Genomic DNA, 55,644 nt, shown 5'->3' on the forward strand with positions numbered 1-55,644 from the left:
GCCTATGCCGTCATCCCCAAGGGCGTGATGCAGGACATCGTCACCAGCGCCTTGCCGTTCTGGGATGGGACACGCGTCTGGGTGCTGTCGCGGCCGCTGTCGGGTTTTGCCGAGACGTTTTCGCAATATATCGTCGAGCTCGCGCCCGGCGGCGGCAGCGACCGCCCTGAGCTTGACGCCGCCGCCGAAGGTGCCCTGTTCGTGGTCGAAGGCGAGCTAAGCGTTTCGCTTGCCGACAAGAAACATAGCTTAAGGCCGGGCGGCTTTGCCTACCTGCCGCCGGCGAGCGGGTGGACGGTGCGCAATGAAAGCGGTGCCGCCGTCCGCTTTCACTGGATCCGCAAGACTTATGACGCAGTCGACGGCATCGACCAGCCGCAAGCGTTCTTCGCCAACGAACAGGACATCGCGCCGTCGCCAATGCCGGGTACCGAAGGCCGATGGGCGACCACGCGCTTCGTCGATCCGGCCGACATGCGCCACGACATGCATGTCACCATCGTCACGCTCGAGCCTGGCGCGGTCATTCCCTTCGCCGAGACGCACGTCATGGAGCACGGGCTCTATGTGCTGGAGGGCAAGGCGGTCTACCGTCTCAACCAGGACTGGGTCGAAGTCGAAGCCGGCGACTATATGTGGCTGCGCGCCTTCTGCCCGCAGGCTTGTTATGCCGGCGGGCCGGGCAAATTCCGCTATCTCCTCTATAAGGACGTCAACCGCCACGCCAAGCTTGGCAGCGCCGGCGTCGTGAGACCCACACCATGACCCGCATCGTCGCGCGGCCGCTGACCCGCGAGAATTTCGCCGAATTCGGCGACGTCATCGATATGGGCGGCGACAACCATTATCCGATCAATGGCGGCAAGGCTGAGCGCTACCATGACCTCGCCACGGCGGAAGCACGAGGGCCGAATGCGCGCGTGCTGATCTCGATGGTGCGTGGCACGCCCTATGAGCTGCCGTTGAAGCTGACCATGGTGGAGCGCCATCCGTTTGGCAGCCAGGCCTTCATCCCGCTATCACCACGGCCGTTCCTGGTCGTCGTCTGCCATGATGGCGAGGAAGGACCTGGCGAGCCGCACGCCTTCATCACCGCGCCCGGGCAAGGCGTCAACTACCCGCGCAATCTGTGGCACGGCGTGCTGACGCCGATCGGCGATGTCCAGGATTTTGTGGTCGTCGACCGCGGCGGCGACGGCTCCAATCTCGAAGAGTGCCATTTCTCGCACGCCTACGAGATCGATCTTCCCGACGGGATTAGATGATGACCGACATTTCGCTGATCGATCGCCTGCTCGACGTCATCGAGCACGACATCGTGCCGAAGACCGTCGAAGGCGTTGCGCACGGCAATAAGCTGTTCGGCGCGGCCATTCTGCGCAAGGACGACCGCTCGCTGGTGCTTGCCGAAACCAACAACGAGACGGAAAACCCGCTCTGGCATGGCGAGGTGCACTGCCTGAAGCGCTTCTACGAAATGCCGAAGGCCGAGCGCGTCGATACCAAGGACGCGATCTTTCTTGCCACGCACGAACCTTGCTCGCTCTGCCTGTCGGCGATCACCTGGACCGGCTTCGACAATTTCTTCTATCTGTTCAGCCACGAGGACTCGCGCGACAGCTTCGACATCCCGCACGATTTGAAGATCCTGAAAGAGGTCTTCACCCTCGATCCCGGCGGCTACAATGCCGAGAATGCCTATTGGAAGAGCTTTTCGATCCGCAAATTGGTGCGCTCGCTGCCCGACCCCGAGCGCGGTCGGCTGGAAGCGCGCATCCACACAATATCGGCGCGCTATGACGAATTGTCCGGCGCCTATCAGGCCGGCAAGGACGAAAACGACATTCCGCTGAATTGAATGCCGCAAAGTTCAATGGCTTGAATTGCCACCTTTATGGTGGCATATTGCGTTATGGAGAAACGCAGACCCACTTACGATCTTGATGCAATCAAGGCCGAGTTGGGTTCTGTCGACACGCTGGCAATCACGACGTCCGCCCTGCGGGATGCCATTGGGCTGGGCTTTGATCGCGCCGGTATTGTCGAGGTGATCGGCAGCATCACGCGGAAGATGTTTGTAAAGTCGATGACGACGTTCGCCGACCATCGTGTCTGGCAAGATGTCTATTACGTGCCAGCACGCGACCTGGTTCTCTATGTGAAATTTCAGGCGGACGTCGTGACCGAATTCACAGTCATGTCGTTCAAGGAAAAGTGACTATGGCGATGAAAGAAAATAATGGAACGAATAGCATGACCTCCCCCGAAACAGGAGAAACGCTGACGCGTGGGGTGCGTCCGTTCACTGTGACTTACAAGGGCGAGAGCATGATCGTCGACCTGCCGGGTTATTATCCCTCTTCGGGAAGTGAGGGCGTGCATGTCGGAGACGACATGACCGTCGTCGATGCAGCGCTCCGCATCCTCAAAGAAAAGATCGACGGCGTTCCGGCACCGGCCACCATCCGTCGCGTGCGCACAAAGCTCAAACTGTCGCAGCGCGAGGCAGGATCCCTGTTCAAGGTCGGCGAGAACGCTTTCGACAAATACGAACGGGGTCTGATCGAGCCGAGTGGCCCAACCATTCAGCTGATGACGCTGTTGGAAAAACACCCGGAGTTGGTGGACGAGTTGCGGTAGCCGCGCGGCCTCTCTGACAGGTCGCATAATTTGCTGCTCCAGTCGCGAATAGCGATTGAAAGTCGCCTCGCTGCGGGGCGTTATGCCCCGCATGAAAATCGTCACTGAATTCCCACGAAAGATCGTCGAATTTCCGGATATGGGGATCATCATGCCGGACGGCTGCCGGCTGTCGGCGCGGGTGTGGATGCCGGCCGATGCTGCCGACGATCCAGTGCCGGCAATCCTCGAACACCTGCCCTATCGCAAGCGCGACGGCACGATCTATCGTGATCAGCTGACGCATCCCTATTTTGCCGGCCACGGCTACGCCTCGATCCGCGTCGACATGCGCGGCAATGGCGATTCCGAAGGGCTGATGGACGACGAATATTCCGAGCAGGAATTGCAGGACGCTTGCGACGTCATCGCCTGGGCGGCGGACCAGCCCTGGTGCAACGGCAATGTCGGCATGATGGGCATTTCGTGGGGCGGCTTCAACTGCCTGCAGGTAGCAGCCAAGCAGCCGCCGGCGCTGAAGGCGGTCATCAGTCTCTGTTCGACGGTCGACCGCTATGCCGACGACATCCACTACAAGGGCGGCTGCCTGCTGATCGAGAATTTCGGCTGGGCCTCGACCATGCTGTCCTATTCGTCAAGGCCGCCGGATCCGTTGCTGGCCGGCGACAACAGATGGCGCGACCTGTGGCTGACCAGGCTGGAGAACCAGCCCTTCCTGGCACCGCTGTGGCTGAAGCACCAGCATCGCGATGCCTATTGGAAGCGCGGCTCGATCTGCGAGGACTATTCCGCCATCCATGCCGCGGTGCTGTCGATCGGCGGCTGGCATGATGGCTATCGCAATACGATTTCCCATCTCGCCGTCAATATCGAGGCGCCGGTCAAGGGCATCGTCGGCCCGTGGATCCACAAATACCCGCATTACGCCGCGCCCGAACCGCGCATCGGCTTCCTGCAGGAGGCCTTGCGCTGGTGGGACCGCTGGCTGAAGGACATCGACACCGGCATCGAGGCCGACCCCGCCTACCGCGCCTATGTCATGGACAGCGTGCGTCCGGCGCGCTGGCATCCCGAGCGGCCGGGCCGCTGGGTCGCTGAATCGGAATGGCCGTCGCCCAACATCAAGACCCAAGAGGTTGAGCTTATCGCTGAAGGCAACCACGCCATCGTCGCTTCGCCGCAAAGCTGCGGCCTCGCCGGCGGCGAATATTTCCCCTTCACCTTCGGCCCGGAACTGCCGGGTGACCAGCGCCCCGACGATGCGCTGTCGGTGTGCTTCGACCAGCCGGTGCTGACCGAAACGATCGACATTGTCGGTGCTCCCGAAGTTGTGGTCAGGGTCTCGTCGGACCGGCGCCAGGCGAACATCGCGGTTCGGCTGTGCGACGTCCATCCGGACGGGGCATCGGAGCTGATCTCGTACGGCGTGCTCAACCTGACGCATCGCAACTCGCACGAATTTCCCGAAGCGCTGGTGCCCGGCGAAACCGTCAGCGCCCGGGTGGTGCTCGACCAATGCGCCTATCGCATGCCGGCCGGCCATCGCTTGCGCGTTGCCGTTTCGAACGCCTACTGGCCGATGATCTGGCCGTCGCCGGAGCCGGTCCGGCTGGAATTGTCGGCCGCGACATTGATGCTGCCGGTGCGCCCGCCCGCGACAGGCGACGAGGTCACCTTCCCCGCTCCCGAAGGTGCTGCGCCCTGGGCAACGGAGACGCTTCGGCCCGCCAATTCCGAGCGTCATGTCGATCGCGACGAAAAGACCGGAATGATTACGCTTTTCATCGTCGACGATTTCGGTGAGGTGCGCGACCTGGGGCATGGCCTCGCCAATGGCAGCATCGCCAGAGAGACATGGGCGATCCATCCCGACAATCCGCTGTCAGCCTCGGGCAAGACGCATTGGACCCAGACGCTGTCGCGAAATGGATGGTCGGTGCGCACAGAAACCTTCGCCGAAATGCGGTCCGACGCGCAAAGCTTCGTGGTTAGCGCCAGAATCGAAGCCTATGAAGGCGAGAAACTCGTCTTCGAGCGCAACTTCGAGGAGAAAATCCCGCGCGCACTGCTTTGAGCGCTTATAGCGATTGGTCCAATTGCGACGCACGATTTACGCCACGGCATGTCGCATTCGGTCTTGCTTACCGCTTTCCCTTACGGTCATTATTCTCCCGATAGAAATGAGAAAAACGACCATAAGGTCGGACCAACAGAGTGAGGAACTCAACATGTCGAACGAACTGGAATATCTGAGCCGGCGCGTTGCGTCCGGCAAGCTGAGCCGTCGCGATTTTCTCGGCCGGGCAGCAGCGCTCGGCGTCACCGCAACCTTCGCCAATTCGCTGCTATCCAGCGCTTCCCGCGCGGCGGGTCCGGTCAAGGGCGGCACGCTCAAGGCCGGCCTGGTCGGTGGCGAGTCCACCAACAGCCTCGATCCGGCGCTGTTTATGACGCAGGTGCCGTTCGCCTTCGGCAAGATGTGGGGCGAACTGATCGTCGAACTGTCTCCCGAAGGCAAGCTCGAGAACCGCATCGCCGAGGAGATCGGCTCGTCGGACGACGCCAAGACCTGGACGCTGAAGATCCGCGATGGCGTCGAGTTTCACAACGGCAAGAAGGTGACCGCAGAGGACGTGGCCGCCACCCTCGAACGCCATTCGGACGAGAAGTCGAAGTCCGGCGCGCTCGGTTACATGAAAGGCATCGAGAGCATAAAGGCCAGCGGCAAGGAAGTGGTGCTGACGCTGAAGGAGCCGAATGCCGACCTGCCCTACCTGCTTAGCGACTATCACCTGATCATCCAGCCGAACGGCGGCAAGGACAAGGCCGATGCCGGTATCTCGGCGGGTCCTTACAAGGTCACCACCAACGAGCCCGGCGTGCGCCATGGCGGCGAGCGCTTCGCCAATTACTGGCAGGGCGACAAGATGGGCCATGCCGACCAGATAGAGATCATCGTCATCAACGACGCCACGGCCCGCACGGCGGCGCTGCAGGGCGGCCAGGTCAACATGATCAATCGGGTCGAGCCGAAGATCGTCGATCTGATCAAGCGCGTGCCCGGCGTCACCATCCGCAACCATTCGGGACCCGGCCACTACGTCTTCATCATGCACTGCGACACCGCGCCGTTCGACAACAACGACTTGCGGATGGCGTTGAAGCTGGCGATCGACCGCGAGGAGATGCTGAACAAGGTGCTGCGTGGCTATGGCTCGCTCGGCAACGACTTCCCGATCAATGCATCGTACCCGCTATTCACCGAGATCGAGCAGCGCAAATACGATCCCGACAAGGCCAAGTTCCACTACAAGAAATCGGGCCATGACGGTGCCGTCCTGCTCCGGACGTCGGACGTCGCCTTCCCCGGTGCCGTCGATGCCGCACAGCTGTTCCAGCAAAGCGCGGCCAAGGCCGGCATCAAGCTGGAGATCAAACGCGAACCGGGCGACGGCTACTGGTCGGAAGTCTGGAACAAGCAGCCCTTCTGCGCCTCCTACTGGGGCGGCCGGTCGACGCAGGACCAGATGTACTCTACCGCCTATCTGTCGACGGCCGACTGGAACGACACACGTTTCAAGCGTCCGGATTTCGACAAGATGGTGCTGGCGGCTCGCGCCGAGCTCGACGAGGCCAAGCGCAAGGCAATGTACCACGACATGGCTGTGATGGTGCGCGACGAGGGCGGCTTGATCCTGCCGATGTTCAATCAGTTCATCGACGCGACGGGCGCCAAGGTCGCCGGCTGGGTGGATGATCCGCATCAGGAGTTGATGAACGGATATGCTCTGGCGAAGTGCTGGCTCGAAGCCTGAGCCCGGCCTTGCGGATATGTCCTCACCCATCGTGAAACTGGTGGCCCAGCGCATTGCGCTGGGCATTCTGCTGCTGTTGGCCGTTTCGGTCCTGATCTTCGCCGGCACCCAGGTCCTGCCCGGCGACGTCGCGCAAGCCATCCTCGGACAGTCGGCGACACCGGAGTCGCTCGCCAATCTGCGCGAGCAGCTCGGCCTCAATGATCCCGCTTACATCCGTTATTTTCGTTGGCTCGGCGGCATCCTGACCGGTGATCTCGGCACGGCTATGTCGAGCGGCCAGGATATCGCAACCTCGATCAAGGGAAGGCTGTGGAACACGCTGTTCCTCGCCTTCTGGGCGGCGATCGTCGCGGTGCCGCTGGCGATCATCCTCGGCCTGATCGCGGTGCGCTACCGCAATGGCTGGGTCGACAAGCTGATCTCCGGGTTAGCGCTCGCCTCGACCTCGTTTCCGGAATTCTTCATCGGCTATGTGCTCGTCTTTTTCTTCGCGGTGCAACATCAATGGTTTCCCGCCATTTCCACGGTCTATGACGGGATGCCTTTCGGCGAACGCATTCAGGCCATAGCACTGCCGGCGGCAGCGCTGACCCTGGTGGTGCTCGCGCATATGATGCGCATGACGCGCGCTGCGATCCTCAATGTGATGCAGTCCGCCTATGTCGAGACCGCCGAACTCAAGGGGCTTTCGGCCTTCGCGGTCATCCGCAGGCATGCCTTCCCCAATGCCATCGCGCCGATCATCAACGTCGTGATGCTCAATCTCGCTTACCTGATCGTCGGCGTCGTCGTGGTCGAAGTTATCTTTGTCTATCCAGGCATGGGCCAATACCTCGTCGACCACGTCACCAAGCGTGACGTGCCGGTGGTGCAGGCGGTCGGGCTGATCTTCGCCGCTGTCTACATCAGCCTGAACATCATCGCGGACATAGCGGCGATCGTCGCCAATCCGCGCCTCAGACATCCGAAATGAGGGGGGCGGGTATGCTCGTCATCAAACGCATCCCCATCCCGGCATTGGTCGGCATCGTGCTGACGGCGCTGTTCGTGCTGGCAGCGATCTTTGCGCCGTGGATCGCGCCGCATGGCAATGCCGAGATCGTCAGCGACGTCCCTTGGGAACCGATGTCGGCGGCGCATTGGCTGGGCACCGACAATCTCGGCCGCGATCTGTTGTCGCGCATGATCTATGGCGCCCGCATCACCCTGTTCATCGCGGTGCTGGCGACCGCGCTGTCGTTCTCGCTCGGCGCCATCCTCGGCTTCTCGGCGGCGGTTTTCGGCGGCTGGTTCGACACGCTTCTGTCGCGTCTCGTCGATCTCCTGATGTCGATCCCGACGCTGATCATGGCGCTTGTGGTGCTGTCGGTGCTGCCATCCAATCTGGTGACGCTGATCCTGGTCATGGGCGTTCTCGACTCGACCCGCGTCTACCGCCTGTCGAGGGCGGTCGCCGTCGATATCAACGTCATGGATTACGTCGAGGCGGCCAAATTGCGCGGCGAAGGCAGCGGCTGGATCATCTTCCGGGAAATCCTGCCCAATGCGCTGTCGCCGCTGGTTTCGGAACTCGGCCTGCGCTTCATCTATGCCGTACTGTTCCTGTCGACGCTGTCCTTCCTCGGGCTTGGCGTGCAGCCGCCGGACGCCGATTGGGGCGGCATGGTCAAGGAAAACAAGGATGGCATCGTCTTCGGCATAGGCGCCGCCCTCATTCCGGCGGCGGCGATCGCAGCGCTGGCGATTTCCGTCAATCTCGTCGCCGACTGGGTGCTCAACCGTACGACAAGCCTGAAGGGAGGACGCGGGTAATGGCTGACAAGCAACCGAAGCCCGGGCAACCGAAGCCCGGGCAACCAAAGTCCGGCGTGCTGCTCGACATCCGCAATCTGCGCATCGAGGCCACGGTATATCCGCCGGGTGAGGCGCCGAAGAACATCGTGCTGGTGCACGATGTCTCGCTGACGCTCGAAAAGGGCAAGGTGCTCGGATTGATCGGCGAGTCCGGCGCCGGCAAATCGACCATCGGCCTGTCGTCGATGGGCTACGGCCGCGGCGGCGTGCGCATCACCGGCGGCGAGGTCATCCTCAATGGCCGCGACATCCTGAAGGGCGGCAACGAAGGGTTTCGCAAATTGCGCGGCCGCGAGGTCTGCTATGTCGCGCAATCGGCGGCAGCCGCCTTCAATCCGGCGCACAGGCTGATGGACCAGGTGGTCGAGGCAGCACTCCTGCACGGCACGGCGACGCGGGCCGAAGCCGAAAAGCGCGCCATGGCGCTGTTCAAGAAGCTCAGCCTGCCGAACCCCGAAAGCATCGGCGAGCGCTTTCCCCACCAGGTGTCGGGCGGTCAGCTGCAGCGCGTCATGACGGCAATGGCGCTGTGCTCGGAGCCCGACCTGATCGTCTTCGACGAGCCGACCACGGCGCTGGACGTGACGACGCAGATCGACGTCTTGGCGGCGATCAAGGATGCCATCCGCGACACGCATGTCGCGGCACTCTACATCACTCACGACCTTGCCGTCGTCGCCCAGGTCTCGGACGAGATCATGGTGTTGCGCCACGGCCGGCTGGTCGAATGGGGCGGCACCCGCCAGATCATCAAGGAGCCGCGCCAGGAATACACCAACGCGCTGGTTTCGGTGCATGAGATCGAACACCAGGAGCAGAAGCCCGGCACGAGCCCGTTCCTGTCGGTCAAGAACATCACCGCCGCCTATGGCCGCAGTCACATCAAGGTGCTGAAGAACGTCTCGGTCGATATTTTCCCCGGCCAGACGCTGGCGGTGGTCGGCGAGTCCGGCTCCGGCAAATCGACACTGGCGCGCGCCATCACCGGCCTCTTGCCGCCCGAACAAGGCACCGTCACCTTCGACGGACGGCCGCTCGCCAACCGGCTTGCCGACCGGCCGAAAGAGGATCTTCGCCAACTGCAGATGATCTACCAGATGGCCGACGTGGCGATGAACCCGCGCCAGACGGTCGGCACCATCATCGGTCGGCCGCTGGAATTCTATTTCGGTCTGCGCGGAAGGCAACGTGACGCCCGTGTCGCGGAACTGCTCGACAAGATCGAAATGGGCAAAGGCTATGTCGACCGCTATCCGGCCGAGCTTTCGGGCGGCCAGAAGCAGCGCGTCTGCATCGCCCGCTCGCTCGCCGCAAAGCCGAAGCTAATCATCTGCGACGAGGTGACCTCGGCGCTCGATCCGCTGGTCGCCCACGGCATACTGGAGCTGCTCCTCGGGCTGCAGAAAGAGGAAAACGTCGCCTATCTGTTCATCACCCACGACCTGGCCACGGTCAAGTCGATCGCCGATTCAATCGCCGTGATGTATCGCGGCGAAGTGGTGCGCTACGGCGCCAAGAGCACCGTGCTGACGCCACCATTCGATGCCTACACCGATCTTTTGCTATCGTCGGTGCCAGAAATGGAGATCGGCTGGCTAGAGAAGGCGATCAAGGGACGGCGCATGGCCAGCGCGGGGAACTAGCGGGCCGCACTTTGCGCCCGACGATCCTGTCCGGGCGTGGATTGAACGGCAGGCCGGCCCTGACTTTTCCGATTAAGCCGCATGGAGGCGCCCTTGGCGCTCAACACAAAACTATTGCTCATCATCCTCGACGGCGTGCCTTACCGGAACTGGCGTCGGCTGATGGGCAATCTCGAAGGCTGGGTGCAATCAGGCGAAGCCCGCGTATGGAAAATGCGCTCCGTGCTGCCGTCGACCTCGGCATCCTGCTATGCCTCGATCCACACCGGCGTGCCGCCCCAAATGCACGGTATCCTGTCGAACGAGAACCGGTTTCGCGTCGAACAGCCGGACATCTTTTCCGAAGTCAGCAGGGCCGGCGGCAAGACCGGTGCGGTCACCCACTCCTACTGGTCCGAATTCTTCCGGGCCTATCCGTTCGATCTGGTCGAGGACATGGAGTTCGACCAGCCGGGCAGGCCGATCAGCCATGGCCGGTTTCACACCATGACCGGCTACAATGCCAGGAACCAGATGACACCGAGCGACGTCGACCTGTTCGCGACGTTGACCATGCTGACCAGGCGCTACGGCATCGACTACGGCATCCTGCACAGCTGTACTCTGGACTCGATGGGCCACCGCTTCGGCCATGACTGCCACGAGATGGATCATGCCGTCTATGCAATGGACGCCATGCTCGCCGGCTTCCTGCCGCGCTGGCGGGAAGCCGGCTACGAGGTGATCGTCACCGCCGATCATGGCCAGACCGATCGCGGCCATCATGGCGGCCACGACGAGGAGATGCAGAATTTCGCACTTTACTACTTCGGATCCGGCGAGGGTCCGGAAGCCAATACGCTGCTCGATCAGTTGCAGCTCGCGCCGACGGTGCTTGCGCGCCTCGGCGTGCCGGTGCCGGCGACGATGAAGGCAAAGCCGTTCCTGAGTTGAGCGCGCGCGCTCTTCTCCCTCTGGCAACGCTCCCGCTCTTCAGTTAGCCTCCGCAGATATACGGGCGGATGCGGTGAACCTTTTTGGGCCGATCAGCGACAGAGCAGGCAGGAGCCAGGCGGCTCGACCGGCGATGACGGCCGCGGAGACCGATCGCGCGCTTGTCGAGCGGGTCGCGAAAGGCGACCGTGCCGCCGTGCGGCTCCTGTTCATGCGCCACCACGCGCGGGTCTACCGCTTCGTGGCACGCCAGACGGGATCGGAACAGATGGCCGACGATATCGCGAACGAGGTGTTCCTCGAACTCTGGCGGCAGGCACCGGCCTTCGAGGGGCGCTCGGAGGTCTCGACATGGCTGCTCGGCATTGCCCGCTTCAAGGCGCTGTCCCTGCTGCGCAAGAGGAAGGAAGACTGGATCGACGACCATGACGCGGCCCAGGTCGCCGACGGCGCCGACACGCCGGAAGTCGTGACGATGAAGGAAGACAAGGCCGCCGCCTTGCGACGCTTTATCGATGCCATGCCGGAAGAGCACCGCACGGTGATCGACCTTGCCTATTATCACGGGCAATCGGTGAGCGAGATCGGCGAGGTACTCGGCATCCCGGTCGCAACGGTCAAGACCAGGATGTTCTACGCCCGCAAGAAACTCGGCGAAGCCCTCAAGGCCGCCGGTTACGACAGGGGGTGGCCATGAGCGCCGCTGAAAAGATGTCACGCCGCGACGAAATGGAAATGCTGCTGCCGTTTTATCTGAACGGCTCGCTGGAGGGCACCGAGCTCGAAGCCATCGAGGAATGGCTGACGAGCGATCCGGCGGCGATGGCCGCACTAGGCGAGGCCGAGGCCGAATTCTCCGGCACCGCTGCCGCAAACGAGGCAATCCGCCCGCCGGCCGATGCGCTCAGCCGCTTTGCCAAGGCGCTCGACGCCGAGGCCGGCCCGTCCCGCGCGCCGGCGGCATCGTCCTGGCTGGCGCAAGCCTGGAGCCGCTTCATGGCGGTGCCCGCCGGCGTCGCCTGGGCCGCGGCCGCGGTGCTGCTGGCCCTGGTCGTCGCGCAATCCTTTGTGCAGACCGGCAACAGAGGTGGCGATTTCGAGATTGCCGGATCGGAGGACGATCTGGCCAAAATGCCGTTTGCACTGGTGAAGTTCAAACCGGATGCGAAGCTGTCCGATATCGTCGCTTTTCTCGACCAGAACCAGTTGAAGATCGCTGGCGGGCCGACCGCCGACGGCGTCTTCCGCGTCGGCGTCCCGGCCGAGACCGCCGCCGACTATCAGAAGCTGCTTGGCCTTATCGCCGCCCAGCCTTTCACCGAAGCTGCCCTGGAGGGAAGGAAACCGGCTGATGGCGGCTGAGGCGGTCATTCGATTGACGGCGGCGATGACAATCTTCGCCGCGTCTGCCGTTGCACAAACCAACGATCCTAACCTCACCCAGGCTGAGATCGACTGCCTGAACCGGGGAAATGCTGCCAACGCCGACTGCGCCAAGGATGGCGGCGGCGTGAAGGATGGCGGCAAAGCGCCGGCTCATGGAACGACGGGCGCGGTGTTTCTTCCGGGCTTGATTGTCGACCTGTTCCCCAATCCTGCCGTAGTCACCGAGGCGCCGATACCTCCTGGCAATACTGCAACCCCACCCGCCGTCGCGCCGGCAATACAGGCTGCGGTGCCGGGCGGTGCGGTGGCTGCGCCGACCGATCTTGTGGCAACCGAGCCGCCGCGCGCCGTGACCGGCGATTTCGTGCCCGACGAGGTGCTGGTCACCGTCAATGGCGATGCCGGCGCGGTCCAGCAGATCGCGGCCTCGTTCGGCCTCGAGATACGCTCGCAGCGGCAGTCGCGGCTGCTCGGCAACACGCTGGTGCGCTTCGGCATTCCCGATGGCCGCCCGGTCGGCGTCGTGCTGGCACAGCTCGCCGCCGACGGCCGCACTTTGCGGCGTGAGGCCAACCATGTCTACTCGCTGCAGCAGGCGGCCAGCATCGTCAATTATGCGTTCGAGCGCATCGCGCTCGATGCCGACAAAGCCAGCGGCGAGAATGTGCGCGTCGGCGTCATCGACACCGGCATCGACGACGGCAATCCGGCGCTCTCCGGCGTCATCGCCGGGCAGTTCGATGCCATGCCCGGCGTGCCGATCAAGGCGCGCGACCACGGCACTTCGGTCGATGGACTGATCGCCGGCACCGGCGCGTTCAAAGGCATGGCGCCGGGCGCCAGGATCCATCATGCCCGCGCCTTCGAGGGCGGCAAGTCGACCATGGACGTCATCCTTTCGGCGCTCGACTGGGCGGCGGAGCAGGATGTCCGCATCATCAATATGAGCTTCGTCGGCCCGAAGAACGACCTGCTCGGCATCGCCTGCCGCAATGCGCGCGCGCTTGGCATCGTGCTGGTCGCGGCCGCCGGCAATAACGGACCGAAGGCGCCCTATGGTTATCCGGCCGCCTTCGACGGCGTGATCGCGGTGACGGCCACCGATGCCAAGGACGGGCTGATGCCGCAGGCCAATCGCGGCGCCTACGTCTTCATCTCCGCTCCCGGCGTCGAGATGGTGGCGCCGAGCGGCGCCGGCTCGGACGTGGTGACCGGGACGTCCTTCGCCGCGGCGATCGTGACCGGCGCCGTCGCCAATCTGTTGCATGCCGCGCCCGACCGCTCCGCCGACTGGGTGGAGAAAGCACTTGCCGCCACGGCAAAGGATCTCGGCCCCAAGGGGCGCGACAATGATTTCGGCTTTGGCCTGCTGAACACCAAGGCGGCCGAGGCGGCGAAGGAATAACCCGCTCAGGTCGCGTTTTGCTGAGGACGTAGGAGAAAATAGAATGCGGCGATATGCGTTATCGTCAGCAGCGGTACGTAGATGATCGGGATCGCGTAGGTGGCGCCCAGTTCGCCTGCGCGTGCAGGAAGGCCGATCTGAATGGCGTGGTAATAGTCGACGATGAGGTCGACCGTCCCTGCGACGTTGAAGGCGACGACCAACGGCCAGAAGAGCGGGCGTATCCTCACCGTGAGCAGCGCCAGCATGGCCAGCACGCCAGTCGCGAAATCGCCGTAGGCGGCGAACACGGCGAAATCAGCGGGCAGATTGGGGCTTACGACGCCCGGAACCAGGAAGACGAGCCCGAAGAAGCGGAAGCTGTGCAGCATAGCGATAGCGCGTTGCGCTGCGACCCGGTCCATCGACCTGAGCAACGGCAAACCGTACGCGCCGAAGCAAAGCAGCCACGCGACATAGCCGAGAACAAGATGGGTTTGGAACACCATTTCCGTGGACATTTGGCCTACTCTCAACAGTTGGTTCACGCGGCTTTAAGCCCGCTACCGCAATTCGACTATCCGGTGTAATCACAACAACCTATGAAGCAGAACTACACAGTCAGACATGGTGCGCTGGAGGGCGTCGAGGCGTTCCTGGCCGTCGCCAGGCGGCGTAACTTCCGCCGTGCCGCCGCCGATCTCGGCGTGACGCCATCGGCCGTGAGCCAAGCGGTGCGCGCGCTGGAAGCTCGCCTGGGCACGGCGCTGTTCGTCCGCACGACGCGGAGCGTTGGTTTAACCGAACCTGGCCAGCGGTTCCTCGACCGTGCCGGCCCGGCATTCGAGGAGCTCGTCGCGGCCGGCGAGGCTGCTCGCGATATCGGCCAGCGGCCGACCGGTCTGCTACGCCTGTCTGTGCCTCGCGCTATCGTGCCGCTGATGTTGGAGCCGGTGCTCGCGTCGTTCTGCCAAGCCTATCCTGAGATCGAACTGGAGATCGCCGTGAGCGACCAGATGGTCGATCTCGCGACCGGTGGGTTCGATGCCGGCATCCGCCTCGGGCAACTCATCGCCGCCGACATGGTGGCGGTGCGGTTGACCCCGCCGTTCTCGTTCGTAGTCGTCGGCAGCCCTGACTATCTCGAGCGCTACGGCCGTCCCGAGCGTGTCGACGACTTGCGCCACCACGCCTGCTTACGCTTGCGTCGCTCGAATGGCGCCATCGCGCCCTGGTCGTTCATCGACGGCAACGGTGCAATCGAAGCGATCGTCTCAGGCCCGCTGATCGCGCACGACTATTCGACATTGGTCGGGGCCGCGATGCGGGGCGTCGGGCTGGCGCAGACGCCGCGACCACTCGCCGAAGGTCCGATAGCCGAAGGAAAACTCCAGTCGGTGCTGGACAGCGTCGCCACGACGACGCCGGGTGTCTTCCTTTATCATCCCGGCAAGCGCCAAGTCCTGCCGAAGCTGCGCGCCTTCATCGATCACCTCAAATCCGCGACCTGAGGCCAGGACGCACCCGCTGGTGCTGGCCAACAGCCGCCAAGAGTCGACCTCGGCCGTTCAGAGTGATTGCCTCTAGGCCGGCGCGCCGGCGACCGATCCCCTGACCACCAGGTCGACCGGCCAGACTTCGCCGTGAGCGCCCTCCTCCAGGCCGGAAATTCGCGCCGCCAGCCGTTCGGCGATGCGCGCGCCGGCGAGGCGGATCGACGAACGCGTCGTCGACAATGGCACCGAAAAATTTTCCGGCTTCAGCCAGGGAAAGACGTCGTCATGGGCGATCAGCGACAGGTCGCCCGGAATGGTCAGGCCGAGATCGCGCACCGCGCGCACCACGCCGAGCGCCATGATCAGGCTGGAGCAGGCGATCGCCGTCGGCGCGTCGCTTTGTTCCAGCAGACGCCTGGCGGCGCGGTAGCCGTTCTCCTCGGTCATGGTGAGGGAACAGACATGCTGATCTCGAAGCACCAGGCCGTTCGCCGCAAGCGCGCGGCGCACGCCGCGCTCGCGATGGATGGCGAAGGTCTCGCGATCGTCGCCGTTGATCAGCGCCAGACGCCTATGACCGAGCTGAACGAGTAGCCGCGCCGCCTCGTGGAAGGCGCCCTCATTGTCGATGTCGGTGAACGGATAGTCGAAATCGAAGCCTTCGCTGCGGCCATGGACGATGAAGGGAATGCCGAGCGTATTGACCAGCGCCACCCGCCGGTCGGCCGGCCTCGGCGACGAGATATAGACCGCGTCGACCTGCCGGTTGGCGACAATGCGGCGGTAGGTCGTCTCCTGGTCGTCGGCATCGGCCGGTGACAGCACCAGGTCGAGCTCGTGCGAACGCGCATAGTCGCCGAGGCCGGACAGGAACTCGACGAAATGCGGGTCGATGTCGACGGTCGTTCCCGTCGGCAGCACATAGCCGATCATGCCGGTCTTGCCGGTCGCCAGCCGGCGGGCGCTCGGATTGGGGCGATAGCCGTGACGCTTGGCGGCATCGACCACCCGCCGGCGCGTTTCCTCGTTGACTTCCGGGTAGCCGTTCAATGCGCGGCTCACCGTAGTCTGCGAAAGCGCCAGCATGTGGGAGAGCTGCTTGAGGTTCACCGGAGGCCTCCAACCTCAAAGCGCTTTTAATCTGAATCGAGCTAGCCGCTACGAACCGCGTTGCCCGAGCGCACTGACCATACGCACGGTTCGGACCGGTTTGAAGCCGAATTTGCTGCTGCACCGCCAGAAAACTGTGCTGCAGCGCACTTTCGCCGGCACTCGACCGCAGAAATTGAATCGATTAATTTGGCTTCCTCTTGACTCGCGATCAATTCAGTGGCGAGATCAAAATCACCAAAGCGCTTTGGAAGACTCTACGAAAGGTTGCAGTTCCTTTCCGACTGAGTCACAGTCCTGCAGCGCCGGCGGACGGAATGGAGGTTTCGTTCGGTGTTTGTCACCACTGGGAGGGAATACCGATGAAGAAAATGCTTCTGCTGGGCGCTGCGTTTGCCACGCTTGCGCTCGCCATGCCGGCGCAAGCCGAACTGAAGTTCAAGCCGGGCGAAGATCCCCGTTTCAACTGGGCGAACTACGAAGAGCTCAAGAAAGTCGACCTCAAGGGCGAGACGCTGACGATCTTCGGGCCGTGGCGCGGCGAGGACGAAGGGCTTATCCGCACCGTCCTCGATTATTTCTCCGAAGCCACCGGCGCCGAGATCAAGTACTCCTCGTCGGAGAATTACGAGCAGCAGATCGTCATCGACACGCAGGCCGGCAGCCCGCCCAACATCGCCGTGCTGCCGCAGCCGGGCCTGATCCAGGATCTGGCATCGAAGGGTCTTTTGACGCCGCTCGGCGACGAAACCGCCAACTGGGTAAAGGACAATTACGGCGCCGGCCAATCCTGGGTCGATCTCGGCACGTTCAAGGACAAGGACGGCAAGCCCGGCTTCTTCGCCTTTCCGTATAAGGCCGACGTGAAGTCGCTGGTCTGGTACTCGCCGGACAATTTCGAGGAAGCCGGCTACAAGGTGCCGAAGACGCAGGAAGAGCTTGCCGAGCTCGAAAAGAAGATCATCGCCGACGGCGGCACGCCATGGTGCATCGGGCTTGGTTCGGGCGGCGCCACCGGCTGGCCGGCGACCGACTGGGTCGAAGACATCATGCTGCGCACCCAGACGCCCGAGACCTACGACAAATGGGTGAAGAACGAAATTCCGTTCAACGATCCGGCAGTGGTCAACGCCATCGACATTTTCGGCAAGATCGCCACCGACGACAAGATGGTCGAGGGCGGCGCCAAGGCGGTTGCGGCGACCGATTTCCGTGACAGCCCGAAGGGCCTCTTCTCGGTGCCGCCAAAATGTTATCTGCACCATCAGGCATCGTTCATCCCGACCTTCTTCCCGCAAGGCACCAAGATCGGCGAGGATGCCGACTTCTTCTACTTCCCGCCTTACGCTTCCAAGCCCGAGCTCGGCACTCCGGTGCTCGGCGCCGGCACGCTCGCCATGATCACCAAAGACAGCAAGAGTGCCCGCGCGTTCATCGAATTCCTGAAGCTGCCGCTCGCTCATGAGATCTGGATGGCACAGGGCGGCTTCGTGACGCCGTTCAAGTCGGTCAACAAGGACGCCTATGCCAGCGACGCGCTGAAGAAGCAGGGCGAGATCCTGGCCAACGCCTCGACCTTCCGCTTCGACGGGTCCGACCTGATGCCGGGCAAGATCGGCGCCGGTGCGTTCTGGACCGGCATGATCGACCTGGTCGGCGGCAAGTCCGCCCAGGACGTCGCCACCGACATCCAGAAAAGCTGGGACGCGATCAAGTAAGCGGCCGGCTTGAGTTCCCAATGTGATGTGGTCCGAGCCTCAAACGGCCCGGACCCTACCCGGTGCTTGGCGTCGCGTCGATTGTCGTGAGTACAACGCATTCCGGCATGACGCGCGCCCAGTGACCTGCTTTCCGGCTGGTCGCGCTCCAGACAACTGAATCGGCGCATGATCCCGTCGCCAAAGCCATTCTCGACTGGCGGATCCGTGCGCAGGGGGAGGGACCCATGGCGGCTCAGATTTTTTCGGCGATATTCGTCATCATCATCGGCGTGGGCGGCTGCGTCGCCTATTTCTGGGGCGCCAACAAGGCACTCGACACGATCTTTCCGGCACGCGGCGTTTCCGGCAAGGCGGCGATCAACAATCTGCGCCGGCAGGGGGTGATCCGGCCCTGGCTGTTCGTCGGCCCGGCGATGATCATCCTCACGATCTACCTGATCTACCCGGTAGTGGAGACGCTGAGGCTGTCGTTCCTCGATCGCGGCGGCGCCCATTTCGTCGGCTTGGCCAACTATCAATGGGCGTTCGGCGACCGCGAGTTCCGCAACTCGATCCTCAACAACATCATCTGGCTGGCGGTGGTGCCGGCCGCCTGCACCTTCCTCGGGCTGATCATCGCCGTGCTCACCGACAAGATCTGGTGGGGCACCATCGCAAAAAGCCTGATCTTCCTGCCGCTCGCCATCTCGTTCGTCGGCGCCAGCGTCATCTGGAAATTCATCTACGAATATCGCGGCGACGGCCAGACGCAGATCGGCCTGCTCAATGCCATCATCCAGTATTTCGGCGGCCAGCCGCAGGTCTGGATCTCGCTGCCGTTCTGGAACAACTTCTTCCTGATGGTCATCCTGATCTGGATCCAGACCGGCTTTGCCATGGTCATCCTGTCGTCGGCCTTGCGCGGCATTCCGGAAGAGACGCTGGAAGCCGCCGTCATCGACGGCGCCAACCCTTTCCAGATCTTCTGGAAGATCATGGTGCCGCAGATCTGGGGCACCATCGCCGTGGTCTGGACCACCATCACCATCCTGGTGCTGAAGGTTTTCGACATCGTGCTGACCATGACCAACGGCCAGTGGAACAGCCAGGTGCTGGCCAATCTGATGTTCGACTGGATGTTCCGCGGCGGCGGCGATTTCGGCCGCGGCGCCACCATCGCTATCATCATCATGATAGCGGTCATTCCGATCATGGTCTGGAACATCCGCCAGGCGAACAAAGAGACGGAAGGGCATTGAGATGGCCGTGTCGACCGGTAAGTCCTTTGTCAGCCGTTTCGGCGTCCATATCGCCGTCTTCATCTTCGTTGCGATCTGGACGATCCCGACGCTCGGCATTTTGGTCTCGTCACTGCGCGACAAGGATCAGATCATCGCTTCGGGCTGGTGGAACTCGTTCACCAGTTCCAGCCAGACGGAAGCCGGCCGGCTGCCGCCAGCCTCGGCGCAGGTCGAGAAGGACGGAAAGTTCGTCCTGCAAGGCAATATCTTCGGCGACGGCCCGGCCCGCAACATCAGCGCCTTCGGCGTCAAGTCGGCCGCGCCGACGCAATATCCCGCCGGCACGACAGCCGATCTCGGCGACGGCGTGACCCTGCAACTCAATGCCGACGGCAGTTTCGTCATGACCTCGCCGAAGGCTTTCGAAGGCGAACGCGGCCAGCGCGTCTATTACGCGTCGTCGGCGCCGCCGAAATTCACCACCGACAATTACGACACGGTGCTGTTTTCGGAAGGCATCGGCCGCTCCTTCATGAACTCGCTGACCGTCACCATTCCGGCGACCGTCATCCCGATCCTGATCGCCGCGTTCGCCGCTTACGCTTTGGCCTGGATGCGCTTTCCCGGCCGGGCGCTGCTCATCGCCGTCATCATCGGCCTCCTGGTCGTGCCGCTGCAGATGTCGCTGATCCCGCTGTTGAAGCTCTATAACGGCGTCGGCAGCTTCTTCGGCGTGCCGTCGAAGACCTATCTCGGCATCTGGCTGGCGCATACCGGCTTCGGCCTGCCTTTCGCCATCTATCTGTTGAGGAGCTATATCGCCGGCCTGCCACGCGAGATCATGGAGTCGGCACGCATCGACGGGGCCAGCGATTTCGAGATCTTCGTCAAGATCGTGCTGCCATTGTCGTTCCCGGTGCTGGCCTCGTTCGCCATCTTCCAGTTTCTCTGGGTGTGGAACGATCTGCTGGTGGCGATGGTTTTCCTTGGTACCGAGGGCGACCAGATCGTGCTTACCGCCAAGCTCAATGCGTTGCTCGGCTCGCGCGGCGGCGACTGGGAGATCCTGACGACATCGGCCTTCGTCACCATCATCGTGCCGCTGATCGTGTTCTTCTCGCTGCAGCGCTATTTCGTCCGCGGGCTGCTTGCCGGCTCGGTGAAAGGAGGTTGAGATCATGCAATCCGCTTTGAAGGCGACCCCGAAGCCCGATCTCGCTATCGATCGCGACTGGTGGCGAGGTGCCGTGATCTACCAGATCTACCCGCGCAGCTACCAGGATTCGAACGGCGACGGCATCGGCGACCTCAGGGGCATTATCGGCCGGCTGCCCTATATCGCCTCGCTCGGTGTCGACGCCATCTGGATCTCGCCGTTCTTCAAATCGCCGATGAAGGACTTTGGCTACGACGTGTCGGATTATTGCGAAGTCGATCCGATGTTCGGCACGCTGGCCGACTTCGACGCGCTGACCGCCGAGGCGCACCGGCTTGGCCTCAAGGTGATGATCGACGAGGTGCTCTCGCACACCGCCGACATCCATCCGTGGTTCAAGGAAAGCCGGTCGAGCCGCAGCAATCCAAAAGCCGACTGGTATGTCTGGGCAGATGCCAAGCCGGACGGCACGCCGCCCAACAACTGGCTGTCGATCTTCGGCGGCTCGGCCTGGCAGTGGGACACCAGCCGCCAGCAATATTATCTGCATAATTTCCTGGCCGAGCAGCCCGACCTCAACTTCCACAGCCGCGCGGTCCAGGACGCGCTGCTCGACGTCACCCGCTTCTGGCTGGAGCGCGGCGTCGACGGTTTTCGCCTCGATACCATCAATTTCTACTTCCACAGCCAGGGCCTGGAAGACAATCCGCCGCTGCCGCCCGAGCAGCGCAACGACCAGACGGCGCCGACCGTCAACCCCTACAACTACCAGGACCATCTCTACGATAAGAGCCGGCCTGAAAACCTCGGCTTCCTCGAACGCTTCCGCGCTTTGCTCGACGAATACCCGGCGACGGCCGCGGTTGGCGAGGTCGGCGACTCGCAGCGTGGGCTGGAAGTGGTGGCGGCCTATACGGCCGGCGGCAAGCGCGTGCATATGTGTTACTCCTTCGACTTCCTGGCGCCGGAGAAGATCACCGCGGCAAAGGTGCGCTCGGTGCTGGAAACCTTCGGCAAGGTGGCCAGCGACGGCTGGTCGTGCTGGGCCTTCTCCAACCATGACGTGATGCGCCCTGCCTCGCGCTGGGCAGCCGGCGAGCCCGACCCGACCGCCTACCTCAAGGTCATCTCGGCGCTGCTGATGTCGTTGCGCGGCTCGGTCTGCATCTATCAGGGCGAGGAGCTCGGGCTCAGCGAGGCCGAGCTCAGCTTCGAGGATCTGCAGGACCCATACGGCATCCGCTTCTGGCCGGAATTCAAGGGCCGCGACGGCTGCCGCACGCCGATGGTTTGGGACGGCGCCGCCCGCAATGGCGGCTTCTCGACGGCAAAGCCTTGGCTGCCGGTGCCCAGCAAGCACCTTGCGCAAGCCGTCAATGTGCAGCAAGGCAACGACGGCTCGCTGCTTGAGCACTACCGGCGCTTCCTGGCTTTCCGCCGCGCCCATCCGGCACTGGCCAAGGGTGATATCGAGTTCATCGAAAGCGAGGGCGACACCGTCGCCTTCACCCGCCGTGAAGGCAACGAGCAGATCGTCTGCGCCTTCAATCTCGGAGCAAAGCCTGCCGAAGTCGATCTTGGCGGCCGCTCATTGCAGCCCTTGCCGGGACACGGGTTTTCGGGACAGACTGGCGCCGGCACTATCCGCCTCGGCGGCTACGGCGCCTGGTTCGGGCGTATCGACTGAATTCAAGGAAGAACTGGAGGGTACCATGGCCGATGTCACGCTAAGGCAAGTGAGGAAATCATATGGCAATCTCAACATTCTGCACGGCGTCGACCTCGACATAAAGTCGGGCGAATTCATCGTCTTCGTCGGTCCCTCTGGTTGCGGCAAGTCGACCTTGCTGCGCTGCATCGCCGGGCTGGAGGAGATCACCTCGGGCGAGCTCAAGATCGACGGCGAGATCGTCAACGACGTGCCGCCGTCAAAGCGCGGCATCGCCATGGTGTTCCAGTCCTATGCGCTCTATCCGCACATGACCGTCTACGACAACATGGCCTTCTCGATGAAAATCGGCAAGGAAAGCAAGGCCGAGATCGACAAGCGGGTGCGCCAGGCGGCCGAGATCCTGCAGCTGACCAAATATCTCGACCGCCTGCCCAAGGCGATGTCGGGCGGCCAGCGCCAGCGCGTCGCCATCGGTCGCGCCATCGTGCGCAATCCCAAGGTCTTCCTGTTCGACGAGCCGCTATCCAACCTCGACGCGGCGCTGCGCGTCGCCACCCGCATCGAGATCGCCAAGCTCAAGGAGTCGATGCCGGCCACGACGATGATCTACGTCACCCACGACCAGGTCGAGGCGATGACGCTGGCCGACCGCATCGTCGTGCTGAAGGAAGGCCATATCGAACAGGTCGGCACGCCGATGGAGCTCTACAAGCGGCCCGGCAATCTTTTCGTCGCCCAGTTCATCGGCTCGCCGGCGATGAACATCCTGCCGGCGACGATCGACAAGACCGGCAACCCGACGGTCGTCAGCCATGTCGGCGGCCGCAAGGCAACGGTGCCGATCGCAACGCCTGCGTCGGCGAAAGGCGCAGCGGTGAGCTTCGGGGTGAGGCCGGAGGATCTGATGATTGCCACCGGCGCCGACTATTTGTTCGAAGGGACGGTCGATTACGTCGAGCAGCTCGGCGAGGTCCAGCTCGTCTATGTCGACATCGGCCGCGCCGACCTGCCGCTGGTGACCAAGCTGCCGGGCAATGTCGAGATCAAGCGCGGAGCGACACTGCGGCTGACGGCGGACGCCGGAGACCTGCATATTTTCGACGCGGACGGGCGCTCTTTCGCGCTCCATGAAGCAGAAGCAAAGGCGGCTTGAAGCAGGCGTTCTTCCGCCATGCAAGGGACAAGAGCGGCGGGCATGGCCCGCCGCTCTTGTCTGGAATTCCAGTTCGGCCGTTAGAGCGGTTCATCGTTTCACGGAACGCCGAACCGCTCTATCTCCTTGTTTTGACGCAATTCCGGACGGCCGTTTCACACTTTTCCTGGAATTGCTCTAGTTGTTGCCGAAGAGGTTGCGGTCGGCGCCCTGAGGCGCGGACTTGGGCACATCGCCAGACGAATTCAGCAGCTTGTAGATCGGCGAGTTGCTGTCCCGCACCGAATACGTCTGCGTCTTGTCGACGTTGACGGTCGACTGCTTGTTGATGTCGGTCCCGCCAACATTGTCGTTGCGGGCATAAGCGCTGCCGGCGGCAATCAAGAGCGCGGCGGCAGTAAGAACAATCTTTTTCATTTTGGGTCTCCTGGATTTTCGAAATCAAGCGGCGGGCATGCCGCCGCCCTGATGGTGGGATCGGCTGTTAGTTGTTGCCGAAGAGGTTACGGTCGGCGCCCTGGACAACCGGCTGCTTTTCAGCCTGGTTCGACGTCTTGACGGAAGCCGTGTAGGAGCTGTCGACCGAGACAGCAGGCGGGTTGGCTCCGTTGGAACCAAAGTTGTCGCTGCCGGCGAAGGCGCTGCCGGTGATGGCCAAAACGGCGGCGGCAGCAAGAACGATCTTTTTCATCTTAATACTCCTGAATTTTTCAGATCCCCGGACGGCGGATATGCCCGCCGCCCTGATGCTGGGATCGGCTGTTAGTTGTTGCCGAAGAGGTTACGGTCGGCGCCCTGGACAGCCTGCTGGTCAGCATGAGCCGGCTTCTGAATGGAAGCCGTATACGAGCTGTCGACCGCAGCGGCAGGCTGGTTCGCACCCTTGGAACCAAAGTTGTCGCTGCCAGCGAAGGCGCTGCCGGTGATCGCCAAAACGGCGACGGCGGCAAGAGCGATCTTTTTCATTTTTTAGTACTCCAGTATCTTAGTTTTCCGTCCGTCTAGCGGCGTGCCTTGGGGGGAATTCGCGTCGTTCGGACAGCCCCGATGTGGGAAAGCCAATGGCCAGTTTCCAATCACGAAGTTTTTTGGTGTGGACCAAGAATCTACACCTTGAAATTGTGCCAGAGATTCCCTTCGCCACATTTTTATCGTTTAATGTCAAGCAGATAGTCTATCGCCTCGGTCTGGCTGCAAGGTGACTTGGGAGGCAGCGTTCACAGCGTCCTGCACGCATTGTCAACAGAAACGAACCGTTCGGTTCGATTTTTTAAACCGATAAAAGTCGCAGCCGAGGTTCTTTGTCGAATCGTTAACCATTTCGGCCAAACGCGGCCTCACCGTTCTGCCGGTTTTCGGCCCGCTTATGCCGGCCGGCGAAGCCAGCAACCGCGCAAGAACCAGGTCAGACCCCGTAGCGTTCGGTGCGGATGAGTGCCGCAGGCACCCCGGCATCGATCAGTGCCTCGGCGGCGGCCGTCACGAATGCGTTCGAGCCGCAGACAAAGGCGAGCTTCGGCGGCGCGGGCAGCCTCGTCATGGCTTGCACCATCATCGCGGCGTCGACCCGCCGCGCATAATCCGCCGGACGGCGGGCCGGCTCGCGCGTAAGCGTCAGCACCAGGTCGAAGCCATCCCGGCGCTCGGCGAGGTCGATCAGCTCATCGCGAAAGATCACCTCGTCCCAGACCCGCGCCGAAAACACCAGGGCGGCGGCGACCAGCGATCCCCGCATCGCCCGGTGGCGGAGCATCGACATCAGCGGCACCACGCCCGACCCGCCGCCGACGAGCAGGAGCGGGCCGCCATCGCCGTCTGACCAGACGAAATGGCCGCCGAGCGGCCCGCGCAATTCGACCTCGTCGCCCACCGCCGCTATCTCGTGAAAGAACGGCGAGACCTCGCCGTCCTCGAGTTTTTCAATCGCCAGCTCGATGGTCTCGCCGGTCTCCGGCGCCGAGGCGATGGAGTAGGAGCGGCGCGCCTGATAGCCGTCCGGCGCCGTCAGCCTGACATCGACATGCTGTCCGGCACGATAGACGAAGGGCCGCGACGGCTGCAGGAAGAAGCTGGTGACCCGCGGCGTGCGCTTTTGGATGCGGGTGATGGTGACCGTCTGCCAGGGCGACTGCGCCGCCGGGCCGTCGCTCATGGATCGTTCGTGTAGCGCTGCTCGCGCCACGGATCGCCATAGATATGATAGCCTCGCAACTCCCAGAAACCCGGCTCGTCACGCTCGGTGAACTGCAGCCCGTTCAGCCATTTGGCCGATTTCCAGAAATAGAGATGCGGAACGAGCAGCCGGGCCGGGCCGCCATGGTCGGGAGTGATCGGCTTGCCTTCATAAAGCAGTGCCACCATCGCCTTGCCACCGGTGATATCCTTCGTCGGCACGTTGGTGGAATAGCCGTCGAAACCCAGCGCCAGCGTGAAGGCGGTGGGCGGCTCGATGCCGGCGTCGGCAAGGATGTCGTCGACGAGCACGCCCTGCCACGCCGTGTCGAACTTGGTCCATGCGGTGACGCAATGGATGTCGCGCGTCATCTTGGTCAAGGGCAGCGCGTTGAACTCGGCCCAGTTCCACTTCTTGATCGGCCGCGGCCCGTGCTTAAGCGTGAACGACCAATCCTCGGTGCGGACATGCGGCGTCGGGCCGGCCGACAGGACCGGGAAACCTTGCTCGAGATATTGCCCCGGCGGGATACGTGCATCCGTATCCGTCGGCGGCTTTCGTCCGGAAGAGAAGCCTCGGGTAACCATCGAGAATATCCGTTTGCGCAAGGTCCAATCGAGCTTTGTCAGTTTTCTCGAAGACGCGAGCGCGGGCAACCGAAATCTTGGCTCCGGCCTGGCGGCAATGCTCTACATTGATCTTGGCAGCGCGGCGCCCGCTTCAGCCGCTGGCGAAGGGGACGGCGACGAACATCTGGGCGTCGCCGCGCTCGACAAGCAGCAGCACCGATTTCTTGCCGGATTTGGCAGCCTGCACAATCGCCTGATTTGCCTGCCTGGCGCTCCTCACCGGAGTCTGGTCGACGCCGACGATGATGTCGCCGGGCTGGATGCCGGAAGCCGACGCCGCCTTGTTCGGGTCGACGCGCTCGACCAGTGCGCCGTGCTGGTTTTCTGGCAGGTTCATTGCCTGGCGCACATCAGGAGTGACGTCCATCAGGCCGAGACCGAGCGCCGGTGCGCGAAGGCCCTGCCCCGTCGACGGCTGACCTGACTCGCCGGTCACCGATCCCGTCGCCGTGTCGTCTTCGTTGCGCCCGATCTCGACGGAGATCTGCAGGCTTTTCCCCTTGCGCCAGACATTGAGGGCTTCCCTCGTGCCAGGCGCAACGTCAGCGACGGCGCGCGACAGATCCCTCGGATCCTTTATGTCCTGGCCGGCGAAGCTGGTAATGACATCGCCGGTCTCGATGCCGGCCTTGGCGGCCGGCGATCCGTCGCTGACCTGCGCGACCAGCACGCCGGTAGGGTGATCGAGGCCGATGGCGCTCGCCACATCAGGCGTCACCGGCTGAATCTGGACGCCGAGATAGCCGTACTGGATGGAGCCGCCCTTCATCAGCTTGGCGACGACCTTTTGCGCCTGGTCCGAGGGGATGGCGAAGCCGACGCCGACACTGCCGCCATTCGGCGAAAAGATCGCGGTGTTGATGCCGACGACATCGCCGTACACATCCGTCAGCGGGCCGCCGGAATTGCCCCGGTTGATCGGTGCGTCGATCTGGATGAAGTCGTCAAACGGGCCGCTGTGCAGATCGCGGCCGCGCGCCGAGACAATGCCGGCGGTGACCGTGGTGCCAAGGCCGAAAGGATTGCCGAAGGCGAGCACCTGGTCGCCCGGCATGAGCTTGTCCGAATCGCCCCATTTGACGGTCGGCAAGGGCTTGCCGGCGTTGACCTTGAGCACGGCAAGGTCGTTCTTCGTGTCATGGCCGATCAATTTGGCGGGAAGCTCGGTGCCGTCGTCGAGCATCACCTTGACCGACTGGGCGCCGTCGACGACGTGATTGTTGGTGACGATCATGCCGTCGGCACCGACGATGAAGCCTGAGCCGAGGGCCTCGGTGCGGGGCGCCTGTTCCGGCGGTGTCTTGGGGGCGGGCAGTCCCTGGTCACCGAAGAAACGGCGGAAATAGTCGTCGAAAGGCGAGTTGCCACCGAACTCGTTGCCACCGAATGGGGAGGCCTCGCTCGTGGTGTCCGACTGCGCCGATTTCATGAGGGTGGTGATCGTCACCACTGCCGGTTTGTCGGCCGCCACGACCGGAGCGAACGAGCCGCGGGGCGCCGTCATGCCGGTGACAGGTGGGGTCACTGTTGCCGCCAGGACATCATTCAGCCTGGGAGCGAAGGACAGGGCGAAGGGGCTGACGATCAGCGCGGCGCCCAGCAGAGCGGCGACGCGATGTCTGCGAAGGGTCTGGATTGGTGACATGGCCGTTGTCCGGGCGAGAGATTGGTCTTGCGCCGCGACGTTCCGTCACCGGAACAATTCATCGGCGCGTCGGTCGTCGGCCTTGCCTGTCTCGCCTGTCACGGCAGCCGACCGGATCGACAGCCCCGCATCTAGGGCGCCGATTATGGTTTCCAGATAATATTACGAAGATTTAATTTCCAGCCGGCAACCGCCTCGCGGCGTTGCCGCCGAAACCCGAAAATACAAAACCCGCCTCGGGAGGGGCGGGTCGGTTGGGGCGAATCAGCACCATACCCATATTAGTAGCATAGCTGCCGGCACAAAGCAAGAACAAAATAGCTGCCCAAGACAAATCGCCTCAGATTTGCGCCGCCTCAGCCGAGGCCTCCTATTCGCCTTTCCGGTCGGTCCGGCTGAGATAGGTGGTGGCGATCTCGCGCATCCGCCTGCCATCGAAGCTCGGTCCATGGCCGCCATGGCCGATCCGGATCGGCAGCTCGAGCAGGCGCTGCATCGTGCGGCGATAGGCGGCACGATCCGAATCCGGCAGGTCGTCGATCAGCATGGCGTCGTAGATGGCGTCGCCGGCGAAGAACAGGCCGTCAGCCTCGTCGAACAGCGCGATCGAATCCGGAGAGTGGCCGGGCAGATGCAGGACGCGGAATTGGCGGTCGCCGAGGTCGATCCTATCGCCCTCGTCCAGGGTCCGGGCCAGAGGCGCCGGCTGAATCCTGTAATCGGCCGCCTTCCAGCCCTTTGCCGGCAGCCTGGAGACGGCGCCTTCCAGATCATGGAACATGTAGGCGTAGGTCACCGCTTCATCCATGCTGTCGAACTGCGCGGCGCTGTGGCGCGGCCCTGCCCGCAACGGAAACTCGTGCACCGAGCCGACATGATCGAGATGGATATGCGTGGCGACGGCGAGCAGCGGCTTGCCGGACGGCGTGTCGATCTGCGGCGCCAGCGGGCAGATACCCATGCCGGTGTCGACCAGCAGGTCGACATCGCGGCCGCGCAAATGCCAGATGTTGGCACGCACGAAATCATGCACGAAGGGCTCGGTCAGCATCGTCGTCTTGGCGTCGACGATGGTTTTGCTGAACCAGCTGTCCATCAGATCAACGCCGCATCAGACGAACGGCTTGCCGACCTTGTACTTTTGCGGGACCAGCCGCTTCAGATAGGCCATCCCCGCGTCGGACAGCCGGTTGACGTCGGGCAGCATGAAATCATCCGGCATATGGCGCGTCTTGCCGGCGACGTTCTTCAGCGGCACCTTTTTCAGCACGGTTTTCTTGCCGTCATATTGCAGCGCCACCGAACCGCCGCCCTCGTCGGCCACCGTGACCGCGAAGGCACCGGCATCGAAGGCCTCCTGCGCGTCCACCGCGCTGATGGCGCCGACATAGCCGCGCGGCATATAGCCGAGCGCATCGACGCGCGCCCGCTTGCCCGGCAATCCTTCGGCGAGCGCGCGCTCCAAGGCTGCCGGCAGGTCGCTGCCCGACAGCTTGACGTTCCCGTGTTGGTCGCGCTCCAGCCTTTCCGGCGGCACCAGGCTTTCGACCAGCGCCTTGCCGTCGGCGGTGCTGACGCCTTCGGAGACGGCAACGATGCAGCGCTTGTGGCGGTCGAGCGTGGCGCGCACGTCGTCGATGAAACCGGCCGCCGAGAACGGCCGCTCCGGCACGTAGACGAGATGCGGGCCGCTGTCCTGGTCGAGCTGCCAGGCCGCGGACGCGGCCGTCAGGAAACCGGCATGCCGCCCCATGACAATGCCGACATAGATGCCCGGCAGAGCGCGGAAATCGAGATCGACCGAAAGGAATGCTCCAGCGACGAACTCGGCCGCCGACATGAAGCCGGGCGTGTGGTCGTTCTCCTCGAGATCGTTGTCGATGGTTTTCGGCGCATGCACGAAGGCGATCTTGCCGCCGGCGGCGTCGGTGAGGATCTGCTGCGTGCCCGAGGTGTCGTTGCCGCCGATATAGATGAAGGCGTCGGCACCGGCTTTCTTCAAGCCGTTGAGGATGAGGTCGCAATAGGCGGCATCCGGCTTGTCGCGCGTCGAACCAAGCGCGGCGCTCGGTGTCGCCGCGATCAGCCGCAGGCGATCCTCGGGGATGGCGGAAAGATCGACGTAATTGCCGTCACGAATGCCGCGCACGCCGTGGATGGAACCCAGCACCTTGGCGCCGGGATGCCGCTTGCGGATTTCGAGCGCAGCACCCACCACGGTCTGGTTGATGACGGCGGTCGGGCCGCCGCCTTGCGCGATGACAAAAGTTCCGGCCATTGTTCACGTCTCCCGGGCGATGAAATCGCAGGCACATTCGCCTGTCTTGCGGCATCGCGCAACGGCAGAGTGATCGCTGAAGGCGAAGCCGCCGTTCAGACGACGACGACCGGGTTTTTCTTGGAGACGCGGCTATAGAGGTCGATGATGTCCTGGTTGATCAGGCGCACGCAGCCCGACGACATCGCCTGGCCGATGCTCCACCATTCGGGCGAGCCGTGGATGCGATAGCCGGTGTCGCTGCCGTTCTGATAGATGTAGAGGGCACGCGCGCCGAGCGGATTGTCGAGGCCGCCCGGCTGTCCGCTTTGCCATTTCACCAGTTCCGGCCTGCGGGCGATCATCTCGGGCGGCGGGGTCCAGACCGGCCATTCCTTGCCGTACTGGATGTTGGCGCGGCCGGACCAGCGGAATCCGTCCTTGCCGATGCCGACGCCGTAACGGATCGCCTCGCCGCCGGGCTGCACCAGATAGAGCAGCCGTTCCTGCGAGTGAACGACGATGGTGCCGGGTTGCTCGCCGGTCGGATCGACGACGATCTGGCGGCGGAACTCCGGCTTGACCTTGAGATAGGGCACTTCCGGCACATTGAAGCCACCGTCGGTGAGCGAAGCGTACATCACGTCGGGGCTGGTGATGTTCTTGTCGACGCTGATACTCGGACGGATGGGCCGGATCGAGCCGGTGGTGACGTCGTCGAGCTGAAGCGACGGCAAATCCAGCGTCTGGCTGCAGCCGGCGATGCCGAGCAGCGCCAGCGCGCCGGCGCCGGACAGCACCGTGCGACGGGAAAGCTGTATTTCGGTTTCGATTGCGTCGCCAATATGCGGCAGCGACAGACCGTGCGGCAACTCACGCATTTACCCAAACCCTACGCTGTCGACGGGAAACACGGTCCGGCCGAATAGCAGGCATTTTCGCCAATCATGGTTGAAAAAGCGTGAAGGCCGGCCGCCTGGCATTAACGAGGGGCTTTGTCGATTTTTGCCTCTTTACATCTGCGCGGGACCAAGGATTTATCCTCTTCGTTGAGCTCAAGGAGAAGAAAATGTCCTTCGAAAACTGGGCCGCTTTTGCCGCTGCCTCGGCAGTCCTTCTGGTCATTCCAGGTCCGACCATCCTGCTGGTGATTTCCTATGCGCTCGGCCAGGGCTGGCGCACCGCGCTGCCGATGGCAGTCGGCGTGGCGCTCGGCGACTTCACCGCGATGACATTGTCGATGCTGGGCATTGGCGCGCTGCTGGCGGCGTCGGCCACCGTGTTTACCGTGCTGAAGGTGATCGGCGCCGGCTACCTGATCTATCTCGGCATCAAGCTGTTTCGCGCCGGCGGTGCGCTCCGGGCCGAACCGCGTACCGATGCGGTGTCATCGGCGAAAATGACGACGCACGCCTGGCTGGTTACCGCGCTCAATCCGAAAAGCATCACCTTTTTTGTCGCCTTCCTGCCGCAGTTCCTCGACCGGCATGCGGATTTCTGGACACAGATGCTGATCTTCGAGACGACCTTCCTGGCGCTCGCCTTCGCCAATGCCTTCGGTTATGCGCTGATCGCGGCAAGGGCGCGCAACGTCGTGCGCAATCCAAAGGCGATCCGCATCTTCAACCGCACTGGCGGCACGCTGCTGGTCGGCGCCGGCATCGCCACAGTGGCGATGCGCTCGGGCAACTGAGGACAGACCATGGCGGTGAGCGATGCATTCGGCCTGAAACTGTCTGGCGCGACGGAGGCCGGGTTCTCGTCCTACAGCCGGGCTGTTCGCGAATTGCAGTGCTTCATCGGCGATCCGGTCGGTTCCATTGACCGGGCAATCGCCGAAGATCCCGGCTTCGTCATGGCGCAGGTGTTCAAGGGTTATCTCTTTGGCCTTGCCACAGAGCGCGAAGCGACGGCGGTGGCCAAGGCATGTCACGAGGCGGCGCTGCCGCTTGCCGCGACAACACGCGAGCAGGCGCATGTCGCCGCCCTTGGCCATCTTGCGGAGGGACGCTGGCACGAGGCCGCCCGCGTGCTGGAGGATATCGCCATCGAGTTTCCGCTCGATGCGCTGGCGCTGCAGACCGGCCACCAGATCGACTTCTTCACCGGCAATGCGCGCATGCTGCGCGACCGCATCGGTCGCGCGCTGCCGTCCTGGCAGAGCGACATGCCGGGCTATCACGCCATACTCGGCATGCAGGCCTTTGGCCTGGAGGAAATGGGCCATTACGCGCGCGCCGAAAAACTTGGCCGCACGGCGGTCGATATCGAGCCGCGCGACGGCTGGGCCCAGCATGCGGTGGCCCATGTCATGGAGATGCAGAGCCGGCAGAAGGACGGCATTCTGTGGATGCGCGCCAATCCCGAAGCGTGGACGCGGGACAGCTTCCTGCAGGTGCACAATTGGTGGCATCTGGCACTGTTCCATTATGATCTCGGCGAAGTCGACGAGGTGCTGGCGCTCTATGACGGGCCGATCTATGGCGAACGCTCGATGCTGGCGCTCAACATGGTCGATGCCTCGGCGATCCTGTGGCGGCTGCATCTCGGTGGCGTCGATGTCGGCGAGCGCTGGGCGACGCTCGCCGCCAACTGGTTGCCCATGGCCAGCGCCGGCCACTATGCCTTCAACGACGCCCACGCGATGATGGCGTTTGTCGGTGCCGGCCTCGAAGCGCCGGCCCGCAACTTGCTCGAGGCGCAGCGCGAGGCGATGCGCGGCAAGGACGACAACGCCGGTTTCACCAGGGATGTCGGCCATCCCCTGACGCTCGCCATCAAGGCATTCGGCGAGGGCAATTATGCCGGGACGATACGCCTGATCCGGCCGATGCGGGCAATCGCCCATCGCTTCGGCGGCAGCCACGCACAACGCGACGTCATCGACCTGACACTGATCGAAGCGGCATTGCGTTCCGGTGATGGCGCGCTGGCGAGGGCGCTTGCGGCGGAACGCGCGCTGGCACGGCCGGACAGCCCGTTGTCGGCACTGTTTTCACGGCGTGCAACCGCTCTCGCGGCGAATTGACCAAGGCCACATCTTGCCTTAAAAACTGCCCCGGCCAGATTTTTTCGAGCGTCGAAAAAATCTTCACGTGTTGACCGGGGTGCGTTTCCGGCGGCACGATTGCCGGGATATCTTCGCCGCCCGTGTCACAGGACTGGGCAGCGAAGCAAGAAAGACCGTCGCCGCCAGGCATGACGGACATGGGAGGAAACATGTATCTCGGCCTCGATCTCGGCACGTCGGGCGTCAAGGCGCTGCTGATCGATGCAAGGCAGAGCATCGTCGGTTCCGGCCATGCGCCGCTCGACGTGTCGCGCCCGCATCCCGGCTGGTCCGAGCAGAACCCGGCCGACTGGATCCGCGCCTGCGAAGCGGCGGTCGGCGAGTTGCGGTCAATGCATGCGAAGGAACTCGCGGCAGTCAAAGGCATCGGCCTTTCCGGCCATATGCATGGCGCCACCCTGCTCGATGCCGCCGACCAGGTGCTGCGCCCCTGCATTCTATGGAACGACACACGCAGCCACGCCGAGGCGGCCGCGCTCGATGCCGACCCGCGCTTTCGCAAGCTGACCGGCAACATCGTCTTTCCCGGTTTCACCGCGCCAAAGCTGGCCTGGGTCAGGAACAACGAACCGGATGTTTTCGCCAAGGTGGCAAAGGTCCTGCTACCGAAGGACTTTTTGCGGCTCTGGCTCGCCGGCGAGCACATTTCGGAAATGTCGGATTCGGCTGGCACGTCGTGGCTCGATGTCGGCAAACGAGCCTGGTCCGCCGAACTGCTCGCTGTCACGTCGCTCGACGAAAGGCAGATGCCGTCGTTGGTCGAAGGCACGGCCAAGGCCGGTGCCTTGCGCGCCGAACTGGCCGCGAAATGGGGCATGCAGCCGGGCATCCCGATCGCCGGCGGTGCCGGCGACAATGCGGCTTCGGCCTGCGGCATGGGCACGGTCGGCGCCGGCCAGGCGTTCGTCTCGCTCGGCACGTCGGGCGTGCTTTTTGCCGCCAACGCGTCCTATCTGCCCAATCCGGAAAGCGCCGTGCATACCTTCTGCCACGCACTGCCCGGCACCTGGCACCAGATGGGCGTCATCCTGTCGGCAACCGATTCGCTCAACTGGCTGTCGGGGATCGCTGGAAAAAGCGCCGGCGAGTTGACCGCCGAACTCGGCGAAGCGCTGAAGGCGCCGAGCGGCGTCTCCTTCCTGCCGTACCTGTCAGGCGAGCGGACGCCTCACAATGATTCCGTCATTCGGGGCGCCTTTACCGGGCTTGCCCACGAATCCGGCCGCGCGGCGCTGACCCAGGCCGTGCTCGAAGGCGTCGCCTTCGCCTTCCGCGACAGTCTGGAAGCCCTGGCCAAAGCCGGCACGACGCTGACCCGGGTGACGGCGATCGGCGGCGGCTCGCGCTCGCGCTACTGGCTGAAGGCCATCGCGACAGCGCTTGGCCTGCCAGTCGATATTCCAGCCGACGGCGATTTCGGCGCCGCGTTCGGTGCGGCCCGGCTTGGCCTGATTGCGGCGACGGGCGCCGATCCGCGCGCCGTCTGCGCGGCGCCGGCGACCGACGCCACGGTCGAGCCGGTCGCCGCCCTCGGTGACGCCTATGCGCAAGCCTATCAGCGCTATCGCCAGCTTTATCCGGCGGTCAGAGGCGCCACGGCGTGAGCGGTTTCCCGCCCTCGCCGTGGCCTGCCGAGAAGGCCTCACTGTGCCGGCACCTTGTCGAGAAAGCCGGTGACGCTTTTCAGCCGGCCGTTTTCGATGACGCCGATATCGGTGCCTTCGATGACGGAGCCGACGCCTTCCGGCCCGAGTTTCCACGAGAAACGGATGGTACCGGCGAAGCCGTCCGGCTTGCCTTTCAGCGAGAACCTGAAGCCGGCAAAGCGCTGCTGCACGCCGTCGATCAGCGCGGCGATGCCGTCATGGCCGTCGCCCTGCATGATCGGATCGCGATAGCCGACGTCCTCGGTGAAGGTTGCCTCGAGCAAGGCTTTTCTGCGCGCGGCGTCGCTCTCGTTCCAGGCGGCGATGTAGTTTTCGGCAATGGTGTTGAGGTCGGTCATGGTCTGTCTCCTTCGTTGGGTGGCTTTGACATGAGCCTTTTCGACCAGCGCCAGCGCGAAACCAATTACGCCTGAGGTAATCAGGCCGAACCATGCGAGAGGAAAAAAACATGAGCAGCGGTTTTTTCGGCGACATCCAACAGATCAAATATGAGGGACCGGATTCGACCAATCCGCTGGCCTACCGGTTCTACAATCCCGACGAGATCGTCGCCGGCAAGCGGCTGGAGGACCATCTGCGCTTTGCCGTCGCTTATTGGCATTCCTTCGCCTGGCCGGGCGGCGATCCGTTCGGCGGCCAGACGTTCGACCGGCCATGGTTCCCCAAGGCCGGCGGTACCGACACCATGGAGCTGGCCAAGCTCAAGGCCGACGTCGCCTTCGAGATGTTTTCGTTGCTGGGCGCGCCTTATTTCTGCTTCCACGATGCCGACGTGCGGCCGGAGGGCCGGGACTTTTCCGAAAGTGCGGCGCGGCTCGACGAGATCGCCGATTATTTCTCGGGAAAGATGAAGCAGACCGGCGTCAAGCTGCTGTGGGGCACGGCCAACCTGTTCTCCAACCGCCGCTTCATGTCGGGCGCCGCCACCAATCCCGATCCGGACGTCTTTGCCTATTCGGCGGCGACGGTGAAACACTGCATCGACGTCACCAAGCGGCTGAACGGCGAGAACTACGTGCTGTGGGGCGGCCGCGAGGGCTATGAGACGCTGCTCAACACCGACCTTGCCCGCGAGCAGGAACAGGCCGGCCGTTTCCTCAACCTGGTCGTCGATTACAAGCACAGGATCGGCTTCGAAGGCACCATCCTGATCGAGCCGAAGCCTCAGGAGCCGACCAAGCACCAGTATGATTACGACGTCGCCACCGTCTATGGCTTCCTCAAGCGTTTCGGACTGGAGAACGAGGTCAAGCTCAACATCGAGCAGGGCCACGCCATCCTGGCCGGCCATTCGTTCGAGCATGAACTGGCGCTGGCCAATACGCTCGGCATTTTCGGTTCGATCGACATGAACCGCAACGACTACCAGTCGGGCTGGGACACCGATCAGTTCCCCAACAATGTGCCGGAGATGGCTCTGGCCTACTACCAGGTGCTGCAGGCCGGCGGCTTCAAGACCGGCGGCACCAATTTCGACGCCAAGCTCAGGCGCCAGTCGCTCGATCCGCAGGATCTGCTGATCGGCCATATCGGCGGCATGGACTGCTGCGCTCGCGGCCTCAAGGCGGCAGCGCGCATGGTCGAGGACAAGGCGCTGTCCGCCCCGCTCGCCGAGCGCTATGCCGGCTGGGATTCGGCCGAGGCCAAGGCGATGCTTGCCGGCAAGCGCACGCTGGAGGAAATCGCCGAGCGCGTCGTCAAAGAGAAGATCGAGCCGCAGCCCAGATCCGGCCGCCAAGAGCTACTCGAGAACATCGTCAACCGGTACGTCTGAGGCGTACCCGGTTCGCGGCCGCATTGTTCAGCGGCCGCCGGCTAAGACGGCTTTCCGCGGGGCTGAACCGACGAAGGTTTTGCCCCGTGTGAAACTCGCGTGGCCTGTTCGCTGACCGGGTCTGGCGCGCCTTAGCCGTGATCGAGGCCTCTCAGGTAGGCGCAAAACATGTCGGCCATGGCGTTGGCGTAGACTTCAATCTCCTTGGGCGTTCGAGGCGTCTCCGAGAACTGCTTCCCCACCGTGCTGAGCGTCGTCATGACCAGGTCGCCGGCCAATTCGCGAGTCGCTTGCGCGGCGTTTGGCAACGCCTCCTGCATGAAGAGCTGGATGGTGCGGTCTCCGGACGCCCTTGCCGTCTGCGCCTCGGGCGCGTCGCGGTAAAGCGGTGCGGCGTCGTCGAGCGCCACACGCACCGTGGCCTCGTCACACTCCGAGCGGAGGAAGGCGTGGACCAGGTCGCGCAGCCGGTCGAGCGGCGGTTTCCTGATATCCTCGAGGATATCGCGCAGCAAACTGGTCGTCTGCCGCCATTCGTCGCTCTGGAGCCGGAACAGGATCGCCGCCTTGTTCGGAAAATACTGATACAGCGATCCGACACTGACACCGGCCTTCTCGGCCACCCGCGCCGTGGTGAAGCGCTGCGCGCCTTCCCTCGCCAAAACCTGAACAGCAGCCTGCAAAATCGCAGCGACGAGCTCCGCCGAGCGGGCCTGCTTCGGCTGTTTTCGCGAGGAAATCCGCGGACTTCGGTTGTCGCTCATTGAGAGCCGCGCCAATGCGATTAGTGAATGCGAATGATTAGTCGTATTTTGAATGTCGCACAAGAACGCATTCAATTCCGACTGGAGACCGATATGACCACACTGACGACAACGCCGCTCGCGCCCCTGCTGGACCGCCTGTTCGAGGAAGCCGCTGCGGCAACAAGCCCTGCAGTGGCGGAACTCTCCGCCGAGGAGCGGATGCGGCTGGTTCGAAGCAAGACCGAATACCTCGATTTCTATGGGCGGCTAAGGGATCTCTGGCTTCCCGTTTCGCGAGAGACCGGCACGCTGCTCTACATGCTGGCACGAGGCAGCGGCGCACGGACGATCGTCGAATTTGGAACCTCGTTCGGCATCTCGACCCTGCACCTTGCCGCAGCCTTGCGGGACAATGGCGGTGGCCGCCTGATCACCAGCGAGTTCGAGCCATCCAAGGTCGCGCGCGCGAGGAGTAATCTGACAGCAGGCGGTCTCATTGACATGGTGGAAATCCGCGAAGGAGACGCGCTGCAAACATTAAGCGTCGATCTTCCCGAAAACGTCGACCTGCTTCTGCTCGACGGCGCCAAAGCGCTCTATCCCGAGATCTTGAGTCTGGTTGAAAGCCGCCTCAGACCGGGCGCCTTCGTCGTTGCCGACAACGCAGATCTTTGCCCCGAATACCTCGAGCGGGTGCGCTCGACCGGGAGTGGCTACATGTCCACGCCGTTCGGCGAGGATGTTGAACTGTCGATGCGGCTTGGCTGAAGCACTGCGTGACCTGCCGGAACGATCGTGCCCAAGATGGGCGGCGGCGGACAAAACTTTGCCCGGCATCGCCCATCAATCGCCTCGCTCTTGCCTTCAAACAGCCGTCACGAACCTCCTATAGTATGGTTCGTGGCGGGATTCAGAAAGAAGGAGGCGAAACGATATGCAGCACGAACGCGAAATCGACGCCCTGCTCTCATCTGGCGAGGCTGGATCGATCATCGACCGGCTGATGGCGCTGCCGCACCCGAAACAAGGTGCGCTGAGTGCAAACGAATGGGATCGCGCGGTCGCCAGCCGCTTCGAGACCCATCTTGCGAGACAGATGCGCTCGCAGATCGACGGCAGCAGCGACCGCCAGGACGCTGCCTGATCTACCTTTGTCTATGCATGTCGTTATCCCAAAACCGCTCCGCACCGTCGGGTCAAGCCCGTGGCCAAGCTTTGGGCGACATGCATTATCCCCGACGCAGCCTGACCGGCGCTTCGCCGAACGCTCTTGAAAACGCTCTGGAAAATGCCGCGGCGGACGAAAACCCCGTTCGCCCGGCAATGTCCGCCATGGCGATGCGCGTGTCGACCACCAGCCGGCGCGCGGCGCCGAGGCGCAGCCTGAGGTAATAAGCGCCGGGCGTTTCGCCGATCGACTTGCGAAAGATGCTTTCCAGCGTCCGTGCCGTCACCCCGGCGCGCTTTGCCACGGCGGCGATAGTCAGCGGCTGGTCGACATGCGCTTCCATCAGCCGGATGGCTTGCGCCAGCCTGGGATCGTAGCCGTCGAGACGGCCGAGCGAGACCAGCGGTTGCGCGTCGGTCGCGGCGCGCGCCTGGTCGTAGATGAAGACGCTCGCGACATCGAGCGCCACGGCCATGCCGAGCCGCGTGCGGATCAGATGCAGCATCAGGTCGAAGGTCGGCGAGGCGCCGCCGGTGGTGAACACTGGGCCATCGATGACGTAGCGGTCGGGGCGCACGTCGACGCCGGGAAAGGCCGACGAGAAATCCTCCATGTCCTCCCAGTGGGTGGTGGCGCTGCGCCCCTCCAGCAGACCGGCGCGGGCAACCAGCCAGGTGCCGGCCTCGACGCCGCCGCAGGCGCGTGCCGCGCGCGCCGCCCGGCGCAGTCCGGACAGCAAGGCCGATGTGGCATGGTTCTGCGAGCCGAAGCCGGCGACGACGACCAGCATATCGGTTGTGTCAGCCGCATCGAAGCGGCCGCTGACCGCCACCGGCAGGCCGCATGTGGTGACCGGCGCCTCGCCTGTCACCGAGACCAGCCTGAAATCGAACAGCGTCTCACCGGCAATGCGGTTGGCGGCGCGCAACGGATCGACGGCCGAGGCGACGCACATGATCGACGAGCCGGAGAATACCAGCAGCGTTACCTTGAGCGGCAAACGCTCGGCCCGAAAGATCGTCGGTTTTTCGTTTTTGGTCACACGATCTTCGTAAAACGCAAAACAGTTTCCGGCAAGTCAGGCATTCTTGCCCTACGTTCTATTGGGAGAGAATCCGATGCCGTTAGCGATGAACCGTGAGGTTTTCATTACCTGTGCCGTGACCGGGTCCGGCAGTTCGCAGGATCGCAGCCCGCATGTGCCGCGCTCGCCCAGAGAGATCGCCGATTCGGCCATCGAGGCGGCAAAGGCGGGTGCGGCGATCGTGCACTGCCACGTGCGCGATCCCGAGACCGGCAAGCCTAGGCGCGACGTGCATCTCTATCGCGAAGTAACCGAGCGCATCCGCGCGGCGGACGTCGACGTGGTGCTGAACCTGACCGCCGGCATGGGGGGTGACATGGTATTCGGCCCGCCGGAGAAACCGCTGCCGCTGAACGAAAAAGGCACGGACATGGGCGGCGCGAGCAACCGCATGGAACATGTGCGCCAGTGCCTGCCGGAAATCTGCACGCTCGATTGCGGCACCATGAATTTCGCCGAGGCCGACTATGTCATGACCAATACGCCCGGCATGCTGCGTGCCATGGGCGGCATGATGACGGCGCTCGGCGTCAAGCCGGAGATCGAGGCCTTCGACACCGGGCATCTGTGGTTCGCCAAGCAATTGGTCGAGGAAGAAGTGCTGAAGCCGGACGCCTTGGTGCAATTGTGCATGGGCGTGCCGTGGGGCGCGCCGGACGACCTCAACACCTTCATGGCCATGGTCAACAATGTACCGTCGACCTGGAACTGGTCGGCCTTTGCCATTGGCCGCAACCAGATGGCCTATGTCGCGGCCGCGGTGCTGGCCGGCGGCAATGTCCGCGTCGGACTGGAGGATAATCTCTGGCTCGACAAGGGTGTGCTGGCGACCAATGCGCAGCTGGTCGAGCGGGCGGTCAGCATCGTGTCGAATATGGGCGCCAGGGTCATCGGCCCGGACGAAGTCCGCAAGAAGCTGAACCTGACGAAGCGCGCACCGCTTTGAAAAGCCGGTAGCCGGTTGGGAGGAGCCGCCGATGAAGACCGTGAAATTCACCGCAATGAAGGACGGCGACCGCGAGGATTACGCCTTCCTCACCGAGCACGAGATCGACTACGCGGCAAAGACCGGCGAGCGGCTGCTCGACGCGCTCGTCCAGCTCGATGCGGGCCTCTCGGGCTACAAGATCACCCGGCTCGGCCATTCGCTGCAAGCGGCAACGCGGGCCTGGCGCGACGGCGCCGACACCGACTGGATTGCCTGCGCCTTGCTGCACGATATCGGCGACATCTACGCGCCCTATAACCACGACGAGTATGCGGCGTCGATCCTGAAGCCTTTTGTGCGCGAGCAATGCACCTGGGTGGTGGAGAAGCACGGCGATTTCCAGCGCCTCTATTACGCCCACCACCTCGGCGGCAACCCACACGCCCGCGACCGTTTCGCCGGGCACATCTACTTCGACGATTGCGATGAGTTTTGCGAACGCTGGGATCAGTCGAGCTTCGATCCTGACTACGAGACATTGCCGATCGATTTCTTCCGGCCCTTCGTGCTCGAAGTGTTCGCGCGCAAGGCCTATGACGCGTCCGTGATCCGTGCCGGCGAACGCGTCGCCCTCACCGACCCCGCAACGGCCAGCACAAGAACCGGAGCTTCCGCATGAGCATCATCAACAAAGCGGCCGCCATCGGCGGCGGCGTCATCGGCGCCGGCTGGGTGGCGCGGCTGCTGCTCAACGGCATCGACGTGTCGATCTTCGATCCCGACCCCGAGGCATCACGCAAGGTCGGCGAGGTGATGAAGGGAGCACGACGCGCCTACAAGCAGATGCTGCCCGGCGGCCTGCCGAAGGAGGGCAAGCTTACCTTCGCCAAGACGATCGCCGAGGCGGTGGCCGACGCCGACTTCATCCAGGAAAGCGTGCCGGAACGGCTCGACCTGAAGCACCGCGTGCTGGCCGAGATCGACCTTTATGCGCCGGCCAACGCAATTGTCGGCTCCTCCACTTCCGGCATCAAGCCGACCGACATGCAGGTGGCGATGAAGAAGCATCCGGAGCGGCTGGTCGTCGGCCATCCGTTTAACCCCGTCTATCTGCTGCCGCTGGTCGAAATCGTCGGCGGCGAACAGACCTTTCCCGAGGCGATCGAGGTCGCCAAGGAGATCTATGCCTCGATCGGCATGAAGCCGGTGGTGATCCGCAAGGAGATCGAAGCCTTCGTCGGCGACCGGCTGCTCGAAGCGGCCTGGCGCGAGGCGCTGTGGCTGGTCAAGGACGGCATCTGCACGGTCGAGGAGCTCGACGACATCATGCGCTACGGCTTCGGCCTGCGCTGGGCGCAGATGGGCATGTTCCAGGTCTATCGCGTCGCCGGCGGCGAGGCCGGCATGCGCCACTTCATGGCGCAGTTTGGCCCGTGCCTGAAATGGCCGTGGACCAAGCTGATGGACGTGCCGGAGTTCAACGATGAACTGGTCGAGCTGATCGCGACCCAGTCGGACGATCAGGCGCACGGTCTGTCGATCCGCGAGCTCGAAAAGATCCGCGACGACAATCTGGTCGCCATCATGGAGGCACTGTCGAAGCAGAACAAAGGCAAAGGCTGGGGTGCCGGCGCCCTGCATAAGGACTACACCAGGCAGTTGGCCAAGCTTGCGGCGAAGAAGCCCACCGCCTCCAAGGCGGCCGAAAAGGCCAAGGCTGAAAAGCCGAAGAAAAGGAAGAAAGGCTGAGACCATGGATTTTGGTCTTTCGGAGGAGCAGAAGCTCATCGTCGAGACGACGCGGGCCTTCGTCGAGAACGAGCTTTACCCGCATGAGCGCGAAGTGGAGCGTACCGGCGTGCTGCGCCGCGAGCTGATCGAGGAGATCAAGGCCAAGGCGATCGAAGCCGGCCTCTATGCCGCCAACATGCCGGCCGATGTCGGCGGCGCCGGGCTCGATACGGTGACCTGGCTGCTCTATGAAAAGGAACTCGGCCGCGCCAATTACGCGCTGCATTGGACCTGCGTGGCGCGGCCTTCAAACATCCTTCTCGCCGGCACGCCGGAGCAGCGCGAAAAATATCTGTTTCCCTGCATTCGCGGCGAGAAATGGGATTGCCTGGCAATGACCGAGCCGGGCGCCGGCTCCGATCTGCGCGGCATGAAGGCAACCGCCGTGCAAGACGGCGACGACTGGGTGCTGAACGGCACCAAGCATTTCATCAGCCATGCGGATCTCGCCGATTTCGCCATCGTCTTCATGGCCTCGGGTGAGGAAGAGTCTTCGCGTGGAAAACGCAAGAAGATCACCGCCTTTTTCGTCGACAAGGGCACCAAGGGTTTCACCGTGCGCGACGGCTACCGCAACGTCTCGCATCGCGGCTACACCAACGCCATCCTCGAATTCGACGATTGCCGGTTGCCGGCGAGCCAGGTTCTGGGCGAGGTCCACAAAGGCTTCGATGTCGCCAATTCATGGCTCGGCGCAACGCGCCTGCAAGTCGGCGCCACCTGCCTTGGCCGTGCCGAGCGGGCGCTTGGCCATGCCATCGAATACGCCGCGCAGCGCCAGCAATTCGGCCAGCCGATCGGCAAATTCCAGGGCGTGTCGTTCAAGCTCGCCGACATGGCGACCGAGTTGAAGGCCGCCGACCTGATGGTGTTCGAAGCCGGCTGGAAGTACGATCAGGGCACCGTCACCGACCAGGACATGGCCATGGCCAAGCTGAAGGCCACCGAGATGCTTGCCTTCGTCGCCGACGAGGCGATCCAGATCCATGGCGGCATGGGGCTGATGGACGATTTGCCGCTCGAGCGCATCTGGCGCGACGCCCGCGTCGAGCGCATCTGGGAAGGCACCTCGGAAATCCAGCGCCACATCATCTCGCGCGCGCTGCTGCGCCCGTTCGGGGGCTGAACAGCGCAATGTTTGCATTCCTTCGCGCCCCCCTCTGTCCTATCGGACATCTCCCCCTCAAGGGGGGAGATCGGCCGCCATTCCTGATTTCGCCAGTTATTGCCGTTGCATGCCTGGGGCCGGCGGCCCAACTGCCAATCTCCCCCCTTGAGGGGGAGATGCCCGGCAGGGCAGAGGGGGGTGTTCATGCACAAACTTGAACGTCTTTTGCGCCCACGAACGATCGCCGTCTTTGGTGGTGCGCAGGCTGCCGCCGTGGTCGCGCAATCGATCAAGATGGGCTTTGCCGGCGAGATCTGGCCGGTGCATCCGAGCAAGGCCGAGGTCGCCGGCCGCAAGGCCTATCGCTCGGTGGCCGAATTGCCCGGCGCGCCGGATGCCGCTTTCGTCGGCGTCAACCGGCACTTGACCATCGAAGTGGTCAAGGCACTGGCCGAGCGCGGCGCCGGCGGTGCGGTCTGCTTCGCCGCCGGCTTCCTCGAAACCGAGGCCTATGACGAGGACGGCGAGCGGCTGCAGGCCGAGCTGGTCGCGGCGGCGGGCCAAATGCCAATCATCGGGCCGAACTGCTACGGGCTCATCAACTACGCCGACGGCGCGCTTTTGTGGCCCGACCAGCATGGCGGCATCAGGCTGCCAGAAGGCGGTCGCGGCGTTGCCATCATCACCCAGTCGTCGAACATCGCCATCAACATGACGATGCAGAAGCGCGGCCTGCCGATCGCCTTTCTGATGACCGCCGGCAACCAGGCGCAGACCGGGCTTTCCGAAATGGCGCTCGGCCTGATCGAGGACGACCGCGTCACCGCGCTCGGCCTGCATATCGAGGCCTTCGATTCGGTAGCCGGCTTCGAAAGGCTGGCGGCACGGGCACGCGAGCTGAAGAAGCCTGTCATCGCCATGAAGGTCGGCCGCTCCGAGCAGGCGCGGCAGGCGACCGTCTCCCATACCGCGTCGCTGGCCGGCTCGGACGCGGCGTCCGGCGCCTTCCTGAAGCGGCTCGGCATCGCCCGCATCGATTCAATTCCCGCCTTCATCGAGGCGCTGAAGCTGCTGCACGTCACCGGCCCCCTGCCCGGCTACCGGCTGTCGTCGATGAGCTGTTCGGGCGGCGAGGCGTCGGTCATGGCCGACAGCGCCGAAGGCCGCTGGGTGACGTTTCCGCCACTCACCCCCGAGCACCGCGCGCATGTCAAATCGACGCTCGGGCCGCTGGTCGCGGTGGCCAACCCGCTCGACTACCACACCTTCATCTGGAACAACGAGCCGGCGATGACCGCCACCTTCACCGCGATGGTGTCGGGGGGCTTCGACCTCAACATGCTGGTGCTCGATTTCCCGCGCCCCGACCGCTGCTCGGACACCGACTGGTGGGCGACGCTGCGCGCCTTCGAATCGGCGCTGAAGACCAACAGCGCGCAAGGCGCGATCGTCTCCTCGCTGCCGGAGAACCTGCCCGAGGAATACACTGCCGGCCTGATGGCGCGGGGCATGGTGCCGCTGTTCGGCATCTCCGAAGCCATTGACGCCGCCCAGGCGGCGGCCTTCATCGGCTGGGCCTGGCGCGAGCCGCAGGCGCAGCCGATCGACACTTCGGCGTCCGGCGCGCCGGCCGGCGACCATGTCACGCCGGACGAGGCCGAGGCGAAGGCGCGGCTCATCGAGGCCGGGCTCCCCGTGCCGAAAGGCGAGCGCGCCGGCAACGCGGTCGAAGCTGTCATCTCCTCGATGGCGCTCGGCTTCCCGGTGGCGCTGAAGGCCCTTGGCGTCATCCACAAGTCCGAGCTCGACGCGGTCCGGCTCAATTTGAGGGATGCTGAATCCGTCAGCACCGCCGCCCACGATCTCGGCCCGCTCGGCACGGGCCTTTATGTCGAGCGCATGGTGCGCGACGGCGTCGCCGAGCTGCTCGTCGGCTTCACCCGCGACCCGATGTTCGGCGCCGTGATGACGCTCGGCACCGGCGGCGTGCTGGTCGAGCTGTTGCGCGACAGCGTCACGCTGATGCTGCCGGCGACCCGCGACGATATCGAGGCCGCTTTGCGTGGGCTGAAACTGTTCCCGCTGCTCGACGGCTATCGCGGTCGGCCGAAGGCCGATGTTGCAGCGGCAATCGATGCGATATCGGGCATTGCCGCTTTCGTGCAGCAAAACGCCGGCGAGATCGAGGAACTCGACATCAATCCGCTGATCGTCTGCACCGAAGGCAAGGGCGCCTGGATCGCCGATGCGCTGCTGGTGCTTGGAGAGAACAAAAATGTCTGACGTCATCACCACCCGCCGCGAGGGCACTATCCTCGAAGTCACGCTCGACCGGCCCAAGGCCAATGCCATCGACCTGAAGACGTCGCGGCTGATGGGCGAGACTTTCAAGGCGTTTCGCGACGATCCCGACTTGCGCGTCGCCATCGTCAAGACCGCCGGTGACAAGTTTTTCTGCGCCGGCTGGGACCTGAAGGCAGCGGCCGGCGGCGACGCGGTCGACGGCGACTACGGCGTCGGCGGCTTCGGCGGGCTGCAGGAACTGCGCGACCTCAACAAGCCGGTGATCGCCTGCGTCAACGGCATGGCGGTCGGCGGCGGCTTCGAACTGGCGCTATCCTGCGACCTCATCTATGCGTCGGACCACTCCTCCTTCGCGCTGCCCGAAATCCGCGCCGGCACGCTGGCCGATGCGGCGACGATCAAGCTGCCGAAGCGCATCCCCTACCATGTCGCCATGGACCTTCTGCTCACCGGCCGCTGGATGGATGTCGCCGAGGCGCATCGATGGGGCCTGGTCAACGAGGTGCTGCCCAAGGAAAGACTGGAGGACCGCGTCTGGGAGATCGCGCGGCTGCTCGCCAGCGGCCCGCCGCTGGTCTTCGCCGCGATCAAGGAGACGGCCCGGGTCGCAGAATCGCTGACTTTCCAGGACGCCATGAACCGGGTGACGCGCCGGCAACTGTCGACGGTTGACGCACTCTACGGCTCGGAGGACAATCTCGAGGGCTTTCGCGCCTTTGCCGAAAAGCGCGATCCGGTGTGGAAGGGGAAATGAAGGTATTGCCGAAATGACGGCACTCCGTCACGCCCCCCTCTGGCCTGCCGGCCATCTCCCCCTCAAGGGGGGAGATCGGATGTCGCTTCGGTTTTCGCCAATCTCCAACGTTGCAAGATGGGCTGCAAGGCCGAAGCTGCCGATCTCCCCACTTGAGGGGGAGATGGCCGGCAGGCCAGAGGGGGGTGTTCACGCGGATTCATTGCGATCCATTCAGCGCCCATGACCGACTACAAAACCCTCATCGACGCCGAGACCTGGGCCTTCATCGAGCGGACCAATTCTTATTATCCGCCCGATACGATCGACTACACCGTCGCCGAGCAGCGCCAGATCTATAACCGGATGTGCCGCGAGTTCTTTGCCGGCTATCCCCAAGGCGTCACGGCGGAAACCACCGCCATTGCCACACCCTGGCACATTCCGATCCGCATCTACCGCGCTCCGGCGCCGGAAACGGCGGCGATGGTGCTTTATTTCCATGGCGGCGGTTTTATCCTCGGCGGGCTCGACAGCCATGACGACCTCTGCGCCGAGCTTTGCAGCCGCACCGGCTACGAAGTGGTTTCGGTCGACTACCGGCTGGCACCGGAACACCTTCATCCGGCCGCCTTCGACGATGCCATCAGCGCCTTCGAATGGGCGGCGGCGACTTACGAGCGTCCTGTCCTGCTCTGCGGCGACAGTGCCGGCGGCAATCTCGCCGCCGCTGTCAGTCACGCAACGCGCGGCCATGCGCGCAAGCCGATCGGCCAGATTCTGGTCTATCCCGGCCTTGGCGGCGACAGCTCCGCCGGTTCCTACGTCACCCACGCGGAAGCGCCGATGCTTACCGCGCGCGACCTCCTTTTCTACAGGGACATCAGGACCGGTGGCGAGGATCGCACCGGCGATCTCACTCTGTGGCCGCTCGCCGACGCCGAGTTCGCCAATCTGCCGCCCACCGTCGTGATCACCGCCGAATGCGACCCGCTGTCGTCGGACGGCGAAGCCTATCGCGACCGCATCGTTGCCGCGGGCGGGCGCGCCTGGTGGCTCGAGGAGCCGGGGCTGGTGCATGGCTATTTGCGCGCCAGGCACACGGCCGGCCGGGCCCGCTCGAGCTTTACCCGGATTGTCGATGCGGTAGCGGTTTTGGGAAGGGGCGAGTGGATCTGGTGAGGGATGTCTTCCCGACCAGAACGGGCCTTTGTCGGCCGGTACAGCTCTATTTGCGGCGGCGTCGCCGGCCGGAAACCTGCTTCAGCCAAGGTCCTAAATGAAAGCCGCTCATCAGCAGGTACATCGGGACCATGCCGCCCAGCGGTGACGCCTCTTGCCCGGTCGAGCACATCATGTCCGGCGCGCCGCCGAGAAGCGTCAGCAGCGCCATGGTTGCGAAGGTCGGCGCGGCCGCAAAGGACAGCCAATCGGCTGCACTATGGCCGGCCGGGCTCGCATCGCCGGTGGATCCGCCTGCATGAATCTCGCTCATGTCCGTAGTCCTACATAGCGAGCGGGATGCGGTCGAACCGTGCATCCCGCTCCTCCAATTGTCCTGGCCGCATTTGCGCGACGCCAAAGACGTTCTATTCAGTGCGATTCCGGAACGCGGCCTCTCCGGCGTCCGATATCTCGACCCATTTTTTGTCGGGGACGGCTTCGGCGCCGTAATTGTCGTGCCAGTTCCACCACTTGTACGTCGGCGTCTGCGGATAGCCCTCGGGCGAATCTTCCCAAACCTCCTGGCGGCCGAGCGGCGACAGGTCGAGATAGCTCCATACGGTCCCCATCGCCTCGTCACCGCGGTTGTTGATGAAGTAGGTGCGGAACACGCGGTCGCCGTCGCGGATGAACACGTTGTGGCCGTGCCACTCGTCAACGCCGAAGTCGGCATCGAAGCTGTCGGTGATGGTGTACCAGGGCATCTTCCAGTCCATCCGCGCCTTCAGCCGCGCAATGTCGGCCTGCGGTGCGCGCGAGGCGTAGGCAAGCGTGGTGTCGCGGGCGTTCAGATGGGCGAGGTTGCCGACCTGGTCCGCCCCCAGCGAACAGCCGCGGCAAGCGTGGTCGGGCCAGCCGAATACGCCGGGCTCGAAGAAGGCGCGGTAGACGATCAGTTGACGGCGGCCCTCGAACAGGTCGAGCAGGCTCACCTTTCCGTTGGGGCCCTCGAACGTATAGGTCTTCTCCACAGCCATCCACGGCATCCGCCGGCGCTCGGCGGCCAGTGCGTCGCGAGCCCGGGTCACGGTCTTCTCTTTCACGAGCAGTTGCTGGCGCGCGGCCTCCCACGCGTCAGGCGAAACGACCGGTGGTGTCTTCATCGCGAGCCGCGTCGTCTGCTCGCCTGTGCCATTCTGATGTGCCGTCATTGTGCATCTCCCTTGCTGGTTTGTCGCCGCACCGGCGCGACGTGTTGCGTGTTGGGTCGTGAGACAGGATAGGGGCGATAGCGGATTGGCGAGAGTGACAAGTGTGACGCGATTCCGACGGGTCCGCTGATCACGGCCAATTTCGCCGCCCGCGACGCCCCTGCGCTCATTCGTGCCCGGACTGCTGAATGGGCCGAGCGCCGGCCAGATAGCGGTCATTGTCAAACGGCTCGGCCTGGTTGCTATCCGGACTCCACAGCTGCCGGTGGGTTCGTGTGAGATCGCCGAGGTAGACATGCAGCGCACCCGATCGCGCACCGCCCGTATTCGCAACCGCATGAACGGTATTTGACGCCATGTGCACCACGGCAGGCGCTGCGATGTCCTGCCTTTCGGGAACATCGAGTTCGCTGCCGGCAACGGGATAGATGAAGTTCGTCTCGCTGCCCTTGTAGATGCCGATCAAGGCGTCCATCAGGTGGTTGTGAGGCGGGTACTGCAGGCCGGGCGACAGAGTGATGTGATAGATCGTCAGGTTCGGACTCGCATGCAGAAGCACCTCGTCGTCGTCTTCTTCGTGAGCGAGTGTTCCCGATGCGTGAAAGCGGTTGGTGTAGTCGCCCAGGACCGTCCTTACCGCTTCGAGGGGATCTGGCCCCTTCGCGGCATTGACGATATCATCAGCAACAGCGTAGAGGGGCGAGTTGGCGGCTAAAGGCATATCAGTTACCTCTCTGAGATGCTCAGATTATCAATTTGAGATGATCACGCTAGCGAATGCTGAGGCCAGCGTCAATCGGACAGCCAGACGGACAAAATATGAAAACGACGAAGTTGACCGCCGAACCGGCAAGACCGGCTACGGTCGAGGCGACAGCACTGTCAGCCGCCGACGTCCTTCGCAGGGAACAGGCATATGAGCAGCTGAGGAACGACATCATCGCCTGCGTGCTGCGCCCCGGCGAGGCGCTGACGGAGAAACAGATCGGTGATCGATACCAGATCAAAAAGGCGACCATCCGCGCGGCGCTGGCCCGACTGATGCAGGAAGGACTGGTCAGGAGCGAGCCGCGCCGCGGCTACGTCGTTGCTACGCTCAGCCTGCGGGATGTCAACGAGATCTTCGATGTCCGCAGCTTGATCGAGCCGGAAGTGTTCAGGGTGGCGGCATCGAACATGACCGAGCGCGGGCTCGAGGATGTCAGGCTGGCAGCGCAAAAAGTGCTGAAGCCGGAGACGCTACGCAGCCACGTCGCCTTCCTTGCGGCCGACCGTGCGTTTCGTCTGGCCCTTGCGGAGCTCTCGGGAAATTTACGACTGGCGCATCTGCTGGACCAGATACTCGACCAGTCGGCGCGGGTTCTCCACCTCGGCTTCAAGTCCCGCGACTTCACCCAGTTGATCATCGCCCAGCAAAAGGAGCTGGTCCTTGCCTGTGAGGCAGGCGAGATTTCCGCCATCGTCAAACTTGCCCGTTCGCAGTGCCTGTCTCTCAAGAAGCAGGTGCTCGAGGCTTTGCTTGCCGGTTCCAAGCTTCAAGACGTCAATTTGCAGCCCTTCACCTAGAGCCGGTTCCGGTTCTCCTGGAACCGGTAACCCGCTCTAACTATCTGTTTTGCCGCATTTATGCGGACGCCAAATGATTCCATTCGGCTGCAAAATGCTCTAAGGGAAGTTGGCCATTCGGTGCGACCCGCCACCTTGGCGCAACGGCCGCCGGCGGGCCTTGTTTCACCCCACCGCGTGTGCCGCCGCCCGTCCGGCACTGCGGCCGGAAAAGATGCAGCCGCCGAGAAACGTGCCTTCGAGCGCTGCATAGCCGTGCATGCCGCCGCCGCCGAAACCGGCGGCCTCGCCCGCCGCGTACAGCCCCTCGACTGGTTGGCCGCCGGCGCCCAGCACGCGGCTGTCGAGGTCAGTCTCCAGCCCACCGAGCGTCTTGCGGGTCAGGATGCTGAGCCTGACGGCAATCAGCGGGCCATTGGCGGGATCGAGCAGCTTGTGCGGTCTTGCGGTGCGGATCAGCCGGTCGCCGAGATAGGCTCGCGCGCCGCGCAACGCAGTAATCTGCATGTCCTTGGAGAACGGATTGTCGAGCTGCCGGTCGCGGGCGCGGATTTCGCGCTCAACCTGCGCCAGTTCGAGCAGCGGCTCGCAGCCGGCCACTGCGTTCATGCGGGCGACCAGCGCCGGCAAATCAGGCTCGACGATGAAATCCTCGCCCTTCTCCATGAACGCCTTGACCGGCGCGGGCACGCCGCTGGTGGCGCGTCCGAGCACCTGGCGCCAGCTCTTCGCCGTCAGATCGGGGTTCTGCTCGGAGCCCGACAGCGCGAACTCCTTCTGGATGATCTTTTTGGTCAGGATGAACCAGGAATGATCGAAGCCGGTGCTCATGATGTGGCTGAGCGTGGCCAACGTGTCGAAGCCGGGATAGAGCGGGACCGGCAGGCGCTTGCCGCGCGCATCGAGCCACAGCGATGACGGGCCGGGCAGGATGCGGATCGCATGATCGGTCCAGATCGGTGCCCAGTTCCTGACGCCCTCGACATAGTGCCACATGCGGTCGCGGTTGATCAGCCGGCCGCCGGCGGCTTCGGCGATCGCCAGCATGCGGCCGTCGACATGATCGGGAACGCCGGTGATCATGCGTTTCGGCGGCGCGCCCATCCGCTTCGGCCAATTCTCCCGGACCAGCTGGTGATTGGCGCCGATGCCGCCGGAGGCGACGATGACGGCCTGCGCCTTCAGCTCGAAATCGCCGGTGATCTCGCGCGAGCTCTTGCGGCCGCGCTCGGCATCGCTCGCCGCCAACAGGTCGCCGCGCACGCCGTCGACGACGCCGCCCGTCCGCGTCAATTCGTTTACCCGGTGACGGAATTTGAAGCGGATCAGCCCGCGTTTCTCGGCCTCGCGCACGCGCTGCACGAACGGCTCGAGCACGCCAGGGCCGGTGCCCCAGGTGATGTGGAAGCGCGGCACCGAATTGCCGTGGCCGACGGCATTGCCGCCGCCGCGCTCGGCCCAGCCGACCACCGGAAAGAATTTCAGGCCGCGCTGCATGAGCCAGGAGCGCTTCTCGCCGGCGGCGAAGCCGAGATAGGCCTCGGCCCAGCGGCGCGGCCAGAGATCTTCCGTGCGGTCGAAGGCTGCGGTGCCCAGCCAGTCCTCGAGCGCCAGCTCATACGAATCGCGGATGCGCATGCGACGCTGTTCGGGCGAATCGACAAGGAAGATTCCGCCGAGCGACCAGAATGCCTGGCCGCCAAGCGACTGTTCCGGCTCCTGCTCGACGATGATGGCCTTCTTGCCGGCCGCAGTCAGTTCGGCCGCCGCGACAAGGCCGGCAAGGCCGGCGCCGACAATGATCACATCCGCATCGTCGGACATCTATTTGGCCATGATCTTGTCCAAAAACCGGTCCCCACTTTTTGGGATCATGGCCGGCCTAGACTGTTTCCCAGCCTTCCTTCTCGCCGGCGCGGAAGATGGCATCGATGACCTTCTGGTTGAGCACCGATTCTTCCAGAGTGAAGACGCGGTCCTTGCCGCCCCGTGCCGCCCGCGCGAAGGCCTCGACTTCCAGCCGGTATTGCTGCGTGCCGGGAAAGCGGAACACCTGCGCCTCGCTGTGGTTCTGGTTGTGCAGTTCGACGCGGTGATGGTCGTAGAGTCCGGCGTTGAACGGTGAGAACACCTCGATGAAGCCCTTCTCGCCGTGGAAGACCATCACCTGGCGTGCCGCCATCTGCGTCGACAGGTAAAACGACAGCTCGAAGTCGCCGAAATCGGCGCGGATCGAGGAATAGATGTCGGTGCCGAACGTCTTGTCGCGCTCGATCGTCGCCTGGACGCGCAGCGGCTCCTTGCCGGTCGAAAAGCGCGTCGATACCGTCGGATAGACGCCGATGTCGGGCAGCGCGCCGCCGCCGAGATCGAGCTTGTTGCGCATGTTGTTGGGGTCGACATTGTAATAGGAGAACGCGCCCTGGACATGGCGCAGCCGGCCGATGGCGCCGTTGGCGATGAGGTCGCGCACCTTGATCCATTGCGGATGGTAGACGACCATGAAGGCTTCGCAGACCAGCACCTTCCTGGCATCGCGCAGCTTGATCAATGGCGGAATGTCCTTGGCGTCGAGCGCCAGTGGCTTTTCGACCAGAACATGCTTGCCGGCCTCGATCGCCTTGGCTGTCCATTCGACATGCTGCGAGGTCGGCAGCGGAATGTAGACGCCGTCGATGTCGCTGGAGGCGAGCAGCTCCTCATAGGAGCCGAACGCGTGGCGCGCACCGAAGCGTTCGCCCAGCGCCTGCGCTTTCGACAGATCGCGGCTGGCAATCGCGGACAGCACGCCGTTCTCCGCTTCGACGATTGCCGGCAAAAGCTGCTCGCGGCCGATCTTGGCCGTCGACAAAACTCCCCATCGGAACATCAGATTTCTCCTCTCGATTGCAGGCCTGGAGGTTTGCCCCAATTCAGGAGAAAAGCCAATGCGGGAGCATGGTTCCTCGCCCCACGAAGTGGGGAGAGGTGGCCCGGCGAAGCCGGGACGGAGAGGGGTCTTCGTGACGGGCTGGAATTCGCTGTTTAAGGGCGGCGCCTGATAGGCTTCGTATTATGGCCCGTCTCGCGCTCAGTCCCTTTTAGGAGTCTGACTTCGCGACCGTCGTCCCCCTCTCCGTCCCGGCTTCGCCGGGCCACCTCTCCCCCGCACCGCGGGGGCGAGGAACCCAGGTCCTGCAGCGATGGTGAAATCGCAGGAAGAACCGCTCAACCCCTTCTACCCGTCAGCGTCATGTCGAAATCGACGACGTTGGAATAAATCGGCGTGCCGACATCCATGCCGTAGCGCGACCGCAGCACCTTGCCGGTGACGTGGAATTTTATCGTGCCCGCCCTGAGCCCGCCGAGCTCGGCCGTGAATTTTTCCTGAAAGGTCTTGCCGCGCGCCGTCAGCCGGCCGGTGACAAGGGCCGACGTGTCGCCGGTGCGTTTGACGCTGGTCGAACGGAACTGGATCTCCGGATTGTTGGCCGCGTCGAAAACGGCGTCCGAGCGGAGAAAGGCATCGATGCGGCTTTGGCCGGTACCGACGCTTTCGGGGAAGATGGTGAAATTGACCCGGGACCGGCCGACATCACTGTTGTCGATGAGGATACTGCCCTTGAAGCGGGAAAAGGCACCGTCGAGCCCGCCGCCGCCGAGCTTGGCGATGGAGAAATGGATGCTGGAACTCCCCGGGCTGATCGTGTAGCTGCCGGCCGCCTCGCCAAGGGCAACGGCGGCGAAAACAGGCATGGCAAAACAAGCGGCGGCTGCCGCAAATCCGAAGATGCGCGCGTACATGGAAATGGTCCTCTTGGCGGGCAACGCTTTCTTGCGTCCTCGCCCCATCAACGAATGAGCCGTCCGCTCTATTCCCTGTCGTGATGTGACGAAGCCGTGATCATGCGCGTCAGCACGGTATCCCTCAGCCAGAAATGGTGGCGCAGCGCTGCGGCGAGATGCAAAGCGACAAGTCCGATGCCGGCATAGGCGAGATACCAGTGCGTCGCTGCCCAGAAGCTTTCTGCTGTGTCCGATTCACCGAGCGGCAGATTGGGCATGACGAACAGATTGAACGGCACGCTCGGGATCTCCAGCACCGAGACCGAGACCAGTGCCCAGCCGGACAACGGCAGAGCGAGCTGAAACGCATAAAGCGCGAGATGGACCAGCGGCGCCGCACGGCGCTCGAAAGGCCCGACCGAGCGCGGCAGCGGCGGGGCCGGTCTGCCCAGGCGCCAGGCGATGCGCAGGATGACCAGTCCAAGCAGCAGGAAGCCGAAGGATTTATGCAGCTGGATCAGCTCGAAGGCGGTGCGCTGGCTGGACAGCCGCACCATGACGAAGCCGAGCACGAACTGGCCGATAAAGAGCGCCGCGATCAGCCAGTGAAGGATGATCGCCGTCCAGCCGTAGCCGGCCGTCTGGTTTTTGGGCAGTGCTGACATGGTCGGTGAACGAATGCCAGGTCGGCTTTCTTCCACCTCTCCCTTGTGGGGAGGGTTGGCTTACTCGCCGACCTTGAAAAAATCGACAAAGGCCCTGAGCGCCGGCCGCATCTGGCGGCGGCTTGGGTAATAGACGAAGAAGCCGTCGAAGCGCGGGCACCAGTCCTCCAGCACGCGAACGAGCTTGCCGCCGGCGAGCGGGTCGCGGACATAGTCCTCGAACACGAAGGCGAGCCCGGCGCCGTCGACCGCCGCATTGGCGATCAGATGGTCCTCGTCGAGGATCAGCGGCCCCTGAACCGCTATCTCCATCTCCTCGCCGTTTTTCTCGAATTCCCAGCGGTAGAGAACACCGCTGGAGAAGCGGAAGCGGATGCAGCGGTGAGCGGCGAGATCGCGCGGATGCTGCGGTTTTGGCATGGTCTCGAAGTAGGCTGGCGCGCCGACCACGGCGCCGCGAAGGTCTGGTCCGATGCGCACCGCGATCATGTCGCGCTGCAGGCTCTCGCCCAGTCGCACACCGCCATCGAAGCCGCCCTCGACGACGTCGGTGAAGCGGTCCTCGATGACGATCTCCAGCACGATGTCGGGATAGGCAGCCGCAAAGGCGCTGAGCCTTGGCGTCAGCGCCAGATGGGCCGCGGTGCGCGGCACGGTCAGCCGGAGATTGCCGGCCGGCCGGTCGCGCGCCTCGATCGCCGATTCCAGCGCCAGGTCGATTTCCGACAGCGCCGGCCTGAGGCGCTCGAGCAGTTGCGCGCCCTCCTCGGTCGGAGCGACGCTGCGCGTGCTGCGCGCCAGAAGGCGCACGCCGAGGCGCGCTTCGAGGCTGGACACCGCGTGGCTGACCGCCGATGGCGCGATCGCCAGCTCCTTGGCGGCGCCGCGAAAACTGCCGCATTGGGCGACCGTTGCCAGTACCGCGAGCTGTGAAAGATGGGTTCGCTTCATTGATCTATTTCTTGGAACAGCCCGTGCAATTGAGAGCCGATTATCGAACTCGGCGCAAG

The 55,644-nt window shown here is 63.7% G+C and carries 56 protein-coding genes (1 of these 56 cut by a window edge); 34 read left to right on the top strand and 22 right to left on the bottom strand.

The genetic code is table 11. From position 1 onward, the window contains the following. The 14 genes from NKH99_RS01765 to NKH99_RS01830 all read left to right on the top strand — a co-directional run. On the top strand, nt 1-765 hold the 3' portion of the coding sequence (locus tag NKH99_RS01765; protein ID WP_502895675.1) for a bifunctional allantoicase/(S)-ureidoglycine aminohydrolase. 84 nt of this gene lie to the left of the window's left edge; the window shows 765 of its 849 coding nt (coding positions 85-849); its start codon lies off the left edge, out of view; it ends in the stop codon at nt 763-765. Then, entirely contained in the window at nt 762-1,265 is a 504-nt protein-coding gene (locus tag NKH99_RS01770; protein WP_352768971.1) for an ureidoglycolate lyase, read from the top strand. The genes NKH99_RS01765 and NKH99_RS01770 overlap by 4 nt, the downstream gene beginning before the upstream one ends. After that, nucleotides 1,265-1,858 carry a nucleoside deaminase gene (locus tag NKH99_RS01775; RefSeq protein WP_352469853.1) on the top strand — a complete coding sequence of 198 codons (594 nt, stop codon included), beginning with the start codon at nt 1,265-1,267 and terminating at the stop codon, nt 1,856-1,858. Before NKH99_RS01770 ends, NKH99_RS01775 begins: the two co-directional genes overlap by 1 nt. A gap of 54 nt (nt 1,859-1,912) precedes the next feature. After that, on the top strand, nt 1,913-2,218 hold the full coding sequence (locus tag NKH99_RS01780) for a type II toxin-antitoxin system MqsR family toxin (RefSeq protein ID WP_352614345.1): 306 nt from the start codon (nt 1,913-1,915) through the stop codon (nt 2,216-2,218). Nucleotides 2,219-2,220: 2 nt separating this feature from the next. Continuing rightward, complete coding sequence (locus NKH99_RS01785) at nt 2,221-2,640, top strand: type II toxin-antitoxin system MqsA family antitoxin (RefSeq protein WP_352614344.1); 420 nt, start codon at nt 2,221-2,223, stop codon at nt 2,638-2,640. Nucleotides 2,641-2,731: 91 nt separating this feature from the next. Then, nucleotides 2,732-4,714, top strand: coding sequence for a CocE/NonD family hydrolase (locus tag NKH99_RS01790; RefSeq protein ID WP_353012237.1), 1,983 nt, complete (start codon nt 2,732-2,734; stop codon nt 4,712-4,714). A 154-nt stretch (nt 4,715-4,868) separates the two neighbouring features. After that, on the top strand, nt 4,869-6,455 hold the full coding sequence (locus NKH99_RS01795) for an ABC transporter substrate-binding protein (protein ID WP_352849757.1): 1,587 nt from the start codon (nt 4,869-4,871) through the stop codon (nt 6,453-6,455). 16 nt (nt 6,456-6,471) lie between these two features. Beyond that, nucleotides 6,472-7,431, top strand: coding sequence for an ABC transporter permease (locus tag NKH99_RS01800; RefSeq protein WP_352818709.1), 960 nt, complete (start codon nt 6,472-6,474; stop codon nt 7,429-7,431). Between the two features lie 11 nt (nt 7,432-7,442). Next, the gene (locus NKH99_RS01805; protein WP_352469848.1) at nt 7,443-8,270 is read left to right on the top strand and encodes an ABC transporter permease; all 828 of its coding nucleotides are present in this window, start codon (nt 7,443-7,445) and stop codon (nt 8,268-8,270) included. Next, nucleotides 8,270-9,955, top strand: a complete 1,686-nt coding sequence (locus NKH99_RS01810) for an ABC transporter ATP-binding protein (protein WP_353012240.1) — start codon at nt 8,270-8,272, stop codon at nt 9,953-9,955. Before NKH99_RS01805 ends, NKH99_RS01810 begins: the two co-directional genes overlap by 1 nt. Before the next feature lie 93 nt (nt 9,956-10,048). After that, nucleotides 10,049-10,888: an alkaline phosphatase family protein gene (locus NKH99_RS01815; protein WP_352818712.1), complete on the top strand. Its 840-nt coding sequence runs from the start codon at nt 10,049-10,051 to the stop codon at nt 10,886-10,888. A 133-nt stretch (nt 10,889-11,021) separates the two neighbouring features. Beyond that, nucleotides 11,022-11,585, top strand: a complete 564-nt coding sequence (locus NKH99_RS01820; protein ID WP_352818714.1) for a sigma-70 family RNA polymerase sigma factor — start codon at nt 11,022-11,024, stop codon at nt 11,583-11,585. Further along, nucleotides 11,582-12,250 carry an anti-sigma factor gene (locus NKH99_RS01825; protein ID WP_352469844.1) on the top strand — a complete coding sequence of 223 codons (669 nt, stop codon included), beginning with the start codon at nt 11,582-11,584 and terminating at the stop codon, nt 12,248-12,250. Before NKH99_RS01820 ends, NKH99_RS01825 begins: the two co-directional genes overlap by 4 nt. Then, nucleotides 12,240-13,679, top strand: a complete 1,440-nt coding sequence (locus NKH99_RS01830) for a S8 family serine peptidase (protein WP_353012243.1) — start codon at nt 12,240-12,242, stop codon at nt 13,677-13,679. The genes NKH99_RS01825 and NKH99_RS01830 overlap by 11 nt, the downstream gene beginning before the upstream one ends. 5 nt (nt 13,680-13,684) lie before the next feature. Here the strand turns inward: NKH99_RS01830 and NKH99_RS01835 are convergent, their stop codons facing one another. Further along, the gene (locus NKH99_RS01835; RefSeq protein ID WP_353012461.1) at nt 13,685-14,179 is read right to left on the bottom strand and encodes a DUF8737 domain-containing protein; all 495 of its coding nucleotides are present in this window, start codon (nt 14,177-14,179) and stop codon (nt 13,685-13,687) included. 81 nt (nt 14,180-14,260) lie between these two features. Between NKH99_RS01835 and NKH99_RS01840 the strand changes: the two genes are divergently transcribed. Then, entirely contained in the window at nt 14,261-15,169 is a 909-nt protein-coding gene (locus NKH99_RS01840) for a LysR family transcriptional regulator (RefSeq protein WP_352818724.1), read from the top strand. A 72-nt stretch (nt 15,170-15,241) separates the two neighbouring features. Here the strand turns inward: NKH99_RS01840 and NKH99_RS01845 are convergent, their stop codons facing one another. Continuing rightward, nucleotides 15,242-16,264 (bottom strand): substrate-binding domain-containing protein, encoded by a 1,023-nt coding sequence (locus tag NKH99_RS01845; RefSeq protein ID WP_352818727.1) that lies wholly within the window; start codon nt 16,262-16,264, stop codon nt 15,242-15,244. 362 nt (nt 16,265-16,626) lie between these two features. On the opposite strand from NKH99_RS01845, the gene NKH99_RS01850 reads away from it, so the two are divergent. The 5 genes from NKH99_RS01850 to NKH99_RS01870 all read left to right on the top strand — a co-directional run bounded on the left by NKH99_RS01850 (nt 16,627) and on the right by NKH99_RS01870 (nt 23,186). Further along, complete coding sequence (locus NKH99_RS01850) at nt 16,627-17,982, top strand: ABC transporter substrate-binding protein (protein ID WP_352469839.1); 1,356 nt, start codon at nt 16,627-16,629, stop codon at nt 17,980-17,982. 227 nt (nt 17,983-18,209) lie between these two features. After that, nucleotides 18,210-19,223: a carbohydrate ABC transporter permease gene (locus tag NKH99_RS01855; RefSeq protein ID WP_023680221.1), complete on the top strand. Its 1,014-nt coding sequence runs from the start codon at nt 18,210-18,212 to the stop codon at nt 19,221-19,223. Nucleotide 19,224: 1 nt separating this feature from the next. Then, a complete protein-coding gene (locus NKH99_RS01860) occupies nt 19,225-20,379 on the top strand; it encodes a carbohydrate ABC transporter permease (protein WP_352469838.1) in 1,155 nt (384 codons plus the stop codon). A 4-nt stretch (nt 20,380-20,383) separates the two neighbouring features. Beyond that, nucleotides 20,384-22,048: a beta-galactosidase BglA gene (gene bglA, locus NKH99_RS01865; RefSeq protein ID WP_352469837.1), complete on the top strand. Its 1,665-nt coding sequence runs from the start codon at nt 20,384-20,386 to the stop codon at nt 22,046-22,048. Nucleotides 22,049-22,073: 25 nt separating this feature from the next. Next, nucleotides 22,074-23,186, top strand: a complete 1,113-nt coding sequence (locus tag NKH99_RS01870; protein WP_352469836.1) for an ABC transporter ATP-binding protein — start codon at nt 22,074-22,076, stop codon at nt 23,184-23,186. Between the two features lie 177 nt (nt 23,187-23,363). Here NKH99_RS01870 and NKH99_RS01875 read toward each other — a convergent pair whose 3' ends face one another. The 9 genes from NKH99_RS01875 to NKH99_RS01915 form a co-directional block, all read right to left on the bottom strand. Beyond that, nucleotides 23,364-23,603 carry a DUF680 domain-containing protein gene (locus tag NKH99_RS01875; protein ID WP_352454766.1) on the bottom strand — a complete coding sequence of 80 codons (240 nt, stop codon included), beginning with the start codon at nt 23,601-23,603 and terminating at the stop codon, nt 23,364-23,366. A gap of 67 nt (nt 23,604-23,670) precedes the next feature. Next, nucleotides 23,671-23,877, bottom strand: a complete 207-nt coding sequence (locus tag NKH99_RS01880) for a DUF680 domain-containing protein (protein WP_352769794.1) — start codon at nt 23,875-23,877, stop codon at nt 23,671-23,673. 71 nt (nt 23,878-23,948) lie between these two features. Next, entirely contained in the window at nt 23,949-24,152 is a 204-nt protein-coding gene (locus tag NKH99_RS01885; protein WP_352472527.1) for a DUF680 domain-containing protein, read from the bottom strand. A gap of 439 nt (nt 24,153-24,591) precedes the next feature. Next, nucleotides 24,592-25,338, bottom strand: a complete 747-nt coding sequence (locus tag NKH99_RS01890; RefSeq protein ID WP_352472528.1) for an FAD-binding oxidoreductase — start codon at nt 25,336-25,338, stop codon at nt 24,592-24,594. Next, the gene (locus NKH99_RS01895; RefSeq protein WP_352472529.1) at nt 25,335-25,946 is read right to left on the bottom strand and encodes a molybdopterin-dependent oxidoreductase; all 612 of its coding nucleotides are present in this window, start codon (nt 25,944-25,946) and stop codon (nt 25,335-25,337) included. Before NKH99_RS01895 ends, NKH99_RS01890 begins: the two co-directional genes overlap by 4 nt. Before the next feature lie 133 nt (nt 25,947-26,079). Next, nucleotides 26,080-27,633 carry a DegQ family serine endoprotease gene (locus NKH99_RS01900; RefSeq protein ID WP_352813914.1) on the bottom strand — a complete coding sequence of 518 codons (1,554 nt, stop codon included), beginning with the start codon at nt 27,631-27,633 and terminating at the stop codon, nt 26,080-26,082. 370 nt (nt 27,634-28,003) lie between these two features. Continuing rightward, entirely contained in the window at nt 28,004-28,729 is a 726-nt protein-coding gene (locus NKH99_RS01905; protein WP_353012248.1) for an MBL fold metallo-hydrolase, read from the bottom strand. A 15-nt stretch (nt 28,730-28,744) separates the two neighbouring features. Continuing rightward, complete coding sequence (locus NKH99_RS01910) at nt 28,745-29,911, bottom strand: diphosphate--fructose-6-phosphate 1-phosphotransferase (protein WP_352451606.1); 1,167 nt, start codon at nt 29,909-29,911, stop codon at nt 28,745-28,747. 95 nt (nt 29,912-30,006) lie between these two features. Continuing rightward, complete coding sequence (locus tag NKH99_RS01915) at nt 30,007-30,771, bottom strand: L,D-transpeptidase (RefSeq protein ID WP_352472532.1); 765 nt, start codon at nt 30,769-30,771, stop codon at nt 30,007-30,009. A 188-nt stretch (nt 30,772-30,959) separates the two neighbouring features. On the opposite strand from NKH99_RS01915, the gene NKH99_RS01920 reads away from it, so the two are divergent. The 3 genes from NKH99_RS01920 to xylB all read left to right on the top strand — a co-directional run bounded on the left by NKH99_RS01920 (nt 30,960) and on the right by xylB (nt 34,564). Next, entirely contained in the window at nt 30,960-31,583 is a 624-nt protein-coding gene (locus tag NKH99_RS01920; protein WP_353012251.1) for a LysE family translocator, read from the top strand. A gap of 9 nt (nt 31,584-31,592) precedes the next feature. After that, nucleotides 31,593-32,918 carry a tetratricopeptide repeat protein gene (locus NKH99_RS01925; protein ID WP_353012254.1) on the top strand — a complete coding sequence of 442 codons (1,326 nt, stop codon included), beginning with the start codon at nt 31,593-31,595 and terminating at the stop codon, nt 32,916-32,918. A gap of 191 nt (nt 32,919-33,109) precedes the next feature. Further along, entirely contained in the window at nt 33,110-34,564 is a 1,455-nt protein-coding gene (gene xylB, locus NKH99_RS01930) for a xylulokinase (RefSeq protein WP_353012464.1), read from the top strand. A 38-nt stretch (nt 34,565-34,602) separates the two neighbouring features. Here xylB and NKH99_RS01935 read toward each other — a convergent pair whose 3' ends face one another. Then, nucleotides 34,603-34,965, bottom strand: a complete 363-nt coding sequence (locus NKH99_RS01935) for a nuclear transport factor 2 family protein (protein WP_352769776.1) — start codon at nt 34,963-34,965, stop codon at nt 34,603-34,605. A gap of 110 nt (nt 34,966-35,075) precedes the next feature. On the opposite strand from NKH99_RS01935, the gene xylA reads away from it, so the two are divergent. Further along, nucleotides 35,076-36,401 carry a xylose isomerase gene (gene xylA, locus NKH99_RS01940; protein WP_352540012.1) on the top strand — a complete coding sequence of 442 codons (1,326 nt, stop codon included), beginning with the start codon at nt 35,076-35,078 and terminating at the stop codon, nt 36,399-36,401. Between the two features lie 131 nt (nt 36,402-36,532). Here xylA and NKH99_RS01945 read toward each other — a convergent pair whose 3' ends face one another. Then, nucleotides 36,533-37,165, bottom strand: a complete 633-nt coding sequence (locus NKH99_RS01945) for a TetR/AcrR family transcriptional regulator (RefSeq protein WP_352769773.1) — start codon at nt 37,163-37,165, stop codon at nt 36,533-36,535. Nucleotides 37,166-37,258: 93 nt separating this feature from the next. Between NKH99_RS01945 and NKH99_RS01950 the strand changes: the two genes are divergently transcribed. Both NKH99_RS01950 and NKH99_RS01955 read left to right on the top strand, forming a co-directional pair. Further along, nucleotides 37,259-37,915, top strand: a complete 657-nt coding sequence (locus NKH99_RS01950) for an O-methyltransferase (RefSeq protein ID WP_352769770.1) — start codon at nt 37,259-37,261, stop codon at nt 37,913-37,915. A 166-nt stretch (nt 37,916-38,081) separates the two neighbouring features. After that, a complete protein-coding gene (locus tag NKH99_RS01955; protein ID WP_023680243.1) occupies nt 38,082-38,291 on the top strand; it encodes a hypothetical protein in 210 nt (69 codons plus the stop codon). Nucleotides 38,292-38,376: 85 nt separating this feature from the next. Here NKH99_RS01955 and NKH99_RS01960 read toward each other — a convergent pair whose 3' ends face one another. Continuing rightward, nucleotides 38,377-39,357, bottom strand: a complete 981-nt coding sequence (locus NKH99_RS01960) for a GlxA family transcriptional regulator (RefSeq protein ID WP_353012257.1) — start codon at nt 39,355-39,357, stop codon at nt 38,377-38,379. A gap of 76 nt (nt 39,358-39,433) precedes the next feature. Between NKH99_RS01960 and bcoG the strand changes: the two genes are divergently transcribed. The 7 genes from bcoG (at nt 39,434) to NKH99_RS01995 (ending at nt 47,445) form a co-directional block, all read left to right on the top strand. Continuing rightward, the gene (gene bcoG / locus NKH99_RS01965; RefSeq protein ID WP_352970068.1) at nt 39,434-40,345 is read left to right on the top strand and encodes a 3-dehydrocarnitine:acetyl-CoA trimethylamine transferase BcoG; all 912 of its coding nucleotides are present in this window, start codon (nt 39,434-39,436) and stop codon (nt 40,343-40,345) included. 31 nt (nt 40,346-40,376) lie between these two features. After that, complete coding sequence (locus tag NKH99_RS01970) at nt 40,377-41,006, top strand: HD domain-containing protein (RefSeq protein WP_352505936.1); 630 nt, start codon at nt 40,377-40,379, stop codon at nt 41,004-41,006. Beyond that, nucleotides 41,003-42,076 carry a carnitine 3-dehydrogenase gene (locus tag NKH99_RS01975; RefSeq protein ID WP_353012260.1) on the top strand — a complete coding sequence of 358 codons (1,074 nt, stop codon included), beginning with the start codon at nt 41,003-41,005 and terminating at the stop codon, nt 42,074-42,076. Before NKH99_RS01970 ends, NKH99_RS01975 begins: the two co-directional genes overlap by 4 nt. Before the next feature lie 4 nt (nt 42,077-42,080). Then, the gene (locus tag NKH99_RS01980; protein WP_352472541.1) at nt 42,081-43,244 is read left to right on the top strand and encodes an acyl-CoA dehydrogenase family protein; all 1,164 of its coding nucleotides are present in this window, start codon (nt 42,081-42,083) and stop codon (nt 43,242-43,244) included. Nucleotides 43,245-43,430: 186 nt separating this feature from the next. Further along, a complete protein-coding gene (locus NKH99_RS01985; protein WP_353012264.1) occupies nt 43,431-45,509 on the top strand; it encodes an acetate--CoA ligase family protein in 2,079 nt (692 codons plus the stop codon). Next, entirely contained in the window at nt 45,502-46,284 is a 783-nt protein-coding gene (locus NKH99_RS01990) for a carnitinyl-CoA dehydratase (protein ID WP_352472543.1), read from the top strand. The genes NKH99_RS01985 and NKH99_RS01990 overlap by 8 nt, the downstream gene beginning before the upstream one ends. A gap of 222 nt (nt 46,285-46,506) precedes the next feature. After that, nucleotides 46,507-47,445, top strand: coding sequence for an alpha/beta hydrolase (locus NKH99_RS01995; RefSeq protein WP_353012268.1), 939 nt, complete (start codon nt 46,507-46,509; stop codon nt 47,443-47,445). 46 nt (nt 47,446-47,491) lie between these two features. On the opposite strand, the gene NKH99_RS02000 is transcribed toward NKH99_RS01995, so the two are convergent. The 3 genes from NKH99_RS02000 to NKH99_RS02010 all read right to left on the bottom strand — a co-directional run bounded on the left by NKH99_RS02000 (nt 47,492) and on the right by NKH99_RS02010 (nt 49,359). After that, nucleotides 47,492-47,758, bottom strand: coding sequence for a hypothetical protein (locus NKH99_RS02000; protein ID WP_023677590.1), 267 nt, complete (start codon nt 47,756-47,758; stop codon nt 47,492-47,494). A gap of 94 nt (nt 47,759-47,852) precedes the next feature. After that, the gene (locus tag NKH99_RS02005) at nt 47,853-48,638 is read right to left on the bottom strand and encodes a DUF899 domain-containing protein (RefSeq protein ID WP_352454784.1); all 786 of its coding nucleotides are present in this window, start codon (nt 48,636-48,638) and stop codon (nt 47,853-47,855) included. Nucleotides 48,639-48,804: 166 nt separating this feature from the next. Next, on the bottom strand, nt 48,805-49,359 hold the full coding sequence (locus tag NKH99_RS02010; protein WP_352540005.1) for an autotransporter: 555 nt from the start codon (nt 49,357-49,359) through the stop codon (nt 48,805-48,807). A 98-nt stretch (nt 49,360-49,457) separates the two neighbouring features. On the opposite strand from NKH99_RS02010, the gene NKH99_RS02015 reads away from it, so the two are divergent. Continuing rightward, nucleotides 49,458-50,204 (top strand): GntR family transcriptional regulator, encoded by a 747-nt coding sequence (locus NKH99_RS02015; protein WP_352540004.1) that lies wholly within the window; start codon nt 49,458-49,460, stop codon nt 50,202-50,204. Between the two features lie 165 nt (nt 50,205-50,369). On the opposite strand, the gene NKH99_RS02020 is transcribed toward NKH99_RS02015, so the two are convergent. From NKH99_RS02020 to NKH99_RS02040, 5 genes are all read right to left on the bottom strand, one after another. Beyond that, nucleotides 50,370-52,028, bottom strand: a complete 1,659-nt coding sequence (locus NKH99_RS02020; RefSeq protein ID WP_353012271.1) for an FAD-binding dehydrogenase — start codon at nt 52,026-52,028, stop codon at nt 50,370-50,372. A 58-nt stretch (nt 52,029-52,086) separates the two neighbouring features. Then, the gene (locus NKH99_RS02025) at nt 52,087-53,073 is read right to left on the bottom strand and encodes a Gfo/Idh/MocA family protein (RefSeq protein ID WP_352929256.1); all 987 of its coding nucleotides are present in this window, start codon (nt 53,071-53,073) and stop codon (nt 52,087-52,089) included. A gap of 338 nt (nt 53,074-53,411) precedes the next feature. Next, entirely contained in the window at nt 53,412-53,987 is a 576-nt protein-coding gene (locus NKH99_RS02030) for a YceI family protein (protein ID WP_352472551.1), read from the bottom strand. Between the two features lie 68 nt (nt 53,988-54,055). After that, on the bottom strand, nt 54,056-54,634 hold the full coding sequence (locus NKH99_RS02035) for a cytochrome b (protein WP_352568460.1): 579 nt from the start codon (nt 54,632-54,634) through the stop codon (nt 54,056-54,058). Between the two features lie 60 nt (nt 54,635-54,694). Continuing rightward, complete coding sequence (locus tag NKH99_RS02040) at nt 54,695-55,585, bottom strand: LysR family transcriptional regulator (protein ID WP_353012276.1); 891 nt, start codon at nt 55,583-55,585, stop codon at nt 54,695-54,697. Between the last annotated feature and the right edge of the window lie 59 nt (nt 55,586-55,644).

The sequence above is a fragment of the Mesorhizobium sp. M0854 genome (assembly GCF_040319815.1).
Lineage (GTDB): Bacteria > Pseudomonadota > Alphaproteobacteria > Rhizobiales > Rhizobiaceae > Mesorhizobium.

Bases quoted from the DNA above. Each gene is read 5' to 3' on its own strand.
- NKH99_RS01895 (WP_352472529.1), bottom strand. From the start codon at position 25,946: ATGGTTACCCGAGGCTTCTCTTCCGGACGAAAGCCGCCGACGGATACG.
- NKH99_RS01775 (WP_352469853.1), top strand. From the start codon at position 1,265: ATGACCGACATTTCGCTGATCGATCGCCTGCTCGACGTCATCGAGCAC.
- NKH99_RS01875 (WP_352454766.1), bottom strand. From the start codon at position 23,603: ATGAAAAAGATTGTTCTTACTGCCGCCGCGCTCTTGATTGCCGCCGGC.
- NKH99_RS01840 (WP_352818724.1), top strand. From the start codon at position 14,261: ATGAAGCAGAACTACACAGTCAGACATGGTGCGCTGGAGGGCGTCGAG.
- NKH99_RS02025 (WP_352929256.1), bottom strand. From the start codon at position 53,073: ATGTTCCGATGGGGAGTTTTGTCGACGGCCAAGATCGGCCGCGAGCAG.
- NKH99_RS01950 (WP_352769770.1), top strand. From the start codon at position 37,259: ATGACCACACTGACGACAACGCCGCTCGCGCCCCTGCTGGACCGCCTG.
- NKH99_RS01900 (WP_352813914.1), bottom strand. From the start codon at position 27,633: ATGTCACCAATCCAGACCCTTCGCAGACATCGCGTCGCCGCTCTGCTG.
- NKH99_RS01885 (WP_352472527.1), bottom strand. From the start codon at position 24,152: ATGAAAAAGATCGCTCTTGCCGCCGTCGCCGTTTTGGCGATCACCGGC.
- NKH99_RS01825 (WP_352469844.1), top strand. From the start codon at position 11,582: ATGAGCGCCGCTGAAAAGATGTCACGCCGCGACGAAATGGAAATGCTG.
- bglA (WP_352469837.1), top strand. From the start codon at position 20,384: ATGCAATCCGCTTTGAAGGCGACCCCGAAGCCCGATCTCGCTATCGAT.
- NKH99_RS01905 (WP_353012248.1), bottom strand. From the start codon at position 28,729: ATGGACAGCTGGTTCAGCAAAACCATCGTCGACGCCAAGACGACGATG.
- NKH99_RS01985 (WP_353012264.1), top strand. From the start codon at position 43,431: ATGCACAAACTTGAACGTCTTTTGCGCCCACGAACGATCGCCGTCTTT.
- NKH99_RS01915 (WP_352472532.1), bottom strand. From the start codon at position 30,771: ATGCGTGAGTTGCCGCACGGTCTGTCGCTGCCGCATATTGGCGACGCA.
- NKH99_RS01820 (WP_352818714.1), top strand. From the start codon at position 11,022: ATGACGGCCGCGGAGACCGATCGCGCGCTTGTCGAGCGGGTCGCGAAA.
- NKH99_RS01790 (WP_353012237.1), top strand. From the start codon at position 2,732: ATGAAAATCGTCACTGAATTCCCACGAAAGATCGTCGAATTTCCGGAT.
- NKH99_RS01855 (WP_023680221.1), top strand. From the start codon at position 18,210: ATGGCGGCTCAGATTTTTTCGGCGATATTCGTCATCATCATCGGCGTG.
- NKH99_RS02035 (WP_352568460.1), bottom strand. From the start codon at position 54,634: ATGTCAGCACTGCCCAAAAACCAGACGGCCGGCTACGGCTGGACGGCG.
- NKH99_RS01995 (WP_353012268.1), top strand. From the start codon at position 46,507: ATGACCGACTACAAAACCCTCATCGACGCCGAGACCTGGGCCTTCATC.
- xylA (WP_352540012.1), top strand. From the start codon at position 35,076: ATGAGCAGCGGTTTTTTCGGCGACATCCAACAGATCAAATATGAGGGA.
- NKH99_RS01785 (WP_352614344.1), top strand. From the start codon at position 2,221: ATGGCGATGAAAGAAAATAATGGAACGAATAGCATGACCTCCCCCGAA.
- NKH99_RS01795 (WP_352849757.1), top strand. From the start codon at position 4,869: ATGTCGAACGAACTGGAATATCTGAGCCGGCGCGTTGCGTCCGGCAAG.
- NKH99_RS01970 (WP_352505936.1), top strand. From the start codon at position 40,377: ATGAAGACCGTGAAATTCACCGCAATGAAGGACGGCGACCGCGAGGAT.
- NKH99_RS01810 (WP_353012240.1), top strand. From the start codon at position 8,270: ATGGCTGACAAGCAACCGAAGCCCGGGCAACCGAAGCCCGGGCAACCA.
- NKH99_RS02040 (WP_353012276.1), bottom strand. From the start codon at position 55,585: ATGAAGCGAACCCATCTTTCACAGCTCGCGGTACTGGCAACGGTCGCC.
- NKH99_RS01830 (WP_353012243.1), top strand. From the start codon at position 12,240: ATGGCGGCTGAGGCGGTCATTCGATTGACGGCGGCGATGACAATCTTC.
- NKH99_RS02030 (WP_352472551.1), bottom strand. From the start codon at position 53,987: ATGTACGCGCGCATCTTCGGATTTGCGGCAGCCGCCGCTTGTTTTGCC.
- NKH99_RS01980 (WP_352472541.1), top strand. From the start codon at position 42,081: ATGGATTTTGGTCTTTCGGAGGAGCAGAAGCTCATCGTCGAGACGACG.
- NKH99_RS02005 (WP_352454784.1), bottom strand. From the start codon at position 48,638: ATGACGGCACATCAGAATGGCACAGGCGAGCAGACGACGCGGCTCGCG.
- bcoG (WP_352970068.1), top strand. From the start codon at position 39,434: ATGCCGTTAGCGATGAACCGTGAGGTTTTCATTACCTGTGCCGTGACC.
- NKH99_RS02015 (WP_352540004.1), top strand. From the start codon at position 49,458: ATGAAAACGACGAAGTTGACCGCCGAACCGGCAAGACCGGCTACGGTC.
- NKH99_RS01920 (WP_353012251.1), top strand. From the start codon at position 30,960: ATGTCCTTCGAAAACTGGGCCGCTTTTGCCGCTGCCTCGGCAGTCCTT.
- NKH99_RS01860 (WP_352469838.1), top strand. From the start codon at position 19,225: ATGGCCGTGTCGACCGGTAAGTCCTTTGTCAGCCGTTTCGGCGTCCAT.
- NKH99_RS01880 (WP_352769794.1), bottom strand. From the start codon at position 23,877: ATGAAAAAGATCGTTCTTGCTGCCGCCGCCGTTTTGGCCATCACCGGC.
- NKH99_RS01910 (WP_352451606.1), bottom strand. From the start codon at position 29,911: ATGGCCGGAACTTTTGTCATCGCGCAAGGCGGCGGCCCGACCGCCGTC.
- NKH99_RS01990 (WP_352472543.1), top strand. From the start codon at position 45,502: ATGTCTGACGTCATCACCACCCGCCGCGAGGGCACTATCCTCGAAGTC.
- NKH99_RS01870 (WP_352469836.1), top strand. From the start codon at position 22,074: ATGGCCGATGTCACGCTAAGGCAAGTGAGGAAATCATATGGCAATCTC.
- NKH99_RS01780 (WP_352614345.1), top strand. From the start codon at position 1,913: ATGGAGAAACGCAGACCCACTTACGATCTTGATGCAATCAAGGCCGAG.
- NKH99_RS01850 (WP_352469839.1), top strand. From the start codon at position 16,627: ATGAAGAAAATGCTTCTGCTGGGCGCTGCGTTTGCCACGCTTGCGCTC.
- NKH99_RS01835 (WP_353012461.1), bottom strand. From the start codon at position 14,179: ATGTCCACGGAAATGGTGTTCCAAACCCATCTTGTTCTCGGCTATGTC.
- NKH99_RS01800 (WP_352818709.1), top strand. From the start codon at position 6,472: ATGTCCTCACCCATCGTGAAACTGGTGGCCCAGCGCATTGCGCTGGGC.
- NKH99_RS01925 (WP_353012254.1), top strand. From the start codon at position 31,593: ATGGCGGTGAGCGATGCATTCGGCCTGAAACTGTCTGGCGCGACGGAG.
- NKH99_RS01975 (WP_353012260.1), top strand. From the start codon at position 41,003: ATGAGCATCATCAACAAAGCGGCCGCCATCGGCGGCGGCGTCATCGGC.
- NKH99_RS01890 (WP_352472528.1), bottom strand. From the start codon at position 25,338: ATGAGCGACGGCCCGGCGGCGCAGTCGCCCTGGCAGACGGTCACCATC.
- NKH99_RS01955 (WP_023680243.1), top strand. From the start codon at position 38,082: ATGCAGCACGAACGCGAAATCGACGCCCTGCTCTCATCTGGCGAGGCT.
- xylB (WP_353012464.1), top strand. From the start codon at position 33,110: ATGTATCTCGGCCTCGATCTCGGCACGTCGGGCGTCAAGGCGCTGCTG.
- NKH99_RS01770 (WP_352768971.1), top strand. From the start codon at position 762: ATGACCCGCATCGTCGCGCGGCCGCTGACCCGCGAGAATTTCGCCGAA.
- NKH99_RS02020 (WP_353012271.1), bottom strand. From the start codon at position 52,028: ATGTCCGACGATGCGGATGTGATCATTGTCGGCGCCGGCCTTGCCGGC.
- NKH99_RS01945 (WP_352769773.1), bottom strand. From the start codon at position 37,165: ATGAGCGACAACCGAAGTCCGCGGATTTCCTCGCGAAAACAGCCGAAG.
- NKH99_RS01805 (WP_352469848.1), top strand. From the start codon at position 7,443: ATGCTCGTCATCAAACGCATCCCCATCCCGGCATTGGTCGGCATCGTG.
- NKH99_RS02000 (WP_023677590.1), bottom strand. From the start codon at position 47,758: ATGAGCGAGATTCATGCAGGCGGATCCACCGGCGATGCGAGCCCGGCC.
- NKH99_RS01935 (WP_352769776.1), bottom strand. From the start codon at position 34,965: ATGACCGACCTCAACACCATTGCCGAAAACTACATCGCCGCCTGGAAC.
- NKH99_RS02010 (WP_352540005.1), bottom strand. From the start codon at position 49,359: ATGCCTTTAGCCGCCAACTCGCCCCTCTACGCTGTTGCTGATGATATC.